Source organism: Janthinobacterium longum, assembly GCF_051380735.1.
Classification (GTDB): domain Bacteria; phylum Pseudomonadota; class Gammaproteobacteria; order Burkholderiales; family Burkholderiaceae_D; genus Janthinobacterium.
Genome location: NZ_JBNYXQ010000008.1, coordinates 55889 through 113026, shown reverse-complemented (window position 1 = coordinate 113026; position 57138 = coordinate 55889). Strand labels below are relative to the sequence as shown.

The 57138-nt window shown below is 63.2% G+C and carries 48 protein-coding genes (2 of these 48 only partly in view); 22 read left to right on the top strand and 26 right to left on the bottom strand.

What is annotated here, in order from left to right; all coding sequences use genetic code 11:
• Both katG and ACQ4WM_RS19195 read right to left on the bottom strand, forming a co-directional pair.
• A protein-coding gene (katG, locus tag ACQ4WM_RS19200; protein ID WP_436548259.1) for a catalase/peroxidase HPI crosses the window boundary here: on the bottom strand, positions 1-2002 show its 5' portion. The gene continues 242 nt to the left of window position 1, outside the view; 2002 of the gene's 2244 nt are visible here — the first part of the coding sequence; its start codon is at positions 2000-2002; the stop codon falls past the left edge of the window.
• A 255-nt stretch (positions 2003-2257) separates the two neighbouring features.
• Positions 2258-2869: an MSMEG_1061 family FMN-dependent PPOX-type flavoprotein gene (locus ACQ4WM_RS19195; RefSeq protein ID WP_436548258.1), complete on the bottom strand. Its 612-nt coding sequence runs from the start codon at positions 2867-2869 to the stop codon at positions 2258-2260.
• 91 nt (positions 2870-2960) lie between these two features.
• Here ACQ4WM_RS19195 and ACQ4WM_RS19190 point away from each other — a divergent pair, with 91 nt between their 5' ends.
• Entirely contained in the window at positions 2961-3773 is an 813-nt protein-coding gene (locus tag ACQ4WM_RS19190) for an AraC family transcriptional regulator (RefSeq protein ID WP_436548257.1), read from the top strand.
• A 1-nt stretch (position 3774) separates the two neighbouring features.
• Here ACQ4WM_RS19190 and ACQ4WM_RS19185 read toward each other — a convergent pair whose 3' ends face one another.
• Complete coding sequence (locus tag ACQ4WM_RS19185) at positions 3775-4650, bottom strand: HipA domain-containing protein (protein ID WP_436548256.1); 876 nt, start codon at positions 4648-4650, stop codon at positions 3775-3777.
• Between the two features lie 74 nt (positions 4651-4724).
• The gene (locus ACQ4WM_RS19180; RefSeq protein ID WP_436548255.1) at positions 4725-6398 is read right to left on the bottom strand and encodes a methyl-accepting chemotaxis protein; all 1674 of its coding nucleotides are present in this window, start codon (positions 6396-6398) and stop codon (positions 4725-4727) included.
• A 227-nt stretch (positions 6399-6625) separates the two neighbouring features.
• On the opposite strand from ACQ4WM_RS19180, the gene ACQ4WM_RS19175 reads away from it, so the two are divergent.
• The 4 genes from ACQ4WM_RS19175 (at position 6626) to ACQ4WM_RS19160 (ending at position 12469) form a co-directional block, all read left to right on the top strand.
• The gene (locus ACQ4WM_RS19175) at positions 6626-9073 is read left to right on the top strand and encodes a DUF3772 domain-containing protein (protein WP_436548254.1); all 2448 of its coding nucleotides are present in this window, start codon (positions 6626-6628) and stop codon (positions 9071-9073) included.
• 18 nt (positions 9074-9091) lie between these two features.
• Positions 9092-9604, top strand: a complete 513-nt coding sequence (locus ACQ4WM_RS19170; protein WP_436548253.1) for a ClbS/DfsB family four-helix bundle protein — start codon at positions 9092-9094, stop codon at positions 9602-9604.
• Positions 9605-9692: 88 nt separating this feature from the next.
• Complete coding sequence (locus ACQ4WM_RS19165) at positions 9693-11408, top strand: NAD+ synthase (RefSeq protein ID WP_436548252.1); 1716 nt, start codon at positions 9693-9695, stop codon at positions 11406-11408.
• Positions 11405-12469, top strand: a complete 1065-nt coding sequence (locus ACQ4WM_RS19160) for a bifunctional nicotinamide-nucleotide adenylyltransferase/Nudix hydroxylase (protein WP_436548251.1) — start codon at positions 11405-11407, stop codon at positions 12467-12469. Before ACQ4WM_RS19165 ends, ACQ4WM_RS19160 begins: the two co-directional genes overlap by 4 nt.
• Before the next feature lie 48 nt (positions 12470-12517).
• Here ACQ4WM_RS19160 and ACQ4WM_RS19155 read toward each other — a convergent pair whose 3' ends face one another.
• Positions 12518-13471: a hypothetical protein gene (locus ACQ4WM_RS19155; protein WP_436548250.1), complete on the bottom strand. Its 954-nt coding sequence runs from the start codon at positions 13469-13471 to the stop codon at positions 12518-12520.
• 289 nt (positions 13472-13760) lie between these two features.
• Here ACQ4WM_RS19155 and ACQ4WM_RS19150 point away from each other — a divergent pair, with 289 nt between their 5' ends.
• Positions 13761-14117, top strand: a complete 357-nt coding sequence (locus tag ACQ4WM_RS19150; protein ID WP_436548249.1) for a hypothetical protein — start codon at positions 13761-13763, stop codon at positions 14115-14117.
• Here ACQ4WM_RS19150 and ACQ4WM_RS19145 read toward each other — a convergent pair whose 3' ends face one another.
• The 5 genes from ACQ4WM_RS19145 to ACQ4WM_RS19125 are packed head-to-tail and all read right to left on the bottom strand — an operon-like array spanning position 14118 to position 20786.
• Complete coding sequence (locus ACQ4WM_RS19145) at positions 14118-14693, bottom strand: DUF1349 domain-containing protein (RefSeq protein WP_436548248.1); 576 nt, start codon at positions 14691-14693, stop codon at positions 14118-14120. It lies immediately after the preceding gene.
• 17 nt (positions 14694-14710) lie between these two features.
• Complete coding sequence (locus ACQ4WM_RS19140) at positions 14711-16111, bottom strand: efflux transporter outer membrane subunit (RefSeq protein WP_436548247.1); 1401 nt, start codon at positions 16109-16111, stop codon at positions 14711-14713.
• Positions 16108-19203: a MexW/MexI family multidrug efflux RND transporter permease subunit gene (locus ACQ4WM_RS19135; RefSeq protein ID WP_436548246.1), complete on the bottom strand. Its 3096-nt coding sequence runs from the start codon at positions 19201-19203 to the stop codon at positions 16108-16110. The genes ACQ4WM_RS19140 and ACQ4WM_RS19135 overlap by 4 nt, the downstream gene beginning before the upstream one ends.
• A complete protein-coding gene (locus ACQ4WM_RS19130; RefSeq protein ID WP_436548245.1) occupies positions 19200-20282 on the bottom strand; it encodes an efflux RND transporter periplasmic adaptor subunit in 1083 nt (360 codons plus the stop codon). Before ACQ4WM_RS19130 ends, ACQ4WM_RS19135 begins: the two co-directional genes overlap by 4 nt.
• A 24-nt stretch (positions 20283-20306) precedes the next feature.
• Positions 20307-20786 (bottom strand): DUF2165 family protein, encoded by a 480-nt coding sequence (locus ACQ4WM_RS19125; RefSeq protein WP_436548244.1) that lies wholly within the window; start codon positions 20784-20786, stop codon positions 20307-20309.
• A gap of 111 nt (positions 20787-20897) precedes the next feature.
• On the opposite strand from ACQ4WM_RS19125, the gene ACQ4WM_RS19120 reads away from it, so the two are divergent.
• Positions 20898-21566 carry a helix-turn-helix transcriptional regulator gene (locus ACQ4WM_RS19120; protein WP_436548243.1) on the top strand — a complete coding sequence of 223 codons (669 nt, stop codon included), beginning with the start codon at positions 20898-20900 and terminating at the stop codon, positions 21564-21566.
• On the opposite strand, the gene ACQ4WM_RS19115 is transcribed toward ACQ4WM_RS19120, so the two are convergent.
• Positions 21563-22825 (bottom strand): MFS transporter, encoded by a 1263-nt coding sequence (locus ACQ4WM_RS19115; protein ID WP_436548242.1) that lies wholly within the window; start codon positions 22823-22825, stop codon positions 21563-21565. The two genes, ACQ4WM_RS19120 and ACQ4WM_RS19115, sit on opposite strands and share 4 nt — an antisense overlap.
• Before the next feature lie 102 nt (positions 22826-22927).
• Between ACQ4WM_RS19115 and ACQ4WM_RS19110 the strand changes: the two genes are divergently transcribed.
• From ACQ4WM_RS19110 to ACQ4WM_RS19100, 3 genes are all read left to right on the top strand, one after another.
• On the top strand, positions 22928-23830 hold the full coding sequence (locus tag ACQ4WM_RS19110) for a LysR substrate-binding domain-containing protein (RefSeq protein ID WP_436548241.1): 903 nt from the start codon (positions 22928-22930) through the stop codon (positions 23828-23830).
• Positions 23831-23974: 144 nt separating this feature from the next.
• On the top strand, positions 23975-24559 hold the full coding sequence (locus ACQ4WM_RS19105) for a LysE family translocator (RefSeq protein WP_436548240.1): 585 nt from the start codon (positions 23975-23977) through the stop codon (positions 24557-24559).
• 10 nt (positions 24560-24569) lie between these two features.
• Positions 24570-26036: an aminotransferase-like domain-containing protein gene (locus tag ACQ4WM_RS19100; protein WP_436548239.1), complete on the top strand. Its 1467-nt coding sequence runs from the start codon at positions 24570-24572 to the stop codon at positions 26034-26036.
• Positions 26037-26047: 11 nt separating this feature from the next.
• Here the strand turns inward: ACQ4WM_RS19100 and ACQ4WM_RS19095 are convergent, their stop codons facing one another.
• On the bottom strand, positions 26048-28939 hold the full coding sequence (locus ACQ4WM_RS19095) for an insulinase family protein (protein ID WP_436548238.1): 2892 nt from the start codon (positions 28937-28939) through the stop codon (positions 26048-26050).
• Between the two features lie 249 nt (positions 28940-29188).
• Between ACQ4WM_RS19095 and ACQ4WM_RS19090 the strand changes: the two genes are divergently transcribed.
• The 4 genes from ACQ4WM_RS19090 (at position 29189) to ACQ4WM_RS19075 (ending at position 33118) form a co-directional block, all read left to right on the top strand.
• Positions 29189-30601, top strand: coding sequence for a sensor histidine kinase (locus ACQ4WM_RS19090; RefSeq protein WP_436548237.1), 1413 nt, complete (start codon positions 29189-29191; stop codon positions 30599-30601).
• The gene (locus ACQ4WM_RS19085) at positions 30598-31137 is read left to right on the top strand and encodes a hypothetical protein (RefSeq protein ID WP_436548236.1); all 540 of its coding nucleotides are present in this window, start codon (positions 30598-30600) and stop codon (positions 31135-31137) included. Before ACQ4WM_RS19090 ends, ACQ4WM_RS19085 begins: the two co-directional genes overlap by 4 nt.
• Positions 31134-32498 (top strand): sigma 54-interacting transcriptional regulator, encoded by a 1365-nt coding sequence (locus ACQ4WM_RS19080; RefSeq protein WP_436548235.1) that lies wholly within the window; start codon positions 31134-31136, stop codon positions 32496-32498. The genes ACQ4WM_RS19085 and ACQ4WM_RS19080 overlap by 4 nt, the downstream gene beginning before the upstream one ends.
• A 257-nt stretch (positions 32499-32755) precedes the next feature.
• The gene (locus ACQ4WM_RS19075) at positions 32756-33118 is read left to right on the top strand and encodes a BON domain-containing protein (protein WP_436548234.1); all 363 of its coding nucleotides are present in this window, start codon (positions 32756-32758) and stop codon (positions 33116-33118) included.
• A 158-nt stretch (positions 33119-33276) separates the two neighbouring features.
• Here the strand turns inward: ACQ4WM_RS19075 and ACQ4WM_RS19070 are convergent, their stop codons facing one another.
• The 8 genes from ACQ4WM_RS19070 to ACQ4WM_RS19035 form a co-directional block, all read right to left on the bottom strand.
• Positions 33277-34635, bottom strand: a complete 1359-nt coding sequence (locus ACQ4WM_RS19070) for an FGGY-family carbohydrate kinase (RefSeq protein ID WP_436548233.1) — start codon at positions 34633-34635, stop codon at positions 33277-33279.
• 8 nt (positions 34636-34643) lie between these two features.
• Complete coding sequence (gene rhaM / locus ACQ4WM_RS19065) at positions 34644-34958, bottom strand: L-rhamnose mutarotase (RefSeq protein ID WP_436548232.1); 315 nt, start codon at positions 34956-34958, stop codon at positions 34644-34646.
• 2 nt (positions 34959-34960) lie between these two features.
• Positions 34961-36001: an ABC transporter permease gene (locus ACQ4WM_RS19060; RefSeq protein WP_436548373.1), complete on the bottom strand. Its 1041-nt coding sequence runs from the start codon at positions 35999-36001 to the stop codon at positions 34961-34963.
• A 5-nt stretch (positions 36002-36006) separates the two neighbouring features.
• Positions 36007-37002: an ABC transporter permease gene (locus ACQ4WM_RS19055; RefSeq protein ID WP_436548231.1), complete on the bottom strand. Its 996-nt coding sequence runs from the start codon at positions 37000-37002 to the stop codon at positions 36007-36009.
• On the bottom strand, positions 36990-38540 hold the full coding sequence (locus tag ACQ4WM_RS19050) for a sugar ABC transporter ATP-binding protein (RefSeq protein ID WP_436548230.1): 1551 nt from the start codon (positions 38538-38540) through the stop codon (positions 36990-36992). The genes ACQ4WM_RS19055 and ACQ4WM_RS19050 overlap by 13 nt, the downstream gene beginning before the upstream one ends.
• Before the next feature lie 73 nt (positions 38541-38613).
• On the bottom strand, positions 38614-39600 hold the full coding sequence (rhaS, locus tag ACQ4WM_RS19045; RefSeq protein ID WP_436548372.1) for a rhamnose ABC transporter substrate-binding protein: 987 nt from the start codon (positions 39598-39600) through the stop codon (positions 38614-38616).
• Between the two features lie 82 nt (positions 39601-39682).
• Positions 39683-40507, bottom strand: a complete 825-nt coding sequence (locus ACQ4WM_RS19040; protein WP_436548229.1) for a DeoR/GlpR family DNA-binding transcription regulator — start codon at positions 40505-40507, stop codon at positions 39683-39685.
• An 89-nt stretch (positions 40508-40596) separates the two neighbouring features.
• Positions 40597-40776 (bottom strand): hypothetical protein, encoded by a 180-nt coding sequence (locus ACQ4WM_RS19035; protein ID WP_436548228.1) that lies wholly within the window; start codon positions 40774-40776, stop codon positions 40597-40599.
• 37 nt (positions 40777-40813) lie between these two features.
• Between ACQ4WM_RS19035 and ACQ4WM_RS19030 the strand changes: the two genes are divergently transcribed.
• The 3 genes from ACQ4WM_RS19030 to ACQ4WM_RS19020 all read left to right on the top strand — a co-directional run bounded on the left by ACQ4WM_RS19030 (position 40814) and on the right by ACQ4WM_RS19020 (position 45527).
• Positions 40814-42922, top strand: coding sequence for a bifunctional rhamnulose-1-phosphate aldolase/short-chain dehydrogenase (locus tag ACQ4WM_RS19030; protein WP_436548227.1), 2109 nt, complete (start codon positions 40814-40816; stop codon positions 42920-42922).
• 63 nt (positions 42923-42985) lie between these two features.
• Complete coding sequence (rhaI, locus tag ACQ4WM_RS19025) at positions 42986-44281, top strand: L-rhamnose catabolism isomerase (protein WP_436548226.1); 1296 nt, start codon at positions 42986-42988, stop codon at positions 44279-44281.
• 232 nt (positions 44282-44513) lie between these two features.
• Positions 44514-45527 (top strand): bile acid:sodium symporter family protein, encoded by a 1014-nt coding sequence (locus tag ACQ4WM_RS19020; protein ID WP_436548225.1) that lies wholly within the window; start codon positions 44514-44516, stop codon positions 45525-45527.
• 39 nt (positions 45528-45566) lie between these two features.
• On the opposite strand, the gene ACQ4WM_RS19015 is transcribed toward ACQ4WM_RS19020, so the two are convergent.
• From ACQ4WM_RS19015 to ACQ4WM_RS19005, 3 genes are all read right to left on the bottom strand, one after another.
• Entirely contained in the window at positions 45567-45983 is a 417-nt protein-coding gene (locus ACQ4WM_RS19015; protein WP_436548224.1) for a hypothetical protein, read from the bottom strand.
• 163 nt (positions 45984-46146) lie between these two features.
• Positions 46147-47565, bottom strand: a complete 1419-nt coding sequence (locus tag ACQ4WM_RS19010; RefSeq protein ID WP_436548223.1) for a UdgX family uracil-DNA binding protein — start codon at positions 47563-47565, stop codon at positions 46147-46149.
• Positions 47562-48794: a putative DNA modification/repair radical SAM protein gene (locus ACQ4WM_RS19005; RefSeq protein WP_436548222.1), complete on the bottom strand. Its 1233-nt coding sequence runs from the start codon at positions 48792-48794 to the stop codon at positions 47562-47564. Before ACQ4WM_RS19005 ends, ACQ4WM_RS19010 begins: the two co-directional genes overlap by 4 nt.
• Positions 48795-48933: 139 nt before the next feature.
• Between ACQ4WM_RS19005 and modA the strand changes: the two genes are divergently transcribed.
• Genes modA through ACQ4WM_RS18985 form a run of 4 tightly spaced genes read left to right on the top strand, consistent with a single transcriptional unit; the run spans position 48934 to position 51892 of the window.
• On the top strand, positions 48934-49710 hold the full coding sequence (gene modA / locus ACQ4WM_RS19000) for a molybdate ABC transporter substrate-binding protein (protein ID WP_436548221.1): 777 nt from the start codon (positions 48934-48936) through the stop codon (positions 49708-49710).
• Positions 49711-49718: 8 nt separating this feature from the next.
• Positions 49719-50390 carry a molybdate ABC transporter permease subunit gene (gene modB, locus ACQ4WM_RS18995; protein WP_436548220.1) on the top strand — a complete coding sequence of 224 codons (672 nt, stop codon included), beginning with the start codon at positions 49719-49721 and terminating at the stop codon, positions 50388-50390.
• Between the two features lie 4 nt (positions 50391-50394).
• On the top strand, positions 50395-51093 hold the full coding sequence (locus ACQ4WM_RS18990) for an ABC transporter ATP-binding protein (RefSeq protein WP_436548219.1): 699 nt from the start codon (positions 50395-50397) through the stop codon (positions 51091-51093).
• Between the two features lie 31 nt (positions 51094-51124).
• Positions 51125-51892 (top strand): TOBE domain-containing protein, encoded by a 768-nt coding sequence (locus ACQ4WM_RS18985; protein WP_436548371.1) that lies wholly within the window; start codon positions 51125-51127, stop codon positions 51890-51892.
• A gap of 92 nt (positions 51893-51984) precedes the next feature.
• Here the strand turns inward: ACQ4WM_RS18985 and ACQ4WM_RS18980 are convergent, their stop codons facing one another.
• Positions 51985-55029, bottom strand: a complete 3045-nt coding sequence (locus tag ACQ4WM_RS18980; RefSeq protein WP_436548218.1) for a HAMP domain-containing sensor histidine kinase — start codon at positions 55027-55029, stop codon at positions 51985-51987.
• Positions 55030-55231: 202 nt separating this feature from the next.
• Between ACQ4WM_RS18980 and fnr the strand changes: the two genes are divergently transcribed.
• Positions 55232-55990, top strand: coding sequence for a fumarate/nitrate reduction transcriptional regulator Fnr (gene fnr, locus ACQ4WM_RS18975; RefSeq protein ID WP_436548217.1), 759 nt, complete (start codon positions 55232-55234; stop codon positions 55988-55990).
• On the opposite strand, the gene ACQ4WM_RS18970 is transcribed toward fnr, so the two are convergent.
• Together ACQ4WM_RS18970 and ccoG are read right to left on the bottom strand one after the other, a co-directional pair.
• Positions 55991-56515, bottom strand: a complete 525-nt coding sequence (locus ACQ4WM_RS18970) for a FixH family protein (protein ID WP_436548216.1) — start codon at positions 56513-56515, stop codon at positions 55991-55993.
• Positions 56516-56656: 141 nt separating this feature from the next.
• A protein-coding gene (gene ccoG / locus ACQ4WM_RS18965) for a cytochrome c oxidase accessory protein CcoG (protein WP_436548215.1) crosses the window boundary here: on the bottom strand, positions 56657-57138 show its 3' end. The gene runs 910 nt beyond the window's last position; 482 of the gene's 1392 nt are visible here — the last part of the coding sequence; its start codon lies off the right edge, out of view — the gene reads right to left on this strand; the stop codon is at positions 56657-56659.

Here is a 57138-nt window from a genome sequence, read left to right as displayed (position 1 = left end):
AGAAGTCGTTGCTGAGCATGCCGCGACGCGTGGTGAATTCACCTGCGTCGGACTGCGGGCTATTGGCGCCCAGCACGCGCAAGCCGCCCACCAGCACGGTCATCTCGGGCGCCGTCAGGGTCAGCAGTTGCGCGCGGTCCACCAGCAACGCTTCGGCCGGTACGGCGTAGCGCGTTTTCTGGTAATTGCGGAAGCCATCGGCGATCGGTTCGAGCACGTCGAACGATTCCACATCGGTCTGCTCCAGCGTGGCATCGGTGCGGCCCGGCGTGAACGGCACCGTCACCGTATGGCCGGCCAGGCTGGCGGCTTGCTCGACAGCGGCAGCGCCACCCAGCACGATCAGGTCGGCCAGCGATACCCGCTTGCCGCCAGTGGCTTTGCCGTTGAACTCGCCCTGCAGTTTTTCCAGCGCTGCCAGCACCTTGCTCAATTGTTGCGGCTGGTTGACGGCCCAGTCCTTTTGCGGCGCCAGGCGTACGCGCGCACCATCGGCGCCGCCACGCATGTCGGAGCCGCGATAGGTCGAGGCGGACGCCCAGGCGGTCGACACCAGTTCCGCAACACTCAAACCGGAAGCCAGGATCGACGCCTTGAGGGCGGCAATATCGGCAGCGTCGACCAGTGCGTGGTCGAGCGCCGGCAGCGGGTCTTGCCAGATGAAATCTTCGGCCGGCACTTCGCTGCCGAGATAGCGCGATTTAGGACCCATGTCACGGTGCGTGAGCTTGAACCAGGCACGCGCAAACGCGTCGGCGAATTGATCCGGGTGGGCCAGGAAGCGGCGCGAAATCGCCTCGTAGGCCGGATCGACACGCAGGGCCAGGTCAGTGGTCAGCATCGTTGGCACCAGTTTTTTCGACGCATCGTGCGCGTGCGGAATGGTCGCTTCGGCGCCTTTGGCAAACCACTGATGGGCGCCGGCCGGGCTCTTGCCCAGTTCCCATTCGAAGCCGAACAGATGCTCGAAGAAGTCATTGCTCCACTGCGCCGGGGTTTTGGTCCAGGTCACTTCCAGGCCGCTGGTAATGGTGTCGCCACCCTTGCCGCTGCCGAACTTGTTGTGCCAGCCGAAACCCTGGGCGGCCAGGCCTGCCGCTTCCGGCTCGGGGCCGACATTGTCTGCAGGGCCTGCGCCATGGGTCTTGCCGAAGCTGTGGCCGCCTGCGATCAGGGCCACGGTTTCTTCATCGTCCATGGCCATGCGCGCAAACGTGTCGCGGATATCGCGCGCCGCCAGCAGCGGGTCGGGGTTGCCGTCCGGTCCTTCCGGATTTACATAGATCAGGCCCATCTGTACTGCCGCGAGCGGGTTTTCCAGCTTGCGGCTGTGGACGTCGCCATCGGCATTGTCGTCCGCCACCAGCACGCCGCCTGCTTTGTCAACGCCGTGGCTGCCGTGCGCATAGCGCAGGTCGCCAGCGAGCCAGGTGGTTTCGCGGCCCCAGTACACATCCTGGTCCGGTTCCCACGTATCGACGCGCCCGCCGGCGAAGCCGATGGTCTTGAAGCCCATGCTTTCCAGCGCCACGTTGCCGGTCAAAATGATCAGGTCGGCCCACGAAATCTTGCTGCCGTATTTTTGCTTGACCGGCCAGATCAGGCGCCGCGCCTTGTCCAGGCTGACGTTGTCGGGCCAGCTGTTCAGCGGCGCAAAGCGCTGCTGTCCGCGGCGTGCGCCACCGCGGCCGTCACCGGTGCGGTAGGTGCCGGCGCTGTGCCAGGCCATGCGGATGAACAGGCCGCCGTAGTGGCCGAAATCGGCCGGCCACCAGTCCTGCGTATCGGTCATCAAGGCCGCCAGGTCGCGTTTTACGGCGGCCAGATCAAGGCTGTTGAATTGCTGGCGGTAGTCAAAGCCGGCGCCCATCGGATCGGACTTGGCGGAGTGCTGGTGCAGCAGGTCCAGGCGCAACTGGTCGGGCCACCAGTCGCGGTTGGTGGTGCCGGCGGTTTTCGCCTGGCTGAATGGACACTGGGCTGGGCTATCGTTGCTGCTCATTTGTTTGCTCCTGCAGTTGATTGATGGGTCAGGCAAGACGTCATGCCAGGCGGCGCGACGTTCGGAGGGACAAGTATTTCGACCGGCTATGCAGCTTCATTCTGTTTCCTGAGCGTTAATCCGGAAAAATATGGCGGTTTCAGATCGTAACTTGTTTCCCATTGCATAGTGACCCATGGCGAACTGTGGCGCAATGGCAAATGGATAGGTTTTTTCTCGCGCGTGGCTCGCTCCAGCGTGCTCACTGCGTGCCAGTCAATGTTCAGCGTACAGATCGCCCCTGATGGCCGTGTAATAGCCTTCGTCCATCGCCTGTGCGGTGGCCTTGTCGGCGCCGGTGAGGGCAGCCAGGAAGTCGCCCGGTGACGGCAGGCTCTTGCGCTCCAGCCTGGAATCGGGGTGCCACAGTTTCGCGCGGTTGATGGCTTTGCCGCAGTGGAACAGCACTTCATCGAGCTTGACCACCACCGCTGTTTTCGGCAGCCGTGTGCCTTCGGCCAGTGCCTGCAGCAGTTCGGGATGGGTGGAAATGCTTGCATGGCCATTGATGCGCATGAATATTTCCAGTCCGGGAAACAGGAACAGCATGCCGATGCGGTCATCGCTTTGCAGATTGCTCAGCGAGGCGATGCGGTTGTTGCCGGGCCAGTCGGCAAAGACGACGGTTTTATTGTCCAGTGCATGGACAAAGCCCGGTGCGCCGCCACGTGGGGAAGCATCGAGGCCTTCGGCGCTGCTGCTGGCCAGGCAAAAGAAGGTCGCCGCTTTCAGATAGCTCAGATGAAACGGCAGCAGATGGTCGAGTACCGCCTTGGTGATCATCTCGGAGGGCGGGGCATATAGTTCGGTCAGATTAACAGTCGTCATGGCGGTGTCCTGTAACAGTGGTCACCCCAGCATAGCGCCGAAGCCGTGGCGATGCTAAGCTAATACGGCCAATCAATAGCTCGAATACGCCATGCCGAATCCCGATCCGCTGGAAACCAGGCTGCGCCACGCCATCACGATGGCCGATGGCGAGCCGCACTTGATCGCCGTCACGGCCAGCGAGAGCGTGGCGCGCGAGTCGGTGCCGCACAGCCATCTGCCGGGCCAGTTGCTGGGTTTGTTTTCGGGCCTGCTGACGGTGCGCACCGATGCCGGCAACTGGACCATTCCCACCACGCATGCCGTGTGGTTACCGTCGTCGGTCACGCACGCGGCCAGGTCGCATGGGCCATTTTCAGGCTGGGCCGTCTATGTGGCGCCGCCGTATTGCGCAGGACTGCCGCTGCAGCCTTGCGCGATCAAGGTATCGGGCTTGCTGCGCGAAGCGGTGTTGCGCGCAGCGCAGTGGCCGGTGGCAAGTGGCGTGCCATTGGAACGCACCCGGGCTAGGATAGCGCAGGTGCTGCTCGATGAAATCGCGGCGGCGCCGGTCGATGCGCTCGGTTTGCCGCTGCCGCGCGAAGCACGCCTGCTGCGCATTGCCAGTGCGCTGATCGACGACCCCGCCGACGCACGCACACTGGACCAGTGGGCGCACTGGGCCAGCCTGGCGCCGCGCACCCTGAGCCGCCGTTTTGCCCAGGAGACGGGCATGAACCTTACCACCTGGCGCCAGCGCTTGCGCCTGCTGCGCGCACTGGAACTGCTGGCCGGCGGGCAGTCCGTGACGGCAGTGGCGATCGATCTGGGCTACGACAGCGTCAGCGCCTTTATCGCGCTGTTCCGGCGCACCTTCGGCACCACGCCGGGGCGGTATTTTGCGGCGCGCCTGGCGCCTGGCTGAGTTATCCTGCCAGGCCCAGCTTCGCCAGCATCGTTTGCAGGCGCTCTTGCAGGGCCTTGCGCAAGGCCGCATCAAGCAATGGGGCGATCTCGACAAAGCTGTCTGCAATGCGTTTCAGGAGCGAGTCGAAATGGTCTCGTGCATCGGCGTGGGTGGCAAATCCGAAGCGCAGGCAGTCGCATAACATGGCCTCGCGCGTGATGTCGTAGCGACCTGCGCTGACTTGCATGACGAGCGCCCCGGGATCGTCTTGCGTCTCCGGCACGACATCGAAGGCGGGCGACAGGCGCCAGCGTTGCTCGTCGAGGTCGAACAGCACTGCATGGTTGCGCGGATGATCGTCGTTATTGCCAACGACGCCGTTAAACACCATGCGGCCAAATAGTTCGATACCATCTTCTGGCGGAGCGCCGATGCGTTTGAGCTCTTCGGCCAGCCGCGGATAGCTGGCGGCTATGCTGTCAGCCGCTTCTACCGGTGGATATTGCACCTGCAGCAGGGATGCAGCGCTGACGGTCATGATGCGCTGCGCACCGCGCCGGTCGAAGCGCAGGATGCGGATCACGCTGCGCTCGATGCCCAGCGGATGGTGGCGCGTATCGGCGAAACGCAGGCCGGCTTTGCTACCCCATTGCATCGTCGCATGCTCCAGCAAAGCCAGATCGAGCGTATCGGTCATCAGGCCAGGCTTTACCAGCCAATAATCGTCGCCGTCCTGTACCGTGGCTTTCGGCCGTGCGCCCCCCATGCCGGGAGTGGCAAACAGGCGCTTGCGCAAGAGACTGTCGACAGCCGGTTTGCTTTGCGCAATCGCCAGCACTTCCTGTACCAGCGCGTCCAGGCGATGGAGATCGGTGCTGCGCAGGCGTTTTGTCATGGCATGGGAATGTACATATTCTTGTATTTAAGAGGCTTAATATAAGATTTATGTTCACCATGATACCGTCGTTTTCAGGCCTCTTCCCATTCCTGCAGCGCCGGCTCGGCCTGCTGCTCGCGCTTGGCCAGAGTGGAAGAGTGAGCAGGCAAGGCCGGTGCAGGTACAGTGGCCGCCGTAGCCGCCCCGGCGGCCGGCTGGTCGCCCAGCTTGAACACGCTGACCAGTTGCGCCAGGGTGGCTGCCTGTTCGCGCAGGGCGGCTGCGGCGGCGGCCGATTCCTCGACCAGGGCGGCGTTTTCCTGGGTGTCGATGTCCATCTCGCTGATGGCGCGGTTGATCAGTTCAATGCCGGCCGTCTGTTCGGCGCTGGCCGAGGTGATTTCGCCCATGATGTCGGTTACGCGGCGCACGCTGTCGACCAGGTCGCCCATGGACGCGCCGGCCTGGTGCACCAGGGCGCTGCCGCTGGCCACCGAACTGGTCGAATCATCGATCAGGTGCTTGATTTCCCTGGCCGCAGCCGCCGAGCGCTGGGCCAGGTTGCGCACTTCAGTGGCCACCACGGCAAAGCCGCGTCCCTGCTCGCCGGCGCGCGCCGCTTCGACGGCGGCGTTCAGTGCCAGGATATTGGTCTGAAATGCAATGCCGTCGATCACGCCGATAATGTCGGTGATCTTGCTCGACGACTGGCTGATCTGGTCCATTGTGGCGACCACCTGCGTGATCATGGCGCCGCCGCGTTGGGCCGCGCCCGAGGCGGTATCGGCCAGCACATGGGCCTGGCGTGCGTTGTCGGCATTCTGCTTGACGGTCGCGGTCAGCTCTTCCATCGATGAAGCGGTTTCTTCCAGCGAACTGGCTTCGTGCTCGGTGCGCGACGACAGGTCCTGGCTGCCGGCCGCCACCTGGGCCGAGGCGGCCGCGATGGCGTCGGTGCCAGCGCGTACCGTGCCCACCGTGCGCGCCAGGCTGTCGTTCATGCTCTTGAGCGCTTGCAGCAACTGGCCCATTTCATCGCGCGATTCGATGATGATGGTGCTGCTGAGGTCGCCAGCGGCCACCGTATGGGCCACCTTCAATGCCTGCGCCACCGGTTTGGTGACGGAATGGGTGATGAGGTACGATAGCAGCGCGGCGCACAGCAGGGCGACAGTCGACAGCCCGACCAGCAGCAAACGCGTGGTGAGATAGGTGTCGTGCGCGCTGGCGGCATTCGCCGTGGCCTGCTCGCTTTGCAAGGCGATCTCTTGCGCGATCAGCCGCTTGTAGGCGTCAAGCATCGCGCGCACCTGGTCATACATATAAGTACGTGCTTCTTCCAGCGTGCTGGTTTTTACCAGTTCCAGCAGATGGTCCTGGCCTTCGGCATAGCGCAGGTGGGCGGCGCGCAGCTGCACCAGCATTTCACGTTCGCGCGGCAGCCTGGCGATCTGCTCCAGCCTGGCCATGTCGGCCACCGCCGCTGCGCGCGCGGCCAGTACGGCGCCCACTTGCTTTTGCCGGTCGGCCGCATCGGTGGTCAGCATATTGTTGCGCAGGGCGATGGCGATATCGTTGACGTGGTCCGCCAGTGCATTGGCAATCGCGATCTTCGGCATGCTGTCACGCACGATATGGTCAGTGCCCTGGTTGATTTTGCCCAGCATGGCCAGGCCCAGGCAGGAAATCACGATCAGCATGGCGCTGATGGCGCCAAAGCCCAGCGCCAGGCGTTTGCCGATGTTGAGGTTGGAGATGAACTTCATGATGGGCTCGATAAGGAAGTGGAAGGACCGGTCGCGCCTGCGAAGCACGTTGTCTTGGGCACACGATGCTAGTCTTTTTCATATCACATATCTATAGTGCAATAGACGTAGGCTGCTGGCGCCAATTGCCGTGATATTGGCTTTCCAGGCGGCAATTGCACGTTTTAAAGCAGCGTTTTCGGCTATATTGTGCCGCTAATACCCTACTTCTTTGTTCATAGGCCCGCATGATTTCTCATCGACCATTCCGATTGCTGTTTCCCTTCCTGCTGGCGCTGCTGCTGGCCTTCTCATTTGGCGCCAGTCCGGCCTGGGCCCAGGCCGATGACCCCACGGTCGACCAGCACCTCGACAACTTGCGCAAGCAGATCACCACGATCCAGAAGACCCTGGACGGCGCGGCTGATGTGCCGGACGCCGCGCTGTCGCAAATGAAAGCCGATGCGCTGGCTGCCAGCGCCGAGGCCGACAAGGTGGCGGCCGATATCGAGCCGCAGCTGGCCAGCGTGCAGGCACGCCTGGCCGAACTGGGCAAGCCGGCGGCCGGTACCAAGGATGCGCCCGACGTGGCCGAGCAGCGCAAGCAGCTCGACCATAACAGCAGCGCGCTCGACTCACAGGTCAAGCTGGCGCGGTTGTTGTCGGTCGAAGCGGCGCAAGCGTCCGAGCAAGTGACCACGGTGCGCCGCGCGCAGCTGCAGGCGCGCCTGGGCGAACGTACCTCGTCGATCCTGGCTAGCGGCTTCTGGAAGCAGCTGCATGCCGAATGGCCGCAAACCGGCATGCGCCTGCAAAACCTGGGGCTGGAACTGGTCGATGCGGCGCGCGCCACGCCGGTCATGGTGTGGGTCTCGATCTTTGTGGGCATCGTGCTGGTGCTGGTGGCCAGCGTGTGGATCTCGCGCCATTTGCTGATGCTGACCTCCACCCGCGTGCCGCACGGCCGTTTGCGCCGCTCGCTGCATGCGCTGGCGGTGCTGGTGCTGGCGCTGGCCACGCCGGGCCTGGTAGCAGAGTTGCTGGCCTTTGGCTTGCGCTGGAATAACGGCGTGACCGACAAGACCGATGTCTTTCTGGGCAGCCTGGTTGGCGTGATCTGCTTTGCCGGCTTCACGGCCGGCCTGGGCCACGCCCTGCTCTCGCCGCATCGCGCCTCGTGGCGCCTGCTGCCGCTGTCCGATGCGCTGGCCTTGCGCATGGCGCGCTATCCGACCGTGTTTGCCCTCGTCATGGTGCTGGTATGGGCCGCCGAACGTGTTTCCATCGTGATCAATACGGGCTTGTCGACGGCCGTGGCGGTCAACTGCATCGTGGCACTGGTATTGAGCATCACGGTTGCCTATGGCCTGCTGCGCGCCGAACGCTGCTGGCGCCAGGTGCGCGCCGCCGACCCCGATTCGCCCGTCACGCCGCTGTGGCTGCGCTGCGTGGTGGTGGTGTTGTGGCTGGCGCTGGCAGTTAGCCTGATCAGCCTGCTGGTCGGCTATGTCGCCTTCGGCAGCTTTGTCACCAAGCAGATCACCTGGATCATGGTGGTGGTCTGTACTACTTATCTGCTGACGGTGCTGGTCGACGATGTGTGCATGCTGCTGGCCTCGACGCCGCCGCCACCGGATTCGGCCAATCCTGTCCTGGCCACGCCGAAAGCGCGCGACCAGGCGGCCGTGCTGCTGTCGGGCCTGGGCCGCGCCTTGATCGTGCTGCTGATGCTGATGCTGCTGCTCGCGCCGTTTGGCGAAGGCCCGGCTGAACTGTTCCAGCGCCTGGGCAAGCTGCAGGATGGCCTCGCCATCGGCGAAGTGGCGATACGCCCCGGCTCCGTGATCCAGGCGCTGCTGGTGCTGCTGGTGGGTTATATCGGCGTCGGCTTTTTCAAGCGCTGGCTGCAAAACAGCTATTTGCCGACCACCAATCTCGATTCGGGCATGCAGACCTCGTTCCTGACCTTGTTCGGCTATGCCGGCGGGGTTACCGCCGTGGCGCTGGCGCTGTCGTCGGCCGGCATCGGCCTGGAACGCATCGCATGGGTGGCGTCGGCGCTGTCGGTCGGTATCGGTTTTGGTTTGCAGGCAGTGGTGCAGAACTTCGTGTCGGGCCTGATTTTGCTGGCCGAGCGTCCCGTCAAAGTGGGTGACTGGGTCTCGCTGGGCGGGGTGGAAGGCGACATCCGCCGCATCAATGTACGCGCCACTGAAATCCAGATGGGCGACCGCTCGACCGTGATCGTGCCGAACTCGGAATTCATTACCAAGACGGTGCGCAATGTCACCCACGCCAGCCCGCTGGGCCTGGTGCAGGTCAAGCTGCCGCTGCCGCTGGGCACGGATGCCGAGGCAGCGCGTGAGCTGATCCTGGGCGTGTTTGTCGACAACCATGACGTGCTCGACACACCGGCCCCCGCCGTGCACCTCGATGGCATCGACAATGGCAACCTGCTGTTCAACGCTACCGGCTTTGCTTCTTCGCCGCGCCTGACGTCGGGCATCCGCAGCGCGCTGCTGTTCGAACTGCTCAAGCGCCTCGATGCGGCCGGAGTCTCGATCGCCAAGCCGAACACCATGATTCTCAGTGGCTTGCCTGGGCAGTTCGAGGCACCATCCATTTCGGCGGCCGCGCCGGCACCGGGGGGGGCGCCACCAGCGCCGTCAGCACCCATGCCACCATTGACGAGCTGAAACCTGGAAGGAAGCGTCATGACCATTCCGCACAATCGGCAGGCATTACTGGACGCCATCGACACCAGTTACGCCAGGCTGCAGCAGGACCTGGCACGCGTGCCGCCCGGCCTTGCGCGCGAGCTGGTGCTCGATGGCCATGTCGCCGGCACGCGCATCAGCGTATGCGATCTGCTGTCCTATCTGGTGGGCTGGAACGAGCTGGTGTTGCACTGGCATGCGCAGCTGCGTGAGGGAAAATCTGTCGCAGAGATTGCTTTTCCTGCCGAAGGTTTCACGTGGAACCAACTCGGTGCGCTGGCGCAGCAGTTTTATGTTGACCATGCCCAGCTCGATATGGCGCAGTTATTGCACCGCCTGGCGCAGGCCAATGCAAAACTGGTGGCACTGGTGGAAGCGAGCGACGATGGGCAGCTTTATGGTGAGCCGTGGTACAAGCAGTACACCATGGGCCGCATGATCCAGCTAAATACCTCGTCCCCCTATGCCAATGCGCGCACCCGCTTGCGCGCCTGGCTGAAAACCCTGTAGCGCACGACCTTGCACGATTGTATCAGCACGATTTGTCTGTTTTCAGGCACGATAGCGCATTACGCGTTTTTGACTGAAAGAAGACACCATGCTCTCGATTGCCCTTGCCCAGCGCAATTTCACCATCGGCGACTTTGACGCCAACACCGCCGCCGTGATTGACAACATGCGCCGCGCCAGCCATGAGGGCGCGCACATGGTGGTGTTTTCCGAACTGACGCTGAGCGCCTATTACCCGGGCGACCTGTTCGAAGACACCGCCTTTTTGCGCAATATGGATGCGGCGCTGCAGGCGGTGCTGCAGGCCTCGAAACGCTGGCCGGCGCTGGTGACCGTGCTCGGTACGGCGCGGCCCAATCCTGGCCCCGGCAAACCGCTGTATAACGCCTTGCTGGCGATCCGCGATGGCCAGATCGTTGCCGAATACTACAAGCAGCTGCTGCCTACCTACGGCATCTTTGACGAGGGCCGCCATTTCGAGGCCGGCCCGCCGGTGGCCTGCACGCTCGACGTGGCCGGCCACCGGGTTGGCTTCATGATCTGCGAAGACGGCTGGAACGATGAAGGCCGTGCCTACGCCGCCAATCCCTTCGCCACCCTGCAGGCAGCGCGTCCCGACCTGGTGGTCAGCATCAACGCCAGCCCGTCCGATATCGGCAAGCGCGCGCTGCGCCATGCGGTGTTCGGCGCCGCCTGCCGCCGCCTCGATCTTCCGCTGCTGTTCGTCAACCAGGTTGGCGGCCACGACCAGCTGGTGTTCGACGGCGCCTCGTTCGCCATTTCGCCGACGGCCGGGGTGCAGTTCGAGGCGGCCCGTTTCGTGGAAGATTTTCAATTGCTGCGTTTTGACGCCGGCCAGTTCAGCCAGCCCGGCGGCCAGCCCTTCCCTGTTCCCGATGTGGAAGGCATCCCGGCGCTGGAGTTTGCGCGCCGTCAGATCGTGCTGGGCCTCTCCGACTATGCGCGCCGCTGCAAATTTACAAAAGTGGTGGTCGGCTGTTCGGGCGGCATCGATTCGGCGCTGACCCTGGCGCTGGCTGTCGAAGCGCTGGGCGCGGACAACGTCGTCGGCATCACCATGCCTTCGGTGTTTTCCAGTGCCGGCTCGGTCACCGATTCGGTAGCGCTGTGCGACAACCTGGGCATCACCCTGCTGACGCACCCGATCCGCGATATCGTGGCGCAGTATGAAAGCGGTTATGCGGCCGCGTTCGACGGCAGATTGGCCGGCCTGCCGCTGGAAAACCTGCAGGCGCGCGTGCGCGGCACCATCTTGATGGAATACTCGAATGCGTTTGGCGCGCTGCTGCTGACCACCGGCAACAAAAGCGAAATCTCGGTTGGCTACTGCACCCTGTATGGCGACACCAATGGCGGCCTGGGTCTGATCGGCGACCTGTACAAGACGGAAGTGTTCGCCCTGTCGCGCCATGTGAACGCCAGCGCCGGGCGCGAACTGATACCTGCAGCCGTGCTCGACAAGCCGCCATCGGCCGAGCTGGCGCCTGGCCAGCGCGACACCGACAGCCTGCCGCCCTACCCCGTGCTCGATGAAATTTTAAAGTGGCATATCGAGGGCAACCGGCTGCCGGCGCACGAAAGCGCGCAGGCGCTGGCCTTTGTCGACCAGCTGCGCGAGAGCGAGCAAGGGCGACGCCTGGTCACGCGCATCCTTGGCATGGTGGCGCGCAATGAATACAAGCGGCGCCAGGCGGCGCCGATTATCCGCGTGCGCTCGCGCGCCTTTGGCAGCGGCCGCCAGTTGCCGATCGCCGCCCACTACCCTACCGGAGACGCAGCATGAACGCAGCAAGCCTGAACCCTTCCTTTGACTGCGCGGTATTGATCGGCCGCTTCCAGCCGTTTCACAGCGGCCATGCGGGCCTGTTGCGGGCCGCCTTGTCCAGCGCCGCACAGGTGGTGGTGGTGCTAGGTTCCGCCTTCCATGCGCGCAGCCCGAAGAACCCGTTTACGTGGCAGGAGCGGGCCGCCATGATAGCTGCCAGCCTGCCCGAGGCGCAGCGAGAGCGCGTGCATTACGTGGCCGTGCGTGATTACTATGATGATGGCCTGTGGGCCGACAGCGTGCGCCGCGCGGTGGCCGGCGCCGTGCCGCAGGCGTCGCGCGTGGCGCTGGTGGCTTGCTTCAAGGACGCCACCAGCTATTATCTGCACCATTTTCCGCAGTGGCAGATGCTGAACCAGGAGATCGACGCCAGCGCCCCGATCGGCGCCACGGCGATCCGCAAGGTGCTGTTCGAAGCGGAAGATGTCGATGTGTCGCTTGGTGCGCTGGCGCAATTGCTGCCCAGGGCCATCGCCCAGTACGTGAAAGCGTGGACCATGCTGCCGTGGTACGCACCTTTGGTGCAGGAACACCGTGCCATCGAAGCGTATAAAACGCGCTGGCGCACGGCGCCGTATGCGCCGATTTTCAGCACCGTCGACGCGCTGGTGCAGACCGGTGGCCATGTGCTGCTGGTGAAACGCGGCGGTTATCCGGGCAAGGGCTTGTGGGCGCTGCCGGGCGGCTTTCTGGAGCCGCGCGAACGCTTGCTGCAGGGGGCGATCAGGGAACTTGCGGAAGAAACGCAGCTGGGGGTGCTGGGGCCGACCTTGGAAGAGGCGCTGGTCGGGGTGGCCGTGTTCGATCACCCGGACCGTAGCCAGCGCGGGCGCACCATTACGCACGCCCACCATTTCAACCTGCACACCAGCCAGTTACCGGAAGTGTCCGCCGCCGACGACGCGGCGCTGGCCCAGTGGCTGCCGCTGGCCTCGCTGCCGGCAATGGAGGAACAGTTTTTCGAGGATCATTTTCATATCCTGAATCACTTTCTGAAGCTGACCAAGGAAGAGCGCTGAAGAAGGAAGAGTGCCGACGCAGCGTCAGCACTCTGCAATGGAAGCGCCTTACGTCGTCAAACGATTCCAGCCGTGACGCACGGCATCCTTGAAGTTGTCCCAGGTTGACTGCGGGTACGTATGTTCCCAGTTGCTGCGCAGGTCGGGTTCCACTTCATCCCATGGACGGCCGCGATAGGTGTCGCTGCCGGCCATCGAGCGGCCATAGCGGTAGGCCGGATCGTAGTCCTCGAAACGCCCACCAGTGGAAAGATAGGTCGCATCCCAGTGGCTGCGGTAGTACTGTTCGTCGGCGACGATATCGTTCGACAGCGTGTCGACGCGCGGGTAGGTACGTACATTGCGCGTGCCGCCCAGGCTGGTTGCACCGCCTGGCTGGATAAAGTCTGGCGTATCATCGCGGGCGAACTGCTGCGAGACGGTCGATGTCTGGCTGAGGTTGCCGACAGGAACGGTCGGATTAATGCCCAGTTCCGCGCCCGCACCCAGCGGCGTGGTTTGCTGCGACAGGCTGCCCGACTGCGCCTGCAGGCTGGCGGCACTACTGCCGCTGAGGTTGCCCGCGCTGCTGCCGGCATAGCCTGCGCCGGTGGTGCTGTCGTCGCGGCTCCAGCCGCCGGCACGCCACTGCTCGCTATGCTCTTCGATATTGAGCGGGCCGAAGTCTTCCACGATATCGCTGGCGCGGTCGATTTCCGCATCGCTGGCGCTTTCCAGTGTCAGCACCACGTGGCCACGCGAAACGGCTTCTGCATACACATAGCGGTCTTCATGGCTGCCGAACAGGTCGGCAAAGAAATGCTTGATGCTGGCGACAAAGCCGTCGTCGTCGCGCCCGGTGGTATTGGCCACGGTCGAGGTAGCCGAAGGGACGCCGCTGTAGTCGCTGGCGGAGTCATTGAGGCGGATGCGCTCGCTGCCGAAGCCCGAGGCGATCAATTTTTGCCGTGCGCTTTCAGCTGATGCGCGGTTGTCAAATACTGCTGCCAAAGTCTGTGCCATGATGGTCTCCGATCGGTAAGGGATAAGGTCAATGCATCATTCGCTGTAGCCGCAGCCTGCCCTTTTATAAAAGGCAGCGCCTGCAGTCGTGGCACTAGTCTAGGACGAAAAACGCCAGCGCGTCTTTCCTTTTCCGTGCGGGAATGGTTTCACATGGCCCCTATTGGCGTACCCCGAAAATCGTGCCGAAAGGTCGGGCATTTTTCCTACAAGCGGCCACGCCGCACGCCTATTTTGAAGCCGCGCTGGCACCGTTAGCATGGAATGACACCTGAACCGAGGAGCCATCATGGACGAAAAACACGGCAATACCCCACAGCACCCGACTGACCAGGGTCGCAATACGCGGATCGACAAGACCGACGCCGACAAGGCCGCCGGCGATCCGTATGCCAACCAGGGCGGTGGCAAGATATCCAGCGGCACTGCCAACAGCGGCCACTGGGCCAACGATGTGATCACGCCGCAAGGCGGACCCGATCCGGTCGAGCAGGAAAACATGCACACCCTGGGCAAGCCGGACAGCCATGCCAACGTCAAGGGCTCGGGCCAGCAGCCGCAAAGCGAAGCGGGCAAGCTGGCCGACGACCGGCCAGGCCGCAACGAATCAAAAGAGATTCACCGTTCGCTCAATGTGCATGAGTGATCAGCTCAGATCGTGGAGGTCCTTGCGCAGCGCCGGACCGACGGTAAATTGCGAAAACGCCACCTCCAGCCCGCCGCGTTCCGGGGTACAGCACATCGGCCCCACCAGATAGCGGTCGGCTACAGGAAATGGCGCCAGGCGCAACAGCGGCCACAACTTGCCATCGACCGAATACTGCACCCGGATTACGCCTGCACTGACGGTCACGCGCAGCCAGAAGCCGTCGGGCATGGCCGGCGCCGCGCTGACCGCCCAATCGGATGTATCCGCCGTCAGTACGGTGCTCAGCCATAGCTGGCCGTCGGAAAACTCGACGCCGCACTTGATCCAGTGTTCCTCATCGATGCGCACCATCAGTCCGGCCTGGTCGTACAAGGTGACATAGTGCCCGGCCACGTGCACCTGCGCCGTGAAATCGCCATCGGTGGCCATGCCGAAAAAATGGCCACTGTCGCGGATGAAACCGTAGCTGGTCTTGCGCCAGAAGTCGCTCTTGTCGTCGCTGGTGACGCGCAGCATGCTGTCTTCCAGCGTCCATTTTTTCGGCTGGTTCAACCAGTTTGCCAGTTCAAACATCGTGTCTCCTCGGTGGCTTACATATCATTGTGCAGTCCCCATCCCAGCGCCTGGTATAGCGCGATCGCACTGGTATAGGAGGCGGTTTCCGACTGCAGCGCTTCGCGTCGTATGTCGTACAGGGCGCGCTGGTTTTCCAGCACCGCCTGGTAGCTGCCGGCACCCGCCTGGTAACGCGTGTCGGCGATCTGCCGCGCAGCGCTGGCGTGGCGTGCCGATTGTAGCAAGGAGGCCAGCCGCGTTTGATTTTCCACCAGTTGCGTGACGGCGTTTTCCACCTCTTCCTGCGCCACCAGCATTGCCTGTTGATAAGCGGCCAGCGCGCCTTGCGCCACGGCCTGCGTGCCGCGCACGCGCGCCCGGGCGCTGCCCAGCCGGAACGCCGGATGGCTGATGGCGGGTGCCAGCGCAAAGGCGCGTGCGCCGCCGTCAAGCACGCTGCTGCCGCGCAGCGCGAAAAAGCCGATAAAGCCACCGAGGCTGACCCGCGGATACAGCTCGGCGGTGGCCGCGCCCACGTCTTCGGTGGAGGCGGCCAGCAGGCGCTCGGCGCGCACCACGTCGGGCCGCTGCTTAATCAGCAGGTTGACGTCGCCCAGCGGCAGCTGGCCGGCCAGCGGCGCCGCCATGGGGGCGGTCAAGAGCAGCGCGGTGGCGCCCGGCGCCTGCCCGCCAAGCACATCGAGCCGGTACCGGGCCTGGCGCAAGCTGGCCTGCAATGGCGGCAGCGCGGCCTCGCTGCGCGCCAGGTTGGCCAGCGCGTTCTGCCGTTCTTCCGGCAGGCCGCTGCCGGCCGCCAGGCGCGCGTCGATCAGTGCCACCGTTTCGCGCCAGCTGTCGACCTGAGATTGTGCCAGCGCCAGGCCTTGTTGATCGCCCAGCGCCTGGTAGTAATTGCGCGCCACCTCGGCCGCGATCACCAGCTGCACCTGGCGCAGATCGGCTTGCGCGGCACCAGCGCGCGCCTGCGCCGAGCGGCTGATATGGCCCAGGCGACCGAACAGGTCGAGCTCCCACTGCGCATCGAGACCGAGGCGAGTGCTGGCGGTGGTACTGCGTGTCTCGGGCGTGGTCTGTTCTACCTTGCGCTGCCAGCCGGCCTGACCGGTGACGGCGGGCAGCCGGTCGAGCTGGCGCTCGTCAAACACGGCGCGCGCCGCCAGCAGGTTTGCTTGCGCCTGGGCGATATCGAGGTTGTGCGCGAGCGCTGCGGTGATCAGTTGCGTCAGCACCGTATCATCGAAAAAGGTCCACCATGGCGTGCTGCTGGCGCTGCTGTCGGCACCTTTGAACTGCGTTTGCTGGGGGCTGGCCAGCGTGATCTTTGGCGTGCCTGGCGTGACATAGGCGGGGCTGACAGCGCAGCCGGCCAGCAGCAGTGACGCCAGCGAGAAGGCAAGGGTTTTCTGGTTCATCATGATCCTTGTGGTGCGGTGGCTTGCGACAGCGCCCGGGCGCGTGCGCTGGTATCGCCGGCGGCGTGATTGCGGGCCAAAAAGGTGTACATGGTCGGCAGCACGAACAGGGTAAACACGGTGCCGACCAGCATGCCCGAGACGATCACCACGCCCAGGCCGAAACGGCTGTTGGCGCCTGCGCCGGAAGCGAACAGTAGCGGCACCAGGCCCACCACCATGGCGGCTGTCGTCATCAGGATGGGGCGCAAGCGGATCTGCGCCGCGCGGGCGATCGCGCTGGCCCGGTCTCGCTGTTCCTGCACCTGCAATTCGTTGGCAAACTCCACCATCAAAATGCCGTGTTTGCTGATCAGGCCGATCAGGGTCACCAGGCCGATCTGCGTGTAGATATTGATGGTGGCCCAGCCCAGCGCCAGCGGAATCAGGGCGCCGCAGATCGACAGCGGCACCGTAATCAGGATGATCAAGGGATCCATCAGGCTTTCATATTGGGCCGCCAGTACCAGGTAGATCACGATCACGGCCGCCAGAAACGCCAGCAGCAGCGCATTGCCTTCGGTGGCGAACTGACGTGCGTCGGATTGCCAGTCGTAGCTGAAACCGGGCGGCAGGTTTTTTGCCACGCCGTCGAGGAAGGCCACCGCATCGCCCAGGGTGACGCCGGGCGCGGGTACGCCCTGGAAGGTGGCGGCGTTTTGCTGGTTGAACTGGGTCAGCTGGTTTGGCTCGACCTCCTGCGTCAACGTCACCAGGCCGGACAGCGGCACCAGGCTTGCGTCGTCGGCGCGCACGTATTGCTGCGTTAGCGCCTGCGCCGTCAAACGCTGGGCGCGCGGGCTTTGCGCGATCACGTCATAGGCGCGGCCATCTAGACCGAAGCGGTTCAGGTAGTTCTCGCCCACCAGCACCGCCAGTGACTCGCCGATATCCTGCATCTGCACGCCCAGGCTGTGGGCTTTTGAACGGTCCACGCGCACTTTGAGCACCGGGTTGTTGTAATCGAGGTCGCTGTCGACCACGGCAAACAGGCCGCTGGCGCGGGCACGCTGCTTGATCTCTTCCATGGTGCGATACAGGGTGGCGTAATCCTGCGCGCTGCGCAGCACCAGCTGCACCGGCAGGCCACCGCTCGACCCGGGCAGGGGTGCCATCTGGAAGGCGAAAATGCTGGTGCCTTCGACGTCGCCCACGGCCTGCTGCAGCTCGGCCTGGATCACGGCCGCATTGCGTGCACGCTCGCCCCACGGTGTCAGGTTGATGCCGCCGATGCTGGACGCCGGGCCGTTGCTGCCGTTGATGATCCAGGTCGATGCCGTCTCCGGCGTGCGCCGGTAGATCTGTTCAAGCTTGCTTGAAAATCGCTCGACGTAATCGAGGTTGGCGTGCTGCGGCGCCTTGATGGCCGTCAGCACGCTGGCCTGGTCTTCCGACGGCGCCAGTTCGCGCTGCGGCAGCAAATACAGAAATGGCAGGCTGACCATCACCAGCAAGGCAAAGCCGCCGCTGAGCCAGCGGCGCCCCAGCGACCAGGCCAGCAGGCGTGCATAGCGGCCCGTAAGGCCAGCAAAAAAATGTTCGGCGGCGCGCGCCATGCGCCCTTCCGAGGTTTTTGGCTGCAGCAGAAAGGAACTCATGACCGGTGACAGGGTCAATGCCACCACGCCCGACACCACCACCGCGCCGGCCAGGGTCAGCGCGAATTCCCTGAACAGCGCGCCGGTCAGGCCCCCCATCATGCCGATCGGTGCATACACGGCCGCCAGGGTGATCGTCATGGCGATCACGGGGCCGGCCACTTCGCGCGCGCCCACCAGTGCCGCCGCCACCGGCGTCTTGCCTTCCTCGATATGGCGATGCACGTTTTCCACCACCACGATGGCGTCGTCGACCACCAGCCCCACGGCCAGCACCATCGCCAACAGCGTCAGCAGATTGATGCTGAAACCAAAGGCCAGCATCAGCGCGGCCGCACCCAGCATCGACAGCGGAATCGTCACCACCGGGATCAGGACCGAGCGCAAGGAGCCCATGCACAACCAGATCACCAGCACCACGATCGCCAGGGCTTCGAGCAGCGTGTGCGCCACTTCATCGATCGAGGCCTGGATAAAGCGCGCCGTCTCGAACGCCAGCTCCACCCTGACGCCGGGCGGCAGGGTTTTTTGTATGTCGGGCAGCAGTTTTTTGATGCCGTCGACGATCACCAGAGGATTGCCGCCGGGCGTGGGGAACAGGCCCAGGTGCACGGCCGGCACGCCGTCCATGCTGGCGCTGGTTTCACTGGCGGCCGCACCCAGTTCCACCGTGCCGATATCCTTCAGCCGTATCAGCGCACCGCCATCGTCCTTGCGATTGGCAATTACCATCTCGCGAAACTGCGCCACGCTGGTGAGATCCGTATTGACGCTGATATTGGAGACGACGAATTGCCCCTTTATTTTGCCGGGTGCGGCCTGGTAGTTATTGCGCCGCACGGCGTTCGCCACGTCTGACGCCGTCAGTCCCCGCGCCGCCAGTTTTGCCGGATCGATCCACAGCCGCATGGCCAGTTGCTGGCCGCCGAAGGTCTCCACTTTTGCCACGCCGGCGATGGTGGAGAACATCGGCTGCACCACGCGCGCCAGGTAGTCGGTGAGCTGCGCCGCCGAGACCGTATTGCTGGCAAAGCCGACATAGGCCACGGCGGTGGAGTCGCCGGCCGAGCGTTCGATCACGGGATCGAACGCGCCTTCGGGCAGCTTGTAGCGTACCTGGTTGACCTTGGTCATGACCTCCGTCAGCGCCTGGGTTGAATCGCGATTCAGCTCCATGCGCACAGTGACCAGGCTGCTGCCCTGCACCGACGATGACGTCAGGTAATCGATGCCTTCCACCGACGATACGGCTTGCGCGATCGGCTGCGTGACAAAGCCCTGCATCAGGTCGGCCGAGGCACCCGGATAGCTGGTGGCGATGGTAATGGTCGACGATTCCAGCATGGGGTATTGGCGCACCGGCAGCTGCTTGATGGCGAGCATGCCAAGCATCACGATCAGGCTGCTGATCACCAGAGCCAGCACGGGGCGGCGCACGAACAGGTCGGTGAATCTCATCGCAGGTTTTCCTTTTCCAGGGTATTGGCGACCGCCTGCACCGCCATGCCGTCAGCCAGTTTCAGCTGGCCCGAGGCGACCACCTGCTGGCCCGCCGCCAGACCCTTGACGATTTCTACCCTGCCGTCGGCACGTTCTCCCAGGGTGACGGCCACGCGCTTGACGGTCAACGCTTTGCCCTGCTGCGCGACAAACACCGTGTCGCCATAAGCGCTGTAGGTGACGGCCGTTTCCGGCACCGTCAGTTGCTGCTGTGCCTTGCCGGCCTGTGCCACCTTCACATTGGCATACATGCCGGCCTTCAGCGCGCCGCCCGGATTGTCCAGCGTCGCCTGCACCTGCACCATGCGCGCACGTGAAATCAAGGGATCTATGGCACTGATCTTCGCCGCAAATACCTGATCGGGATCAGCGTCGACCGTCACCTGCACCGCCTGCCCGGGTGCGAGCTTGCTGCTGCCCTGTTCATCGAGAGAAAAATTCACCAGCAGCGACCTGGTGTCGACCAGGCTGGCCACCGTATCGGCGGGGTTCAGGTACTGGCCGGCATGCACGCGGCGAATGCCCATCTGGCCGGAAAATGGCGCGCGGATGGTCTTTTGCGCGATCAGCGCCTCGGTCTGGCGCACTTCGCCCAAGGCTGCGTCGCGTGCGGCCAGCGCCGCATCGAGCTGCTCCTGCGTGGCGGCTTTATCCTGCACCAGCTGAAGGGTGCGCTGGTAGCTGGTCACGGCGTTATGCAACTGCGCGCGCAGGCGCAGCAGGCTGGCTTGTTCCGGCGCGTCGTTGAGCTGCACCAGTACCTCGCCAGCCCTGACCTGCTGGCCCGAGGCAAAGCGGATGGCGGTAATGCGCCCCCCTGTTTCGGCCGCTACCTGCACCTGGCGCGCCGCTTCCAGCTCGCCGACGCCGGTGAAAAATCGTTGCTGGGTGCCGGCCAGCACCGGCGCCAGCGCCACCTTGGTGGCCGGCGGCGACACTGCGACGGCAGCGTGCGATTCGAGGCGTGGGTACGTGATGATGCCCGCCACCGCGAGCGTGATGGCCAGCGCGCCAGCGCCGGCAAATCTGATTTTCATGATGAGTCTTTCGGGAAGGGCGCGTCAGAGCCGCGCGTTAAACAGGAAGAACAGCGACAGGGTGAACAGCAGCAGCACCAGATGGGTGGTTTGCAAGCTTTCCTGCGCGATCCAGTAGCCGAACCACAGGCCACCTATGTGCATCAGCAGCAGGAACGCCGCCATCGCGCACAAGGCAAGATTGAGCCACGGCAGTGCGTCGCTGATGCCGGCGCTGACGAACAGGGCCACGCCGGTCCAGGCAGCAATGGCGGCAGCCAGTTGCAGCGCCAGCACCACCAGCAGCGCCAGCCGGTGCAAGGTCAGCGACCTCGAAGCCCGGCGCAGCAGCGGTGTTTCCACGGTTGGGTCCTGGCGCAGCGGGTCCATGCGCATGGTATTGCCGATGGCCCAGACAGCACCATGAAAGGCGTGCAGATTGTTGATGGCGGCAATGCTGAGCCAGCAAGCCAGGCCTGTGGCGAGCACGGTTTGAAACAGCAAAATGGTATCGTGTAGCGGCATGGTCGTTCCCGTCAAAAAAGCTTGCCGGCATGGAATTCTCGACAGCACAGTGCTATCAGTCTATTATGCAAGCAATAGGTTGGTTAACTGACCCCATCATAGTTGAGCAAAATGAATTACACAAGTAAACGTTTGGATAATGGCGACAGCGCTGCGGCCCCGCAGACGACGGAACGCATCCTGTATTTCATCAAGACCAAGGGTCCCGTCTCCACGTCTGCGCTGGCCAAGACCCTGGTCATGACGGGCGAGGCGGCGCGCCAGCAAGTGCAAAAGCTGGTGACGGCGGGCTTGATCGAAGGAAGGCAGGAGGTGCAAAGCGGCGCCGGGCGGCCGCGCCAGAACTGGGTGCTGACCGAAGCGGGCCATGCGCGTTTTCCCGACACGCATGCGCAGCTGACGATCAAGCTGATTGGCTCGGTGCGCCAGTTGTTTGGCGAGGAAGGACTGAACCAGCTGATCACCCAGCGCGAAAAAGAAAGCCGCAGCGCCTATGCGCTGGCTTGTTCGGCGCCGGACTTGCCGACGCGTCTGGCGCAACTGGCGGCCATCCGCGACGAAGAGGGTTATATGGCCCGGGTGGAACCCGATGGTGACGATTGGCTGCTGATCGAAGACCACTGCCCGATCTGCGCCGCCGCGCGTACCTGCCAGGGCTTTTGCCGCTCCGAGCTGCAGCTGTTCCAGGAAGTGGTGGGGCCCTCGGCCAGCGTGGTGCGCGAGCAGCACGTGCTGGCCAATGCCATGCGCTGCGTGTACCGGATTTCCCTGTTGTCCTAAGGCCGGGGAAACAGCGGCCAGGCAAGCAGCGCCACCAGCGCCGCCGCCAGCCAGACCCAGGCCCAGCTGCTGGCCGCCAGCAAGTGCGGCAGTACCACGGGCGTCGCGAACAAGCCCACATACACGGCTGTATTGGCCATGCCCAGTGCGGTGCCGGCGCTGGCCGCACCGGCCAGCGTCGCCAGTTCCGTGTACGCCACGCCATGCCAGGCCGATACGCAGACGCCGGCCACGATCACCGCTGCCATCAGCAGCCAGCCAGGTGCGGAAAGCCCCGCCACGCCGGCCAGCAGCAGGAACGAGGCCAGCGCCACCAGTACCGAGCCGCGCAGGTAGGCCGGGCGATTCGCATGGCGGTCCGTATGGCGCCCGCTCCAGATGCGCATCACCATCGCACCCAGTTGCAGGATCACCATGACGGACGTGATCTGCGCCAGGCCCAGGTGGCCATGGTCGTGCAGGAACACGGTGGCGTAGCTGAGTATGGCAAACTGCGGCACGCACAGCACGCCGATGCCGGCCACCATGCGCCACACCTGGCGATTCTGCAGTGGCGAGACTGGCGTCGAAGGCTTGCCATCAGGTAAGCCCATGGACGCGTTTTGCGGGCCTCTGGCGGGCTCGGCAGTGAAAGCGGGTTCATGCATCCAGCGCCATGTCAGCAAGGCCGTCACGGCGCAGAAAAGGCCCAGCACGCCAAACACCGGTACAAAGCCGTAGCGGGCAGCCAGGGTGGGCAACAGCAGCGCACCCAGGCCACCACCCAGTGGCACGGCTGTCTGCCGGATGCTCATCGCAAAACCGCGCTCGCCCGCGCCGAACCAGCGCATCACGGCGCGGCCGCTGGCACCATTGACGCTGCCGCCCAATACGCCCACCAGCGCCAGGCCGCTTGCCAAGGACGTCAGCGATGGCACGGCCGCGCCCTGCGGCGTAATCCACAGCATCAAGGTGAGCAGGGCCAGCAGGGTGCCGAGCAAGCCGGTCAGCAGCACGGGCCGGTCACCCCAGCGGTCGGTGGCCATGCCCCATGGCAGTTCGGACAGCGCCACGCCCAGGCCCATGGCGCCCAGCGCCACCCCCAGTTCGGTATTGCTCAGGTGGTAGCCGCTGCGCAGCCAGATGGCGGTGGTCGGCATGCCGTTGGCGCAGGCTGAAAAACTGGCGTTGGCGGCTACGCCGACCCCCAGCACTTTCCAGCGATGGGCAGTGTTGAAGGTCGGGACGGAGGAGACGATGGCAGGGCAGGAAGCAGGCATGATGGAAGAGAAAGCTGTAATTGACCATGCCAGTGTTACGCAGTACGATGATTCTGAATATCAGATAATTTTTATCTGATTGTTCGATGAAACCGGACGGTTATGAACGTACTCAATTTTGATATCGCTTTCCTGCGCAGCTATGTGGCCGGCATCGAGCTGGGCAGCTTTGCGCGCGCGGCCGATAAAGTGGGCCGTTCCACCTCGGCCGTCAGTGCGCAACTGAAAAAACTGGAAGAGCAGGCCGGCCTGCCGCTGTTTCGCAAGTCGGGCCGTGGCCTGGCGCTGACGGACGCCGGTGACGTGCTGCTCGGCTATGCGCGCCGCATGGTCGAGCTGAACGACGAGGCCGCCGTCGCCCTGCGCGGAGTGGAACTGGAAGGCTGGGTCCGGTTGGGCTTGCAGGAAGACTTTGGCGAGGCGCTGCTGCCTGCCGTCCTGGGGCGCTTTGCGCGTGCCCATCCCAAGGTGCGCATCGAAGCGCATGTGGCGCGCAATACGGATTTGATGGAACGCCTGCAGCTGGACCAGCTCGACCTGGCGCTGCTGTGGGGCTGCAGCGGCATGCAGGACCTGACTGGCTGGCAGGCGCAGCGGCGCACCCTGATCGCCACGCCAGAGATGCGCTGGATCGCTTCGCCCACCCTGCCATGGCAGCCGCAATCGGGCGAACCGCTGCCGCTGATCGCGTTTGACCGCCCCTGTTTATTCCAGCGCTGCGCCACCGAGGCGCTGGACCGCGCCGGCATCGCCTGGCGCATCGCATTTACCAGCCCCAGCCTGGCTGGCCTGTGGGCGGCGGCCGCTGCCGGCCTGGGCGTGACGGTGCGCACCGCTTACGGCTTGCCGGCCTCGGTCTGCGTGCTCGATGCGGTGGAGGCAGGCCTGCCCGCGCTGCCTTCGCTGTCGCTGGAACTGCTGCGCGCCGCGCACACGCCGCGCCCGCCCGTCGAGCGGCTGGCCGCCCTGCTGGCCGATACCTTGCAGGGCGTGCAGGACGATTGACTATCGCGCACTGCGGCGGCGATCGGCCAGGCTGTAGCAGTCGTTCGACTGATACAGCATGTGCTTGTCTGCGCCGCATTGTGCCTTGTCGCTGCCGTGCCATGCGTCCAGACTGGGGCCTTCTCCACGCTGCGACTGCCTGCCATGATCGACTTGCTGCCACTGATGAGCTATTGCTTTGTGATGTCCGCCACGCCCGGGCCAAACAACGTCATGCTGGCTACCACTGGCGCCAATTTCGGCTATCGCGGTGCGCTGCCGGCTATCCTCGGCATCCAGCTCGGCATCTTGGTACAGACCATGCTGATGTGCGTCGGGCTGGGCAGCGTGTTTGTTGCGTATCCGATGGTGCAGCAGGTATTGCGGATTGCGGGTGCGCTGTACCTGATGTTTTTGGCCTGGAAGCTTGCCGGCGCCCCGGTGGCGGGAAGCAGCGCACCGAAGGCCGTGTCGTTTGCGCAGGCGGCGCTGTTTCAGGCGCTGAACCCCAAGAGCTGGCTCAAGGCGGTCACCATGGCCTCGGTCTTCATGCCTTCGCAGGGCAATATGTTCGCCAGTGCGCTGCTGGTGTCCGTCATCGGCACCGTGGTCGGCATGCCGTGCAACGCCATGTGGGCGCTGTTCGGCGTCTCGATCCGCAGCGTGCTCAAAGCACCGCGCAACCAGCGCATATTCAATCTGGCGATGGGCGCCATCCTGCTGGTGCTGGCCGTGATGTTTTTACGCTAGACTTCCAACCATGTTCGCCATCGACCGCTCCTCACCCATCGCCCTGTTCAAGCAGATCGAGGCCGCACTGCGCCAGCAGATCGCGCAACGCGTCCTGCCTGGCGGAACCAGGCTGCCGTCGATCCGCCAGCTCGCCACGCAACTCGCCGTGAGCACCAACACCGTGGTGGTGGCTTATGACAGGCTGGTGGCGGCAGGCGTCATCGCTACGCACGGCACGGCGGGCTTCTTCGTCTGTGCACCCACTGACGCCAGCCGCGCCATTCCCGACGAGGTGGCGCTGGAAGCGGGCCAGGAGCAGGAAGCGGTGTGGCTGAGCCAGCAGGTCAACGACCAGCGGCCCGGCGTGCTGCTGGCCAGCAGCGGCGCCTTGCCGCCCACCTGGCTGCAGGACGCGCTGCCGGCGGCCGCCGTGCAACGTGGCCTGGCGCGCAGCGCGGCCGGCATGGCCTCGCGCTGTCCGCCGCAAGGGCTGGCCGAACTGCGCGAGCAGATCGCGCTGTTGTTGCGCGGCATCGGCATCGCTGCGGACGCCAGCCACGTCCTCACCACGTTCGGCGGCACCCATGCCATCGATCTGATCTGCCGCACGTTTCTGCAGCCCGGCGATACGGTGCTGGTGGAAGACCCCGGCTACTTCCTGATGTTCGGCAGGCTGCGCCAGGACGGCGTGCGCCTGGTGCCCGTCAAGCGCCGCCCCGATGGCCTCGACCTGGACGAACTGGAAGCGGCGTGCCGCGCGCACCGTCCGCGCCTGCTGTTCGTGCAGACGGCCTTGCACAATCCCACCGGCTGGAGCAGCAGCGCCGCCAACCTGCACAAGGTGCTGATGATGGCGCAGCAGTATGGCTTCCTGATCGCCGAAGACGACGTGCACGGCCATTTCCAGCAGGCCCACAGCACGCGGCTGGCATCGCTGTCCGGACTGGACGGCGTCATCTACTATTCCAGCCTGTGCAAGGCGCTGAGCCCGGCTCTGCGCATGGGCTACCTGGCCGCAGCACCCTCCCTGCTCAAGCTGCTGATGCGAACCAAGATCCACGCCATCATGACCTTGCCGGCACTGAACGAATACGTGCTGCTTGAAGTGCTCAAGGCCGGCAACCTGCGCAAGCACCTTGAGCGGCTGCAACGCAAGATCATGGTGGCGCGCAACGCCAGCACGCAGCAACTGAGCGCGGCCGGCGTGCTGTTCGAACAGCACGGCGACGCAGGAATTTTCTTGTGGGGCACCATGCCCGAAGGGCTGGATGTGGACTTGCTGGTACAGGACGCCTACCGCAACAAGATCCTGCTGATGCGCGGCGCCGCGTTCTCGGCCAACGACACGCCCAACCAGTACATACGCTTCAACGTTGCCTTCAGCCAGCATCCACGCGTGAGCGCCTACCTTGAAGCACGCCTGCGTGCGGTGGCTGGCGCACGCTCAAGCCTGGCGCGCGCCAGCGGCGCGGCCAGTATTGAAGGCAAGTCCTGACGCTGCCTGGATCAGCTCGCCAGCGCCAGCAAATCCACCACTTCCAGGCCTGCCAGGTCTTGCGTCGTATTGCCCGCAAACGCGGCGCGGCTCGGCTGGCCGTCTTTCAGCCAGGTGCGGGTGACGGCCTTGATCTGCTCCAGGGTGCAGGTCAGCACACCGGTGCGGAACTGCTGGCGCACCGCTTCCGTGGTGCCGCGCTGCTGCATGTTCCAGGCCGTCAGCGCTTCGGCATACGGCGAATGCGGTTTGTCCAGGCCCTTGATCACGCAGATGATGGCTTCTTCGACCTGTTCCTGCGAAAAATCGCCGTCGAGGATCTGCGTCAACGTCAGGTCGAAGTCGGCATACGTGCCGGCCAGGCGCGGATCGCGGTAGGAACTCAGGGTAAAGGTACCCGCACCGGCAGCATAGCTGGCGCTGCCGCCATAGGCGCCGCCTTTTTCGCGCAGCGCAGTATGCAGCACCTGGTTGGTCATCAGTTCGGCCGCCACCGCCAGCGCTGCTGCGTCGGGACTATGCACGCCGGGCACGGTCCAGGAGACGAAGCAATGGTTGATCTGGCTGGTGGCATGCAGGGCCGTATTGGCCAGCGGCATCGGCACCACCGGCGGGGCGTTCACTGCACCCTCTTCCACGACCTCTTCCCTGGCGGCTGCCGCGTCGACCTTGGGCAGGTCCAGCAGGCCGGCCAGGATCACGCCGTCCTGGTCGAGGCCGGCGCACAGCACAGTTGGTGGCTGGGCGATGATATGGGCGTGCAGAGCGTCGAGTTCGCGTGCGATTTCCTGCAAGCCCTCGGAGGTCTTGCTTAACTGCTGCAGGCGGCGGTAGAACGGCAGCGCAGCCGGGCCGCCGATGATGTCGTCGAAGCGGCGCGTCGGCGACAGCGGCGCGGTCGAGGCCAGCATGGCGTAGCGGCTGCCCGATTCTGCCAGGCTCGAAAGTTTGTCCTGTACCAGGCTTTCGATCAGGAATGCCAGGCGCTCTTCTTCATCGAAGCGCGGCTTGGCAATCCAGGCCGACAGCACGGCGGCGATTGCTTCGTGTTCTTCGCGCAGGCCGCTGGCCGAGAACGACAGTTCCACGCGCATGGTCTGTTGCGGGCGGGGAATTGCTTCCAGGCCGATATGGAACGACGGCACCATGCTCTGGCGCCAGGCGCTGGCGTCGTCGAACGACATCTCGCCCACGCCCAGTTCCGGCGCCAGGTCGGTGTACAAACGCAGCCATGGCCACGACGCTTCCGGCAGGTGCGACACGTCGTACAGCACGTTGGCGTAGCTGATGCCGTTCGAGGCGATCGAAAACGCCACCGCGCCGTTGACAGCCTCGGGAATCGCCAGCGCCGGGCGCGGATGGGCGCTGACGTCGCTCGGGCGGATGCGCGGCAGCACTTCCGAGTTCGACGGCAGTTGCTGGTGGGCGTCGAGTGCGGCGGACTCGGCCACGATATGCGCGCGCTGCTCCTCCGTCAGGCTCGCTTGCAGCGCGGCCAGTTTCGCGTCTTCCTGTGCCGCGCGTTCCGTGAAGAAGCCGGCATCCGGTACCACGCGGGTGGTCAAACGGGTCGGGTTGGCGATCAGGTCGCGCACCAGCTGCTTGAAGAATTCCGGGTCGTCGATCTGCTTTTCCAGCGTTTCCAGGATGGCCGTATTGTCAAAGGCGTCCATCACGTCGCCGTCATACATGGCCAGCGGCAGCGCGTGCAACAAGCGGCCCAGGCCGTAAGGCATGCGGCCGCTGCTGATTTCGCGCTGGCCGTATTTGATGTCGCGCAGTGCCGCATGCAGCACGGCGGCCGGAATGCCCTCTTCCGCTGTTTCTTCCAGCGCGGCCCAGATGCGCGCGTGGGCATCCGCAATCTGCTCTTCCGTCAGGCCTTCCATGCCGATATGGAACACCATCTGGCGCGTGCCGGCGTCGCGGCCGTTCATGTCCGACGGGCGGCCGTAGCCAGCCGATTCCATGGCGCGCATCACGGGCGCCGACGATTCGCCCAGCAAACCTGCCGACAGCAAATGCGCGTGATAAAACGCCAGCGGGTCGGACGACTCGCCCAAGAGCCATGCGAATTGCAGGCCGAATTCATCATCGCGCGCTTCCTGCGACGGAATCTTCACCACGTTTTCCTGTGGCGCCGTCCAGGCGGGTGCCAGCTGCGGCAAACGGCGTGGTGAAAAGCCGCTCAGTTTGGACAATACCTTGGCCGCTACCTGTTCCTGCACCGCTGACGCTTCGATATTGCCGGCGGTCATGATCACGGCTTGCGACGGGTGGTAGTGGCTGGCGTGAAATTCTTTCAGCATCTCGTGCGTCAGGTCGGGAATATCGAGCGGATCGCCGCCCGATTCCACTTCGTACGTCGTGCCCTTGAGCAAGGTGCTGGCAATGCCGCTGTCGAGCGCACGCATGGGGCTGTTGAAAGCGCCCTTCATTTCATTGAAGACGATGCCCTGGTACACCAGTTTGTCGCCTTCGAAAGCATGGCGCCAGCCTTCCTGGCGGAAGTTCAGGTAATCGAGATTCGGGAAAAAGGCGGCGTCCAGGTAGACGTCCAGCAGATTGAAGAAATCCTTGCGGTCGGTGCTGGCGAACGGATACACGGTGCGGTCCGGGTAGGTCATCGCATTCATGAAGGTGGCCGTCGAGCGGCGCAGCATCGAGAAAAAGGGATCGCGCACCGGGTAGCGGGCCGAGCCGCACAAGGCCAGGTGCTCCAGGATATGCGCGCGGCCATCGCTTACTTCGGGCACGGTGGGAAAAGCCACCAGGAACACCATTTCAGCCTGCTCGGTATGCATATGGATATGGCGCATGCCTGAGGCGGGCTCGACGTATTGCTCGATGGTTGCCTGCAAGACTGGAATGAAGTTGCTGCTGACTTTTTCAAATGTGCTCATGCGGTATGGGATCTCTGTTCTGGGTGGTCTGATGGAGTGTAATGCGCTCGGGCTGGCTACTATCTGGGGTCAACCTGGCGAAAAGCCAGTACCCGGCGCCAGCCACAGTGTTTTCAGGGTTTTCCTATTGTACTAGGACTATTCGCAGCGCGCCGCCGGCAGCCCCGACAGCAGGCAAGGCGGCGTCATGGGATGCGGCCTTGGCGTACCATGCGCCTTTTCCCACGCTTCCAAGCCGAAGGCCACCCCTTGTCCAGACTGTCATTTCGCCAACTGCTGTTTGCCGCGTTTATCCTGACGGCCGGCATCATGGCGGCCACTTCCGTGCAAGCCCTGTTGACCTTGGAACACCTGGCCCAACTGGGGCGCGACACGGCGGCGCAGGCGATTACCCTGACGGAACAATCGCAGCGCCTGGCCGAACGCACGCAGGCGATGGAGCGCAGCGCGCGCCAGTTCATGGTGCTCGATGACCCCGTGTTTCGCGAGCGCTATGCGGCCGCGCGCGAGGAAGCGGCCGCCGCCTTGAACGTGCTGAACCGCGCCACGCCGCACTTTGCGCCGCAACTGGCCGACGAATGGATGGCGCAGGCCGAGTCGGCCTGGGAAGTATTGCAGGCGGGCAAGAAGCGCAAGCGCGACGGCCATGCGGTGGTGTCGCGCGCCTTTGTGCGCATGGCGCAGATCAATGACACGGTGGCGCGCGACAGCAAGACGGAAATCGGCAGCCGCAATGACGATTTATTGGTGGAACTCGAACGCCAGCGCCGCCTGCTGGGCCTGCTGGTGATCGGCGCCGTGGTGCTGGCGGCGGTGCTGGCCACCTGTTTCGGTTTTCTGCTGTCGCGTCCGCTGCGCCGCATCGAGCGCGCCATCGAACGCCTCGGTGACAAACGTTACGACCAGACCATCGTCGTCGGTGGCCCTGCCGATACGCGCTTGCTGGGCCAGCAGCTGGACTGGCTGCGCCAGCGCCTGGCCAGCCTGGATGCCGACAAGGAACGTTTTTTGCGCCATATCTCGCACGAACTGAAAACCCCGCTGGCGGCGCTGCGCGAAGGCGTGGCCTTGCTGGAAGACGAGGTGGCCGGCAAACTCAGCGATGGCCAGCGTGAAATCGCCGGCATCCTGCAGCAGAACACGGCCTCCTTGCAAACCCAGATCGAAGACCTGCTGCGCTACAATACCGCCGCCTTTGATGCTCAGCATCTGGTACACAGCAAGGTAGACCTGCTGGCGCTGCTGCACGAAGTCGTGGTGACGCAGCAATTGCAATGGCAGGCGCGCCGGTTGACGATCGATGTGCGCGGCGGCTCGCTGGTGGTGCAAATTGATCGCGACAAACTGGCCACCGTGCTGGCCAACCTGCTGTCAAACGCGGTGCGCTTCAGCCCGGAGGGGGGCAGCGTGCGCTTTGAATTGTCCGGTGACCAAGGCTGCGTCCGCATCGACTGCATCGACCAGGGCGCCGGTGTTGCGCCAGAAGACGCCGAACGCATATTCGAGCCGTTTTACCAGGGCGTGCGCCAGGTGGCTGGTGCTCGCAGCGGCAATGGCATCGGCCTGTCCATCGTACGCGAATATATTGCCGCCCACGATGGCCGCGTCCTTCTTTTACCGCGCCCGGCCGGCGCTCACTTTCGGATAGAACTGCCTTTATGATGATCAAACTTTCCGTGCCGCTATTGGCCGCCAGCATGTTTCTGGCCGGCTGCGCCGCGCCACCGCCCAAACAGACACCTGTGCTGGTGCAAACGCCGCCGCGCATCGTGGTTGTTGCCGATCCCAAGCTCACCGAGCTGTTGGCTTATCAGGCCAGCCTGCGGTTGATGACGCCATCCGAACTGGTGAAAGCGCAGCTGGAACTGTCGCGCGCCGACCATGCGCCGCAAAACACCATACGCCGCGCCATGCTGCAGGCCATCCTGCGCACGCCTGGCGAGCTGGCGCGCGCGCAAACCCTGCTCGATTCGGTCACGCAAGCCTCCAGCGATGAAGCGAAACTGCTGGCGCCGCTGGCGCAGTTCCTTTCTGGCCAGTATGCCGACTTGCGGCGCCAGGACGAGGCGGTGGAAAGACTCAATGGCCAGGTGCGCGATGCCCAGCGCCGCAACGACTTGCTCAATGAAAAACTCGAAGCGCTGAAAAATATCGAGCGCAGCCTGTCGGTGCGCCCTGCTGCGGGAGCGCCAAAATGAGCCAGCCGCATATCTTGTTGGTCGATGATGATCCGGACCTGCTGCGGCTGCTGACGATCCGCCTGCAGGCCGGCAACTATCGGGTGACGGCGGTGGGCAGCGCGGAAGCGGCGCTGGCGCGCCTGGCGGTCGAATTGCCGGCGCTGGTGATTACCGACGTGCAATTGCCGGGCCGTGACGGCCTGGCCCTGTTCGACGATATCCGCCGCCAGCACTCTGCCCTGCCGGTGATACTGCTGACGGCCCACGGTACCATTCCCGACGCCGTCGACGCCACCGCGCGCGGCGCGTTTGCGTATCTGACCAAACCGTTCGACGGCAAGGCGCTGATGGAAAAAGTGGCCTACGCCGTCAAGCTGTCGACCGTGATGCCGGCCGCCGCGTCCAGCGACGAGAGCTGGCGCGCCGAGCTGATCAGCCGTAGCGCGCAGATGGCCGAGCTGCTGGCCGAAGCCAGGCTGGTGGCCGGGTCGGACGCCAGCATATTGATACGCGGCCCCAGCGGCACCGGCAAGGAATTGCTGGCGCGCGCGCTGCACAACGCCAGCCGCCGCGCCACGGCGCCGTTTATCGCCGTCAATTGCGGCGCGATCCCCGAGCAACTGCTGGAATCGGAATTGTTCGGCCATGTAAAAGGCTCGTTTACGGGGGCGGTCGGCAACCGCGAGGGCCTGTTCCAGGCGGCCGATGGCGGCACCCTGTTCCTGGACGAGATCGGCGACATGCCGCTGCCGCTGCAAGTCAAATTATTGCGCGTACTGCAGGAACGGGCCGTGCGCCCGGTCGGCTCCGACCAGACGCGGCCGATCGACGTGCGCCTGCTGTCGGCCACCCACCGCGACCTGGACGTGGCGATGACCGAAGGGCAATTTCGCGAAGACCTGTATTACCGTTTGAACGTGGTGACCCTGACCCTGCCGCCGCTGGCCGAGCGCCGCGAAGATATCGCCCTGCTGGCAAATCATTTTCTGCACAAGCTGGCCGACAAGTATCAGAAGCCGCTGAACGGTTTCGCACCCGACGCCCTGACCGCCCTGGTCAGCGCGCCCTGGCCCGGCAATGTGCGCCAGCTGGTCAATGTGGTGGAGCAAGTGTGTGCGCTGGCCACGGCGCCGCTGGTGCCCCTGAGCCTGGTACAGCGCGCCTTGCGCGTGCCGTCACTGGAAGCGCTCAGCTATAACGAAGCCAAGCAGCGCTTCGAGCGCGACTATCTGGTTCAATTGCTGCGCCTGACCGACGGCAACGTGGCCGATGCCGCGCGACTGGCCGACCGCAACCGCACGGAGTTCTACCGCCTGCTGCAGAAATACGAGCTGACGCCGGCCCTGTTCCGCGGTGAAAATGACCCTGTCGCCGATTAGCGACAAAAAATAATCCTTTGAAATCAAAGGGTTGTTTGAAAGTCCTGATAGCTTGCGCATACCGTGTCGCTGTCCGGCGACAAAAAGCCGGGTTTTTCAGGCCGTGCCAGGCCGGAAAAATGCAGATTTTATGTAAGTGATTGATTTCAAAGAGTTTATAAAAGCTGGCACGCTGCTTGCTGTATGGTCCTGTGTAACGCTCCAAAGTGTTGCCTTAACCAAGTAAGAAGCTTTTAACTTTATTGAGAGGAACTACCATGCAAACATCGAAACTGTTCAATACCCTGGTTGCCGCTATCGTTCTGTCGGGCGCCTCGATCACCGCTTCGCATGCCGCTGACTCCGCACCAAAAGCACAAGCTCCTGCTGACACCGTGGTTGCCGCCAACGCCGCTGCTGCCGTACCTGATGAAACCATCACCTCGTCGGCCAAGGCCGCCCTCGGTGCCGATGCCCAGGCATCGGCCCTGCCAGTCAAGGTAGCAACCCAACAAGGCGTAGTGGTCCTGTCGGGCGAAGTGCCCAGCGCCGAAGCGGGCGACCGCATCATTCAGATCGTCGCCTCCGTGAGCGGCGTGAAAGAAATCAAGAACGAACTGAAAGTCAAAGCCGCAGGTTAATCGCCTCGCGCTGAGCTTTACTCCGGGTTGCCCTGTCTGCGGACAGGGCATTTTTTTGCGTTTGATTTAATTCTGGCGAGTTGCTGGCGTTATTTCAGCCCGAAAGTAGATCTGGGGTCAGACCCGGCGGGTCTGACCCCGGCATTACGGCCGCTGGGCTAACGCGACACTGTCAGTTGCCTCCATTGCTCGCGGTATGTCATCAATCCAGCTAGCTCCAGCGGCTTTTCCACCGTCGCCTCCATTGCCGGCACCTCACCCCAGCGATGCAACATCCACCCGCCACAAGTAGTACCGCTGGCGTCCTGCGACACCGCCACGTCCCGGCCCGGCCGCAAGGCCGCCAGCAGCGACGCGAAATGCGGATTGTCCGTAAAGCTGCCCTCCACCGTGACCGGTCCCTGTGCGTCCAGGGCGTCCAGGCAATAGTCGCTCATCAGCGCGCAATACAGGGTAGCCAGCGCATAGTGTTCCTGCGCCGTGCGCGGGCTGGGGCCTTCGATGCACCCCGCCTGGCCGACGAACGGCCCACCGGACTCGGCAAAACATGGCAGCGCCAGGGTACTCTGCCGCACCAGTCTTTCGATATCGGCCATGGCGCACACTTGCGGCGAGGCTCCCGCCAGCACGGAAAATTCGCGCCCGCCCATAAAGCGCATGCAGGCCACCGGTTGCCCCAGCGCATTGACATTGGCCAGCATGTCGGCCGTTTCATCGAGCCGGTCCAGTGGCGCGCCAAAGGCGGCGGCAATCGCCCAGGTGCCGGTCGACAATACCGTGCGCGGCTGGTCGTTCGCCTCGGTCTCCAGATAGCGCAGCAGTGAGGCATTGCTGTCATGGATGCCGCACAGTACCTGGCAACCGGATAGCGCGGGATGGTTTCGCACCGGCCCCAGCGCCGTCCATGCTGCTTGCAGCGGCGGAAACAGCTGCGTCCATTCCATGTGATGGACCAGCGACGAAAAGCTGCCTTGCTGCGGCTGCCACAAATCCGTATGGCAACCGAGCGAGGTCACTTCGCTGGCCGCCACGCCGCACAAGCGCCAGGCCCAGTATTGCGGATACGTCAAAATGTGGCGCGCGCGGGCAAATTGCTGCGGATACGTTTTGGCCAGCCAGTAAAGCTGCAAGCCCAGGTTCAGGCCACACGGCAGTTGCGGCGACAAGCTGTCGGCAAAGGCCGGGCGCAAGGCAGCATACTCGGCTGCCAGCGCTTGCGGCAGGCTCGATTCATAGTCGAGTATGGGCAGTACCAGCCCCTCGTCGTCGACCAGCGCCGCCGTGGCGCCATGCGTGACGGGCACGATGGCGCTAATGCGCGCCAGCTGTGAAAACGCGGCCAGGGTGGTTTGCAACCAGTCCCACAGCCGCTCCGTATCGTAGTGCGGATACAGTCCGGTCTGAATGATGCTGTTCGGACAGCGCTGCTCGGCCACGATGGCGCCAGCGGCGTCCAGCAAGGTCAGCTTGGCATTGGTCTTGCCGATATCGAGTACAACGGTGGCGTCGATGGTCACGGCAGTCCTTATGCGAGGTGAAAGACGGGCAACAAGGGCGAGGATACTGGCGAGGCATCGGCCTGCGTTTCCATCAGATCGGCCATGTGATCCCACCAGCGACGCATGACCGGATGCTGCGGTAGTGACGCCATTGCGTGGCCTTCCATGCGGCGCAGCACGGCAAACAGCGCGCCCGTCGTTTCATCGAGAAAGATGCTGTAGTCGCGCACGCCGGACTCGTGCAGCAAGGCCGCCAGCTCGGGCCAGATGGTGTCGTGGCGGCGTTGATATTCGGCAGCATTGCCGGGTTTTAGCTGCATTCTGAAAGCAATTTGTTCCATGATTATTTTTTCGTCGATTTGCGGTTCAACAGGCGCGGCAGGGCGATCGTAATGAGCAGCAAGATGCCGACCACAATCGTCATGATGACGCCAGGAATATTCAGCAATGCCAGGCCATAGGTGACCATGCCCAGCAGCAGCACAGCCAGCATCACGCCGCCGATGCTGCCCTTGCCGCCGGCAATGCTGACGCCGCCCAGGATGACCATGGTGATCACTTCCAGTTCCCAGCCCATGGCGATATTCGGCCGCGTGCTGCCGATGCGTCCGGTCAGCAACCAGGCGGCCAGCCCCGCCATGGCACCGGTGGCCACGAACAGCGCAAAGCGGTAGCGGTCCACCGCCACGCCCGAGAAACGCGCAGCCATCGGATTGCTGCCGATGGCAAAGATGCGCCGGCCCCAGCTGGTCGCATGCAGCAGCACCGCGAACAGCACGGCAAGCACCAGCAAAATCACGAAGGGGCGCGGGATGATGTCGAAGAAGTAGCCCTGGCCCCAGTCGATCAGCAGTTGCGGATAGCCCGTGTATGCCTGGTCACCGAGGATGACGCTGGCCAGGCCGCGAAACAGTGCCACGGTGCCGATCGTCACGACGATGGACGGCAGGGCAAAGCGCGTCACCAGCACACCGTTCAGGCTGCCGCATACGGCGCCCATGGCCAGCGCCACGAACAGCAGGCCTGCCGGTGGCACGCCGTGGTGGTGGGCAAAGCCCATGGCCACGGACGACAGCGCCAGCGTGCCCGAGACGGAAATATCGATTTCGCGGCAGATGATCAGCAAGGCCATCGGCAGTGCGATCAGGGCTTTTTCGCTGAAATTGAAGGTGCTGTCGGCCAGGTTGTACGTGTCGAAAAAGTTCGGCAGGAACACGCTGTTGCCGATGAATACCGCGACCAGCAGCAGCGCCAGCAGCGCTTCCCAGTGTGCCAGGTAATGCGACAGATGCGGCGCCTTGCGGTCAAGGATGGTATAGCGCGTACCGGGCGCCTTTTCTGATGACGTAGTGGCCGCGTCAGGCTGGTCCAGGGAAGTCGAGATCGCGTTCACGCGGCGCTCCTTGATGAGGGTTGTAGCAGGGCCAGCGGCAGGATCTGGCGCCCGGCTTTCTTGTTGCCGCGTGCATTGATCAGCACGGCTGTCAGGATCACGATGCCCGTCAGTGCGCTTTGCCAGAACGGCGAGACTTTAATGATCGGCAAGGCGTTGTTGATCACGGACAGGAACAGTGCGCCGAGCACGGTGCCGGCCACGGTACCGGCGCCGCCGGCGATGCTGATGCCGCCGATCACGCAGGCGGCGATCACGGTAAATTCAAAGCCGTAGGCAATTTCCGAATACGCGACCGCATAACGGGCCACCCACAGGTAGCCGCACAGGCCGGCCATCATGCCCGACAGGCCATAGGTCCAGAACAGCCGGCGTGCAGTCGAGATGCCGACATAGCGCGCCGCCAGCGGTTGGTTGCCGATCGCATACAGGTCGCGCCCGAAGCGGGTATAGCGCGCCAGCAGCCAGGTGGCGATCATCGCTGCCGCGGCGATCCATACCAGATGCGTCACGCCGAACAGGCTGCCCAATGGAAAGGCGATGAAATCGGCCGGCATCTGGTGCGACGAGACCCAGGCGCCGCCGGACAGAACAAACACCAGGCCGCGGTACACGCTCATGGTGCCCAGAGTCACCACGATGGGCGGCAGGTCCAGGTAGCCGATCAGATAGCCGTTCACCAGGCCCAGCAGCAGGCCGATCAGCACCGCCACCAGCATCACCAGCGCCAAAGGCAGGTCGGGATAGTTGACGGCCAGCAGCGCCGCCATCATGCCGGACAAGGCCAGGTTCGAGGCCACCGACAGATCGATGCCGCGCGTGATGATGACGAACATTTGCGTCAGCGCCAGCATGATCAGTAAAGTGCTGTCGGTCAGCAGGTTGCCGAGACTGCCTGCAGTCAGGAAGACGGGGGCGCGCACGCCCACGGCAACGGCCAGCAGCAAGATCAGCAGCGCCAGCTGGACTTCGCGTTGTTTCAGGTAGTGCATGAGAGTTCCTCGTTCGAGTACGCGCTGCCGGAGGCGGCAGCGACCACTTTTTCCGGTGTCGCCTGGGCGCGTGAAAAAACGCAATTGATATGGCCCTGGTGCATCACCACCACGCGGTCGGCCATGCCCAGCACTTCCGGCAATTCCGACGACACCAGTATCACCGACAGGCCTTGCGTCACCAGTTCGCTGATAAAGCGGTGTACGGCCGCTTTGGAGCCGATATCGATGCCCTTGGTCGGCTCATCGAGAATAATGACCTTGGGTTTGGTGGCCAGCCATTTGGCCAGCACCACTTTTTGCTGGTTGCCGCCCGACAGTTCCGACACCATCTGCGTAAAGTGGCTCGCTTTCAGTTCCAGCTGTTCGCTGAACTGGCGCGCAATCGCAGTTTCACGCGTACGCTTGCTGCGCAGGAAAAAACCGATGCCATCCAGTATTGGCAAGGTAATGTTCTGCACGATCGACAGCGACAAATGCGCGCCCTGGTGCTGCCGGTCTTCCGGCACATAGGCGATGCCATGCTTGATGGCATCGCTGGCGCTGCGGATCGCCACTTCCTTGCCGGCAATCTTGACCGTGCCGGTGACCCCCGGCGTGAGGCCGAACAGCGCCTGCATCACCTCGGAGCGGCCGGCGCCCACCAGGCCGTAGAAGCCGACGATTTCACCTTGTTGCACTGAAAACTGAATATCGCGAAATTCGGTCGGGTGACAGAACTGCGATACTTCCAGCAGGGTTGCTCCCAATGGCACTTCGACCTTGGGAAATACCTGATGGATGGCGCGGCCCACCATCAGCGAAACGAGTTGCGGTTCGGTAATCTCGGCCAGCTGGCCGGTGGCCACAAAATGGCCGTCGCGCAGCACCGTATAACTGTCGGCGACGGCAAAGATTTCATCGAATTTGTGCGAGATGAAAATGACCGCCGTGCCCGCCGCCCGCAGCTGGCCGATGATGCGGTACAGCTCGTGGATTTCGCGCTGCGACAGCGAGGCCGTCGGCTCGTCCATGATCACCACGCGCGCATCTTGCGACAGGGCGCGGGCGATTTCCACGAAATGGCGCTGCGCCACGCTCAGCTCCTTGACCTTGGCCAATACCGGCAGCTGCACTTCCAGGCGCGCAAAGATCGCTTCGGCCTGGCTGGCCATCAGCGCCCAGTCGATGCGGGCCGGATAACCGGTCTGCGGCTGGCGGCCGATATAGATGTTTTCGGCCACCGTCAGTTCGTCGAACATCACGGTTTCCTGGTGCACGGCGGTAATGCCGGCATCCATCGCGTCTTGCGTGCTGGCAAACAGCACGCGCTGGCCAGCGACTTCGATATGGCCGGCGTCCGGTTGATAAATACCGGTCAGCGTCTTGACCAGGGTCGACTTGCCGGCGCCGTTTTCGCCGATCAGCGCCATCACTTCACCGGCGCGTACCGTCAGCGCCACGTCTTTCAGCGCGGTAACGCCATGGAAATGCTTGCAGATGCCGTGCAGGCGCAATACCGGCACATCGTTCTGCGCAATAGGGGGATTCTGTGACATAGCCGTTAACACTTGAGAGATATTCGTAGGTCGGGTCAGCGCAAGGCGTAACCCGACGTGAGCCGCCGACGTCTTAGAAAATCTTCGAGAACTTGTCGACGTTATCCTTGTCGTACGTAAACGGTGGCGCCAGCGCCGCTTCGCCTGCCGCGTCGACGGTCAGCTTGCCCATGCGGCCGACCGCAATCGATTCGCCGGCCTTGCCAGTCGCCTTGCCGGCCACGAACTGATGCGCGGCATAGGTGGCGGCGTAGCCGAGGTCGATCGGATTCCAGATCGCAAAGCTCTTTACGGCGCCGCTTTTTACATGGCCAGCCATTTCCGAAGGCAGGCCCAGGCCCGTCACATACACTTTGCCGACCAGTTTTTCGTCGACCACGGCCTTGCCGGCCGCATTGATGCCGACCGTGGTGGGGGCGATGATGGCTTTCAGGTTCGGGTTGCTGCGCAGCAGGCCGATTGCTTCGCGGTAGCTTTTGTCGGACTGGTCGTCGCCATACACGGTCGACACCAGCTTGATTTTCGAATACGCCGGCTGGGCCAGCGTTTTCTTCATTTCGGCTATCCAGATATTCTGGTTGGTCGCCTGCGCGGTGGCCGACAGGATGGCGATTTCACCGGCGCCGCCGATGGCGTCGGCCGCCATTTCAATCTGCTTCTGGCCGATCAGGGAAGGGCTCGATGGATTCAATTGCAGCAGGCGGCCATCCTTGGCGATGCCGCTGTCGAAGGAAATGACCTTGATGCCGCGCTGCATGGCTTTCTTGGTGATCGGTACCAGCGCATTGGCGTCGTTGGCAGAAATGACAATGGCCTTGACCTTCTGGCTGATCAGGGAACTGATGATTTCGATCTGGCCTTCGGCGGTGGCCGTGGTCGGGCCCGTGTAGATGATTTCCACGTCGCCCAGTTGCTTGGCTGCTTCGTTTGCGCCTTCGTGGGCGGCGTCAAAAAAGCCGTTGCCGAGGTTTTTCACGACCATCGCGATCTTCATTTTTTCCGCCGCCTGGGCGCTGGTGGCCAGGCAAGCCATCATGCAGGTACTCAGCACCGCCACCATCATTTTGTTCATTTTCATGCCACGTCTCCTTTTATTATTGATGTGGCGGTAGGCACCATGCCCCCTGCCATCTTCTTGTTTTTTATTGGGCTTGCCATTCCGGCTCGGCATGCGGCTCCGGCGCCTGCTCTGGCGCCACCGCCAGCACTTTCACGCCAGACTGTTCCAGCATCTGCACCGCCGCGTCCGACGCACCGGTATCGGTGATCACGCAGGACACGCGGTTCAGGCCGCACAGAATCAGCCCGGCCTTGCGCGCAAACTTGCTGCTGTCGGCCAGCACGATCAGTTCTTCCGCCTGGCCGATCAGGCGTTTCTCCGCCTGGATCAGCATCGGGTCCGCTTCCATCAGGCCCAGCATGGACAGGCCATACACACCCATGAACATTTTCCCGGCGTAATGGTGCTGGCTGATGTCGTTATCAAAAGGGCTCAGGATCACGTTCTGCTCGCGGTAGACCTTGCCGCCCGGCAGGATGATTTCGTTCTCGCTGGTCATCAACAGGCGCTCGGCCATCATGAAGGAATTGGTGAGGATTTTCAGACGTTTGTCGACCAGGAATTCCACCATGCGGTAGGTGGTGGTGCCGCCATTGATAATGATGGTGTCGCCGTCCGCGCACAGGCCGCAGGCATGGCGGGCAATCGCGCGTTTTTGCGCGGCGCAGCGGTCGATATTGTTCTGGAATGTCTCGCCCGACAGCGCAAACGTACGCTGCTTTTTTTGCGGCAGGCTTTCCGCGCCGCCACGGGTGCGCACAAGCAGATTGCGCTCGGCCAGCCAGGCGATATCGCGCCGTACGGTGGCCGGCGATGAATTGAGCCAGTCGACCAATTGATCGACGCTCGCCGTGGTGTGCTCGGCGAGTAACTTCAACAGCCCCTTGCGGCGTTTGTGATTGATCACTTTGTCTCCTCTTGAGTCCTCTCCTGCTGGCAGGGACGACTTCTTTATCGGTGAGCCAGCCTAAGCAGTTGAGCAATCCATGTCAACAATCAATCAATCAACATCGTGATTATTTGCTGATCGCGCAAATGCGTGATCAGGGTTCCGATCAACATGATGATTATTTGTGTTTCCCTCATCGTTTTGATTGCTTGTTGATTGACATGGTCAAGCCGCTGATTTCTACTGAGCGCTGCTGCCGCCAACTGCCCGCACACAGATGTGGTCATGGCACCGGGCACACATAACCAATAATGGAGACACTGTATGACCGCCACGATGGACACCAAATCGCCCGCGCCCATGGCCTCGCTGTGGGACGACGCGCACGCCGCAACCTTGAGCGAACCGGAGCTGCTGCTGTACCGCTCGAACCTGCTCGGCTCCGACATGCGCATCACCAACTTTGGCGGCGGAAATACCTCGGCCAAGATCACCATGACCGACCCGCTCACCGGAAGCGACACCGAAGTGCTGTGGGTAAAGGGTTCCGGCGGCGACTTGGGCAGCATCAAGCTCGACGGTTTTTCCACCTTGTACATGGACAAGCTCAATGCCCTGAAAAGCCGCTACCGTGGCCTGGCGCTGGAAGACGAAATGGTGGCGTATCTTCCGCATTGCACCTTCAACCTGAACCCGCGCGCGGCCAGCATCGATACCCCGCTGCACGCATATATCGCACGCAAGCATGTCGACCATATGCACCCGGACGCGGTGATCGCGATTGCCGCCTGCGCCAACAGCCGCGCGCTCACGCAAAAGATATTCGAAGGTGAACTGGGCTGGCTGCCATGGCAGCGGCCTGGCTACGACCTGGGTCTGAAACTGGAAGCGCTATCGCAGTCGCAGCCGAACTTGAAGGGTATTATCCTCGAAGGCCATGGCCTGTTTACCTGGGGCGATACGGCCAAGTCCTGCTATGAAATAACGCTGGCCATCATCAAGCGCGCCGAAGACTGGCTGGCTGCAAATACCAGGCAACCGGCCTTTGGCGGTGCGAAATCGGCGCCGCTGCCGGCAGCAGAACGCGCCGCGCTGGCGCAGCGGCTGATGCCTCTGCTGCGTGGCAAGATCAGCCAGCAGGAATACAAGCTGGGCCACTTCGACGACAGCGCCAACGTGCTTGATTTTGTTTGCAGCAACGACCTGCTGCCACTGGCCGCGCTGGGCACTTCCTGCCCCGATCATTTCCTGCGCACCAAGATCCGTCCGTTCGTGATCGACTTCGATCCCGCCAGCCCCGACTTCGACAAGCTCGTCGCCGGTCTCGACGATGCGCTAGCCGCTTACCGTGCCGACTATATCGCCTACTACACGCGCTGCAAGCACGACAACAGCCCGGCCGTGCGCGACGCCAACCCCATCATCTACCTGATCCCTGGCGTGGGCATGCTGTCGTTCGCCAAGGACAAGGCGACGGCGCGCATCGCCGGCGAGTTCTATGTCAATGCCATCAACGTGATGCGTGGCGCCAATGGCGTCGACACCTATGTCGGCTTGCCGGAACAGGAAGCGTTCGATATCGAATACTGGCTGCTCGAAGAAGCCAAGCTGCAGCGCATGCCGAAACCGAAAAGCCTGGCCGGGCGCATCGCGCTGGTGACGGGCGGCGCCGGCGGCATCGGCCAGGCCGTGGCGCGCCAGTTGCTGCAGGAAGGCGCGTGCGTGATGCTGACCGATATCGATGGCGGCGCCCTGGAAGAAGCCGAGCAGGCTCTGTTGAAGGTGGCGGGCCGCGACAATATCGCCACCGTGCGCGCCAATATCACGGCCGAGCATGAAGTCGAAGCGATCCTGAACGCGGCCGCGCTGCGCTTTGGTGGCGTCGATCTGCTGGTGTCGAACGCCGGCATCGCCTCGTCGGCGCCGGTGGAAGACACGACCCTGGAAATGTGGGAGCGCAACCAGTCGATTCTGGTGACCGGCTACTTCCTGGTCAGCCGCGCCGCCTTCCGCATCATGAAGCAGCAGCAACTCGGTGGCAGCATGGTGTACGTGGCCAGCAAGAATGGCCTGGTGGCCTCCGGTGGTGCCTCGGCCTACTGTACCGCCAAGGCGGCCGAGATTCATCTGGCGCGCTGCCTGGCACTGGAGGGCGCGCCGCACGGCATCCGCGTCAATGTCGTCAACCCCGACGCCGTGATCCGCGGTTCGCGCATATGGGACGGCAAGTGGAAAGAAGAGCGGGCCGCCTCGAACAAGATAGCCTCGGACGATATCGAGGAGTTCTATCGTCAGCGCAGCATGCTCAAACGCAGCGTGCTGCCGGAAGACATCGCCGAAGCCGTGTATTTCCTGTCCAGCGAAAAAGCGGCCAAGAGCACCGGCAATATCCTCAATGTCGACGCCGGCAATGCGGCCGCATTTACCCGATAATCAATACATATAAAAACATGACGCAGCCGGCCAATGCGCCGCGCTGCGCGCCAAGGAGACAAGATGAATACCATGATCGATAGCGGCCTGGTGGACGAACATAATGCCAAGCTGCAAGCCAACCTCGACGCCGACTACGCGGCATTGGCCGGCGTGCTGGAACGGCGCGGCCAGGACATTGAAAAACTGACGGCGCTGGCGCAGACCTTTGCCGTGGCCGTGCCCACCTGGGGCGCCGGTACCGGCGGCACGCGCTTTGCGCGCTTTCCCGGCGTGGGCGAACCGCGCAATATTTTTGAAAAGCTGGAAGACTGCGCCGTCATTAACCAGCTCACGCATGCCACGCCGGCCGTTTCGCCGCATTTTCCATGGGACAAGGTCAGCGACACGGCCGCCCTGCGCGAAATCGCCGAAGGCTACGGACTGGGCTTTGACGCCGTCAATTCCAACACATTTCAAGATCAACTGGGCCAGGCGCATACCTACAAGCACGGCAGCCTGACCTCGCAAAGTGCGGCGGTACGCGCGCAGGCGGTCGAGCACAATATCGAATGCATAGCACTGGGCCGCGCGCTCGGTTCGACTGCGCTGACGGTATGGGTCGGCGACGGCGCCAACTTTCCGGGCCAGCACAATCTGCGCGGCGCGCTGGAACGCTACCTGGACAGCATGCGCGATATCTACGGCGCCCTGCCCGCCGACTGGAACATTTTCATTGAACACAAGCTGTTCGAGCCGGCCTTCTACGCCACCACCATCGCCGACTGGGGCACCAGCTTTGCCTGCGCCACCGCGCTGGGACCAAAAGCCAAATGCCTTGTCGACCTGGGCCACCATGCGCCGAACACGAATATCGAAATGATCGTGGCGCGCCTGGCGCAGTTCGGCAAGTTGGGCGGCTTCCATTTCAACGACAGCAAATACGGCGACGACGACCTCGATTCGGGCAGCATCAACCCGTTCCAGTTGTTCCTGGTATTTAACGAACTGGCCGATGCGGCCGAGCGCGAAGGCAGCACCTTCAACCCGGCCTATATGCTGGACCAGTCGCACAATGTGACCGACCCGATTGAAAGCCTGATGAGCAGCGCGGTGGAAGTGCAGCGCGCCTTTATCCAGTCTGCACTGGTCGACCGCGCCGGCCTGCGCCATCTGCAGGAAAGCAACGACGTGCATGCGTCCGCGCAAGCCCTGAAGCAGGCCTTCCGTACTGACGTCAGCGCCATCCTGGCCATGGCGCGCCTGCGTTCGGGGGCGGCGATCGATCCGGTGGCCTGCTACCGCAGCACGGGCTACCGCGAGCAGCGCGGCGTGGCGCGTCCACCGAAAGCAGGTGCGAGCAGCAGCGGCATCGTATAGCACCTGACATAACCTACTGCGCGTCGCGCTTTGCGGCCTGCGATGCTCACTGCCTCGGCGGCCCCGTGCTCCAGCACAGCTGCGCTTCTCGGCCACAAATCGCTGCCGCTCGCTACGGTTCTGTCAGGCGCTATGAACTGCAGCGGCGGCATGCAGCTTCCAGGCATGCCGCCAAGCAAGCAGGTAAAATGCCCGGTACTGGCGCTGTGCTGCGCCGCTACCAGGCTACCGCATGTCTTCTTTCTCTCCCGGCGCCCTGCTGCGCAATCTGAAACCCGATAACTTCACGATCGCCCTGCTGGTGACCGTCGCGCTGGCCAGCTTGTTGCCATGCTCGGGCACCACCGCCGTGGTATTTGGCCATGTCACCACCGTCGCCATCGGCCTGTTGTTCTTCCTGCATGGCGCCAAGCTGTCGCGCGAAGCGGTGGTGGCCGGCGCCCTGCACTGGCGCTTGCACCTGCTGGTGCTGGCCAGCACCTTCATTTTGTTCCCCATCCTCGGCCTGGCGCTACGACCGCTGGCCCTGACCTTCCTCACGCCGGACCTGTACATGGGCATCTTGTTCCTGTGCGCCTTGCCGTCCACCGTGCAGTCGTCGATCGCCATGACCGCAATGGCGCGCGGCAACGTGCCTGCCGCCATCTGCAGCGCCTCGGCCTCGAACTTTATCGGCATTTTCCTGGCCCCCATCCTGGTCGGCCTGCTGGTGGCGAAAGGCGCGGAAAGCAAATCTTCGATTGATGCCGTGCTGTCGATCGTGATGCAATTGCTGCTGCCCTTCCTGGCCGGCCAGTTCCTGCGCCGCTGGATAGGCCGCTGGGTCGACCGTCATAAAGCCACCCTGAAATACGTCGACCAGGGTTCGATCCTGCTGGTGGTCTACACGGCCTTCAGCGAAGCCGTCAACGAAGGCATCTGGCACACGCTGTCGGTGGAAACCCTGGTGGCGCTGGGCCTGATCAGCCTGCTGCTGCTGGCACTGGTGCTGTGCCTCTCCACCTTTGTCAGCCGCCGCCTGGGTTTTTCCAAAGAAGACGAAATCGCCATCGTTTTTTGCGGCTCCAAGAAAAGCCTGGCCAGCGGCGTACCGATGGCCAAGGTGCTGTTCTCCACCCGTTCACTGGGCATGGTGATCCTGCCGCTGATGCTGTTTCACCAGATTCAATTGATGGTGTGTGCGGTGATTGCGCAGCGCTATGCGCGCAGGGAGGAGCCTCGGCAGATACCGGCGAGCACGCTGTAAGGCCCGCCGAAGGCAAGCTCGCCGATCTGAGAGTGCAGCTTAGTTCGCTTTTGGTATTTCAGCTACGGCCTGCACCGGCAACGGTGCTGCCGGTGCGATACTGACATCGCGCATCATGATGGTGGTCGTATTCGGATAGTCAAAGCCGGCGCCTGTGTTACGGTCGACAAGGTAGCCGATGCCGCCGCCGAGCAAAATATTGCCCCATACCGCGCCATTCGACTTCGATACCAGGGTCGAGTTACCGGCCAGATTCCCCTTTTTGCAATCGATGATCAGGTCGCCGGTACTCTTGTGTACCATGATGCTGCCCGGGCTGACGACGAACCAGTTGCCGGCATCATTGCTGAGATTGCAGCCAATACCTGATACTTCTGCGCTTTCATGAATGGTTTGAATCGACACAGGTTGAAATTTTTCACCAGCAACAGAGGCACAACCGGTTAATGCCAGCATGCCCAATAAAGTCGAGATTTTTTCATTTTTACCCCTTGTTTGTTATCATTTTTTGAATCTACAAGTGTAAATGGACATTGTGTATTTGACTATTAAAAAATTTTCACATAGAAATTTTTGTTTCTTTTTAGATGAAAAATGACAATAGTCGGCAAGCTAATCCTCAAGCCTGATGATGTATCAAACTTAATGCCTGCCGCAGCCCTTCGACTATCACCCGATACGCCTGCCGCTGCATCGCCTCATCGGGCGCCCGCAACACATACGAGGGGTGATACACGGTCACCACCCAGCGCCCATCATGCTGAATCGGCGTGCCGAGCAGCGGCGTCATGGTGGCCGCGCCATCCTGCAATATCGATTTCAGGGCCGTGCTGCCCAGCGCGACGACGACTTGCGGCTGGACGCTGGCCAGTTCCTGTTCCAGCCAGTCGTGGCAGGCGGCGATTTCGCGTTGTGCTGGTGTCTTGTGCAGGCGGCGCTTGCCGCGTGGTTCCCACTTGAAATGCTTGACGGCATTGGTCAGGTAGATGCTGTCGCGTGCAATGCCGGCTTCCTGCATGGCACGTTGGAGCACCGCGCCGGCCGGGCCGACAAACGGCAGGCCCGCCAGGTCTTCCTGGTCGCCCGGCTGTTCGCCGACCAGCATGATGGCCGCCTGCGCGGGACCGACGCCGGGCACGGCCTGGGTGGCGCTTTGCCACAGTTCGCAGCGGCGGCACTGGTCCAGCGTGGTGGACAGTTCGCGTACGGGCTGGGCGCGTTCGGGCGAGATCGGGATCATGGTGGCGCCACTGCGCTGGCCGACTGTGGCCGTCTGGCCGGTGCGGCGTTCGCCGTTGGCGGCACCACTGACCATAGCCGGCACAATGGCGCCTTCGGGCAGGTTTTTCCAGAAGCGTGACGGGATATGGCTGCGCAGCAGGTCGGCGTTCAGCCGCGCGGGGTTGAAGATGCTGCGGTAGTAGGTCAGCCACAGCGCTTCGCCGGCGTCGTCGATATCGGCCGGGCCGCGCATCAGGGCCGGGCCGGTGTGCAAGGTCTCGCCGTCCCACATCATGGTGGCGGTCGGCGTGGCGATCATCCAGCTGATATTGCCCATGCGGCGTGCAAAGTGGCGCGCCACTTGCGGCAGCACGTCGTGGGTTGGCTCGAACCAGGCCACAAAGCGCGGTGCGCCCTGCTCCTGCGGGCGTTCGCGGAAGCGCACATAGGCGTGCATGTCGTGTTCTTCGCGGCGCACTGCCTTGGCCATGCCGTGCAGGCGTGCGCCGTCGGGATCGGCCGGCGAGATCACGTCGTGCTGGCCCTGCTGCCAGCGCCACAGCACCTGGTACAGAAACGCCCAGCGATCAGCCACGTTGAAGCAGGCGGCGCTTTCCAGCAGTTCCACCAGTTGACGGGGCAGGCGCAGCGGCGGCGCACTGGTATCGGTCGCCTCTGCCATGGCAGCAAACAGGTCGCCGTCACCAAGCAGCGACTGCCATTGCACCGAGGCTGGCGCCACGCCTCGCGCGATCAGCTCGCGCGCCGCCGCGCGCCATTCGTCGAATGACTGCGCCAGCCTCACCACATCGTTCATGCCGCCTGCAGCTCCGGCCACAAATTCATCTGCTGCGGCGCTGCCGTCATGGCGCGGCGCAGGTTCTCGGAGGTGGTGGCGTCGCGCGCAGGAAAGTAGTCGGCCGTAATGATAAAGGGCGCGATTTTTTTCATGCTGCAGCGCAGGCGCGACAGGTCGGCGTAGCGTACTTGTCGCAGCTTGCGCAGGTCGACGATGCGCTGCGCATTGCGCAGGCCGATGCCTGGCACGCGCGCGATCATGTGCTGTGCGGCGCGGTTCAGGTCCATCGGAAAATGCTCGCGGTGCGCCAGCGCCCAGGCCAGTTTCGGGTCGATATCGAGCGCCAGGTTGCCGCCGGTGGCGGGCAACAGTTCACTGGCCTGGAAGCCGTAGCTGCGCAGCAAAAAATCGGCCTGGTACAAGCGGTGTTCGCGCAGCATCGGCGGCGGTGCCAGCGGCACGCTTTTCGGGCTGTCGGGGATAGGGCTGAAGGCCGAGTAATACACGCGCTTGAGCTTGTAGCTGCCGTACAGGGTCTCGGCCGTGTTGAGGATTTGCTGGTCATCGCTGGCGTCGGCGCCGACGATCATCTGCGTGCTCTGGCCGGCCGGCGCAAAGCGCGGCGACTTCGGTTCCTCGGCCTTTTCATCGAGCTTGCGGCGGATGTTCCCCATCGCCAGCTTGATGGTGTGCACGCTTTTTTCGGGTGCCAGCTTTTGCACGCTGTCTTGCGTCGGCAGTTCGATATTGACGCTGAGGCGGTCGGCATAGCGGCCGGCGGCGGCGATCAGGGCCGGGTCGGCATCGGGGATGGTTTTCAGATGGATATAGCCGCGGAACTGGTGCACCTCGCGCAGCTCGCGCGCCACTTGCACCAGCTGCTCCATCGTATAGTCGGCCGACTGGATAATGCCGGAACTGAGGAACAGGCCGTCGATGTAGTTGCGCAGGTAGAAGTCGGCCGTGAGCTTGACCACTTCGGCCACTGTAAAGCGGGCGCGCGGCACGTTCGAGCTGCGGCGGTTGACGCAGTACTGGCAGTCGTACAGGCAGTAATTGGTCAGCAGGATTTTCAGCAGCGAGACGCAGCGCCCGTCCGGCGTATAGCTGTGGCAGATGCCCATGCCCGTCGTGGCACCAAAGCCGTCCTTGCCAATCGAGTCGCGCCTGGGCGCACCGCTGCTGGCGCAGGAAGCATCGTACTTGGCCGCGTCGGCCAGGATTTCCAGCTTGTCCGTCAATTCCATGCTGCGCTCCGATATACTGTGTATTCATACAGTATATCAGGGAATGCATTGGGCGGCCGCTTGACCTGTGCAATGGCAGAGCGTTATATATCCATGTATATTACGCTGCTGTTGATTGTTTAATCCCAAGGATACGACCATGCGCCTGACCTCTCTTGCCCGCCTGCTGGGCACCGCCCTGCTGACCACTGCCGCTGGCTCTGCTCTGGCCGGCGAAGTGGTGGTGTCGGCCGCGGCCAGCCTGACGAACGCCTTCAAGGATGCGGCGCAAAGCTATGAGGCGCAGTATCCGGGCAGCAAGGTGTCGCTGAACTTTGCCGCCTCCGGCGTGTTGCTGCAGCAGATTATCAAGGGCGCGCCAGTCGACGTGTTTGCCTCGGCCGACCAGGAGACCATGGACATGGCGCAAAAACAGGGCCTGGTGTTGCCGGCCGAGCGCCATGATTTCGTCAGCAACAGCCTGGTGCTGATCGTGCCGTCGGACAGCAAACTGGCCATCAAAAACCTCCATGACCTGACGCAGAAAAGCGTGACGCGGGTGGCGCTCGCCAACCCGGCCAGCGTGCCGGTGGGCCGCTATGCGCAAGGCGCGCTGAAAAAGGCGAATCTGTGGGACAGCGTGCAGGCCAAGGCCATCAGTACGCAAAACGTGCGCCAGTCGCTCGATTACGTGGCGCGCGGCGAAGTCGACGCCGGCTTTGTCTACGGTACCGATGCGGCCATCATGAAAGACAAAGTCAAGGTGGTGTTCGAGGTGCCGTTGGCGTCGCCGGTGCGGTACCCGATCGCCATCATCAAGGGCAGCAGTAACGCCTTCGAGGCGCAGCGTTTTGTCAGCTACCTGCAGACGGCACCGGCGCAAGCCATACTCGCGCGCTTTGGATTCAAGCAAGCTGACGGTTTCAGGAAGCCCTAAGCGACGCCATGGAGATCGCCTGGACCGCGCTGGCCCTATCGCTGAAAGTGGCGGCATGGGCCACGGCGCTCAATCTGCTGCTGGGTATCGCTACCGGCTACCTGCTGGCGCGCACGCGCTTTGCCGGGCGCGAGCTGTTAGACGCCATCTTGACGTTGCCGATGGTGATGCCGCCCACGGTGCTGGGCTACTATCTGCTGGTGCTGCTGGGCCGGCGCGGCACTTTTGGTGTCTGGCTGCAGGAACACTTCGGCATCAACCTGATTTTTACCTGGCAGGGTGCCGTTATCGCCGCCACCATCGTTGCCTTTCCGCTGGTGTTCAAGCCGGCGCGCGCGGCGTTCGAAGCGGTCGATGGCCAGCTGGAACAGGCGGCGCGGGTGCTGGGTATTTCCGAAGTCGCCATTTTCTTTCGCGTCACCTTGCCGCTGGCCTGGCGTGGTATTTTGGCCGGCGTGCTGCTCGGTTTTGTGCGCGCTCTCGGTGAATTCGGCGCCACCCTGATGGTGGCCGGCAGCATCCCCGGCAAGACGCAGACCCTGTCAGTGGCCGTGTACGAGGCGGTGCAGGCGGGCCAGGACGATACCGCCAACACGCTGGTATTGATTACCTCCGCCGTGTGCATCGTGGTGCTGCTGGCGGCCGGCCGGCTGGCGCCCGGACGCATCGCTCACAAGTAAGCCCATGCAACTCGACCTCGACATCCGCGCCACCTTGCGCTCCGGCAAACGCAGTTTCGACCTGCACGTGCAATGCACGTCCGGCAGCCAGCGTATTGCCGTCTATGGCCCGTCCGGTGCCGGCAAGAGCATCACCCTGAAAGCGATTGCCGGCCTGTTTACGCCCGACGCCGGCCATATCCGCCTGAACGGACGCACTTTGTTCGATTCCGCCGCCGGCATCAACCTGGCGCCGCAGCAGCGCAATGTGGCCTATCTGTTCCAGGACTACGCCCTGTTCCCGCACCTGACGGTGCGCCAGAACGTGGGCTTTGGCCTGGCGCGCGGCTGGTTCAACCCGCGCGCGCGCGAAAAGCTGGCCAAAGTCGATCATTGGCTCGACGCCTTTGGCTTGCAGGAACTGGCGCACCAGTATCCCGACGAGTTGTCCGGCGGCCAGCGCCAGAGAGTGGCGCTGGCGAGGGCTCTGGTGGCCGAACCGGCCGCGCTGCTGCTCGATGAACCGTTCGCCGCGCTCGACCCGGCCCTGCGAGTGAGCATGCGCCAGGAACTGAGCCAGTGGCAGCATCGCCTGGGCGTGCCGATGATACTGATTACGCATGACCCGGAAGACGCGCGCATCCTCGGCGACCATGTGCTGACTTTGCGCGACGGCCGCATCGATACGATGGAAACCATTGCGCAGGAGGTGAGAATTGGATAATGCAGAAATCGGTCTGCAGGGCTCGGTCTGGATGACGGTGGGCGGCGAGAACCTCGGTGGCGCCGGGCGCGTGGAATTGCTTGGCGCGATTGCCGAATGCGGCTCGATTACGCAGGCGGCCAGGCTGGTGAAGATGAGCTACAAGGCGGCCTGGGACGCCATCGACGCGATGAACAATCTTGCCGGCCAGCCGCTGGTGGAACGGCTGGCGGGCGGCAAGGGTGGCGGCGGCACGCGCCTGACGCCGCGCGGGCGCCAGCTGGTCGACAACTTTCGCCTTATCGAGCGCGAACATGCACGCTACCTGCGCCAGCTGGGCAGCCAGGCCGAGGGTATTGCCGACGACCTTTTACTGATACGGAGAATGGCCATGAAAACCACGGCGCGCAATCAATTCCTGGGCAAGGTGGCTGAACTGAAGCCCGGTGCGGTCAACGATGAAGTGATCCTGGCATTGCCAGGCGGCCAGCAGATCGTCGCAGTCGTCACGCAGGGCAGCAGCGACAGCCTGGGCCTGGCGCCCGGCGTGGAAGCGTTTGCGCTGATCAAGGCCTCGTCTGTCATCCTGGTGGCCGATGGCGCAGGTGCGCGTTTCTCGGCGCGCAACCAGCTGGCCGGCACCGTCACGCGCGTGCAGACGGGCGCCGTCAACACGGAAGTGGTGCTTGATTTGCCGGGCGGGGGAACCATCGCCGCCATCATCACCAATCACAGCGCGGTCGAGATGGAGATCGCTGCCGGCAGCCACCTGACGGCGATGTTCAAGGCGTCGAGCGTGATCCTGGGCGTTCCGGCCTGAGACCGTGTTACTGCCGGGGTCAGACCCCCTCGACTGGCAGCGCAAGCCTCTGAGTTAGCGGCATTGAGGGTCTGACCCCAGGTTTGGGTTAATTAATCCTCCAGCCGCCCCAGCCAGTCGGCAGCGGCCGCCAGCACCTGCTCCAGTTCCAGCATCGTTTGCGCCAGCAGCGCCGGCACCTCGTCGTGGCGGCCTTCGTCGATGGCTTGCTCGGTGGCCAGCGAAGCGCGTATCAGGCGCTTGGTGCCCAGGGTACCCACCGAGCCGCGCAGGGCGTGCAGAATGCGCGCCACCTCGCTGTGGCGGCCGGCCTGCCACGCTTGCTCGGCATTGTGCAGCGGCGTCATGCCTTTGTTCAGCGCGTCTTCCACCATGCGCCGCAGCACCGCCCTGCCCTTGGCGTCCTTGCCCATCACGCGCATCAGTGTGGCCATGGAAAACACTTCCTCGTCGAAGGTCACCGCCGGCGTGGCAATGGGCGCGGATGGCCGCCCGGGCAGGTGCCGGCTGATCACTTCCATCATCTCTTCCACCACTACCGGTTTGGCGATAAAGTCGGTAATGCCGGCCGTCATGCAGCGTTCGCGTTCGGAGGCCAGCACACCGGCCGTCATGGCGATCACGGGCAGGTTCAGACGCAGTTCGGTGCGGATAATGTGGGTGGCGCTGAAGCCGTCCATTACCGGCATCTGCATGTCCATCAGCACGATGTCGTAGCGTGGTGCCTCCGCGCGCAGGCGCTCGACGGCCAGCAGGCCATCGCCAACCACGTCCAGCGTGGCACCCATGTGCTCCAGGATGCCGCGCGCTACCGCCTGGTTCAGAGGGTTGTCTTCCACCAGCAAAAAGTGCACGCCAGCCAGTTCATTGCCGCTCTGCTGCAGTGCGATATGCTGTTCGCCATCCTGCTTGGCGCTCAAGGCCTGGTGCAGCGCGTCGAACAGGCTCGACCCGGTAATCGGCTTCATCAGCACCACGTCGGCTTCGGCCGCGCTCGAGATTTCTTCCAGGTGGTTGCGCGCAAACGCGTTGACCATCACCACGATCGGCTGGCGCTGGCCGCTGGCCGCCTGGCGTATCGCCTTGGCCGTGGCCAGGCCGTCCATCACCGGCATGTGCCAGTCGGCCAGCACCACGTCATACGGTTGCTGCTGCTCCAGGCGCTCGCGGTACAGTTCGATGGCGGCAAAGCCCGAGTCGACTTCGTCGGCGGCCCAGCCCCACGCTTCGATCAGCTTGACGATCAGTTCGCGCGTGGTGCGGTTGTCGTCTGCCACCAGCAGGCGCAAGTGGCCCAGCGCCGGTGTGCGCCGCTCTTCGTTCGGCTGCGCCAAAGCCTCGAATGGCACGCTGAACCAGAAGCGGCTGCCCTTGCCTTCGCTGCTGGCCACGGCGATATCGCCGCCCATCATGTGGATCAGGTGCTTGCTGATGGCCAGCCCCAGGCCGGTGCCGCCGAAGCGGCGCGTGATGCTCTGGTCGCCCTGCGAGAAGGCGGTAAATAATTGTTCCTGCTGCTGCGGCGTCATGCCGATGCCGGTATCGCGCACTTCGAAGCGCAGCCAGGCTTTGTCAGCAGTCTGTTCTGCCAGGCTAATGGCCACCACCACTTCCCCGCTGGCGGTAAATTTGATGGCGTTGCCGGCCAGGTTGACGAGGATCTGCTGCAGGCGCTGGGCGTCGCCGACCAGCCGGCGCGGCACGTCCGACTCGACTGCGATCGCCAGTTCCAGCTCCTTCTCGCCGGCGTTCATGGTCATGGTGGTGGCCAGGGTATTCATCACCTCGTCGAGATCGAATTCGACCGGCGACAGGTCCATGCGGCGTGCCTCGATCTTGGAAAAATCGAGCACGTCGTTGAGGATGCCCAGCAGCGACTGGCCAGCCACGCGCACCATGGTCAGGTATTTGCGCTGTTCCGTATTGAGTTTGGTATTACCGAGCAGATACACCATGCCCAGCACGGCGTTCAGGGGCGTGCGGATTTCATGGCTCATGTTGGCAACGAAATCGCTTTTTGCGCAGTTGGCCGCTTCGGCGCGGTCGCGCTCGTCTTCAAGTTCCCTGGCGCGTGCTTCCACTTCCTGCTGCAGGCGGTCGCGCTCGCTCATCAGGCTGTTGAAGGCCGCCGTCAGTTCGCCGATTTCGTCGCGCTGCTCGACCGGCAGCGGCGTGAAACGCTGGTTGCTGCTGCGCAGTGCCAGCAGGGTGTCGCGCAAGCGCACCAGTGGCGACAGCAGGCGCACCGTGACCCAGCCCAATACCAGTGCCGCCAGCAGCGAGGCGCAGGCGCTCCACAGCACCAGCCGGTACAGCACGCCGTCGAACGGTTCAAATGCATCGTCAATCGGCAGCGAGGCGGCCAGCAGCCAGTTCACCGATTTCAGCTGTTTGAAGCTGTTGACCGCCCTGACGCCGCTGCTGTTGTTGCTGACCGTGCTGCCTTCGTCACTGCTGGCGGGGCCGACGCGCGGTTGCAGCAGCTTGGCGGTCTCCGGGTGCAGCACATACCGCGGCACCTTGCCGCGAGTCAGTATGAAGTAATAGCCGTTCTTGCCCACCTTGGCAGTGCGCAGGTCGCCCAGCAGGTTGTCCTTGTACAGGCGCAGCACGCCGACCACCAGGCCGGCTATCTCGCCGTTCTTGTCCAGCACGGGCGCGACCATCTGCACGATCGGCATGCCGCTGGTCTTGCCCAGCATCGGCTCGGTGATCATGGCCTTGCGGGTGCGCATGACGGTCTGGAAATACGGGCGGTCGCTGACATCGAGAGCGCTGCGCTCCTGCAATTCCGGCACATCGCTGACCAGCTTGCCGCGCGTATCGAGCACCAGCACGTCGTCGAACAGAGCCAGCATGGCGCGCTGTTCATAGTACTGGCGCAACTGGGCCGGCTGCGCCATCAGTGCGGCCGGCTGGCGGCGCGCCGTTTCGGTGATGACGTCGAGCAGCATGCCGAGCTTGTCATCGAGCTCTTCTGCCGTGCGGGATATCATGGCCGTTTGCTGGCTCAGCAGTACCTTGGTGAAATCATCGCGCATGCGTTGCACTTGTACCAGTGTGACCAGGGCAATCATGGCGACCGAAGTAAGGCTGGTCGCCAGCGCGACTTTTGCTTTGATGCCGAGAGGCTTCATATTTTCCTTTGCTTGGCATGCGGCATGTATGTTGTCAGGAATTCTCCTAGCAAAGCGGCAACTTGGCAAGCACCAGCTTGTGGCGCAGTTGCCATGAAAATAAAGGAAGAAAGTGATTTAATGCCGGCATTTCACCGAAATTGGCACACGGCAACCCTGAATGCAGTAAACTCGTTGTTGTATTTTCTTAAAGGTATACGCAATGACACCTGATCTATTGTCCCCAACTCTGCCCATCGTGAGCGTTGAAGCGCTGCGTGCGCGCTGCGCCACTTGCAGCATGCACCAGCTTTGCTTGCCGATGGGCTTGGATGTGGGCGACATGGACCGCCTCGACCAGATCATCGGACGGCGCCGCAAGGTGTTGCGCGGTGCCTCGCTGTTCCGCATTGGCGACGCGTTCCAGAACCTGTATGCGATCCGCCTTGGCCACTTCAAGACCTACCAGATCAATCCCGGTGGAGAGGAACAGGTGACGGGGTTCCAGATGGCCGGCGAATTGCTGGGCATGGACGCCATCAGCGCCGACCGCCATCATTGCAATGCGGTGGCGCTGGAAGACAGTGAAGTGTGCGAAATTCCATTTTCCAGCCTGGAGCAATTGCTGGGCAATATGCCAACCCTGCTGCGCCATTTCCACCGCATGATGAGCCAGGAAATCACGCGCGAGCAAAGCGTGATGCTCTTGCTGGGCAATATGCAGGCGACCCAGCGTTTTGCCGCCTTTATCGTCAACCTGGCCTCGCGCTATGAAGCGCGCGGTTACTCGGGCAGCAAATTCCAGCTGCGCATGTCGCGCGAGGAAATCGGCAACTACCTGGGCCTGACGATCGAGAGCATCAGCCGGCTGCTGTCCAAATTCAAGAAGGAAGGCTGGCTGAGCGTATCGAACCGCGAGATTGAAATCCTGCAGCCGGCCAGACTGAAGGCGATTACGGCCGGTACCGACGTCTGCAAATAATTACAGTTCGCTGTCGGCACGCAAGCTGATGTCGCGCTGGGCCGGCCAGGTCCAGATTCCCGACAGGCGCCATTCGCGCTTGCCGTCTTCCACCAGTACCTGCCAGCGGCTGCGCTCGAGCATCGGCAGCGAGACCGAGAAATTGCCGTCCGCATCGGGCTGCACCATCAGCCGGATGTCTTTTTCCGGCAAGGTCGCGTGCGCCAGGTGCAGCAGCAAGGGCTGCTGGTAAGCCTTGCCAAAGCTGTGCACGGAACCGGTGATGCGCGATTGCGCCACGTCGTAGGCAAGGCTGGTGTCCATCGCCAGGTTGCTGGCCACCGTATCGCGGCGCAGGTCCTGATTGATCGCCTTGCCCTGCTTGTAGTAGTCGCCCACCACCAGCGCATCGGGTTGCGTAAACGCGATATACCCCATAAAGCTGCCGACGACGACCGACAAGCCCGGGCCGATCATCAGCAGCCACGGCCAGCGGTGCTTGTACCAGGGGGCGACGGGAGCTTGCAGTTTGACAGTCTTGGACATTTTTATCTCCCGGGGTCAGACCCGTTGGGTCTGACCCCAGCTTTACGTTGAGTGGATGAAGGCTGGGGTTTGAGGCCAGCTTTATGTTTAGGGTAAGCAAGCAAAAGGCTGGGGTCGGACCTGCAGGGTCCGACCCCTTGTTTAACGCGGCACGATAAACACCGCGCTCTCGCGTACATGCAATGACGGCTCGTCGAGTGATTGCAGCTCGATCTGGATCTTGTTCGAACCTTTTTCTCCGACACCGTGCGGCACGCGCAAACGTACCGGCCAGCCCAGCGTTTCGGTCGGCTGCAGGGTCACTTCCTCGCGCGTCAACAGGGTCAGTCCGGGCAGGCCCGAGACGGCAATTTTGAAGTGCTGCTGCTGTTCGGAAGTATTCATGATCTGCAGGCGATACACGTTTTCGATCATGCCGTCTTCCACTTCGCGGCCCATCGAGCCACGGTCGCGGATCACGTCCATTTTCAAGGGCGTGCGCAGGAACAGCGAGGTACACACGGCGGTGACGATCAGTGCCAGGATCGTGGTGTAGATCAGTACGCGCGGCCGCATGGCGCGCCGGCGGATCTGCTGCGAATTGAAGTTGTTTTCCATCGCATGGTCGGTGCTGTAGCGGATCA

Coding starts and splice junctions, on each gene's coding strand:
- ACQ4WM_RS19195 (WP_436548258.1), bottom strand. CDS start 2,869: ATGACGACTGTTAATCTGACCGAACTATATGCCCCGCCCTCCGAGATG.
- ACQ4WM_RS19190 (WP_436548257.1), top strand. CDS start 2,961: ATGCCGAATCCCGATCCGCTGGAAACCAGGCTGCGCCACGCCATCACG.
- ACQ4WM_RS19185 (WP_436548256.1), bottom strand. CDS start 4,650: ATGACAAAACGCCTGCGCAGCACCGATCTCCATCGCCTGGACGCGCTG.
- ACQ4WM_RS19180 (WP_436548255.1), bottom strand. CDS start 6,398: ATGAAGTTCATCTCCAACCTCAACATCGGCAAACGCCTGGCGCTGGGC.
- ACQ4WM_RS19175 (WP_436548254.1), top strand. CDS start 6,626: ATGATTTCTCATCGACCATTCCGATTGCTGTTTCCCTTCCTGCTGGCG.
- ACQ4WM_RS19170 (WP_436548253.1), top strand. CDS start 9,092: ATGACCATTCCGCACAATCGGCAGGCATTACTGGACGCCATCGACACC.
- ACQ4WM_RS19165 (WP_436548252.1), top strand. CDS start 9,693: ATGCTCTCGATTGCCCTTGCCCAGCGCAATTTCACCATCGGCGACTTT.
- ACQ4WM_RS19160 (WP_436548251.1), top strand. CDS start 11,405: ATGAACGCAGCAAGCCTGAACCCTTCCTTTGACTGCGCGGTATTGATC.
- ACQ4WM_RS19155 (WP_436548250.1), bottom strand. CDS start 13,471: ATGGCACAGACTTTGGCAGCAGTATTTGACAACCGCGCATCAGCTGAA.
- ACQ4WM_RS19150 (WP_436548249.1), top strand. CDS start 13,761: ATGGACGAAAAACACGGCAATACCCCACAGCACCCGACTGACCAGGGT.
- ACQ4WM_RS19145 (WP_436548248.1), bottom strand. CDS start 14,693: ATGTTTGAACTGGCAAACTGGTTGAACCAGCCGAAAAAATGGACGCTG.
- ACQ4WM_RS19140 (WP_436548247.1), bottom strand. CDS start 16,111: ATGATGAACCAGAAAACCCTTGCCTTCTCGCTGGCGTCACTGCTGCTG.
- ACQ4WM_RS19135 (WP_436548246.1), bottom strand. CDS start 19,203: ATGAGATTCACCGACCTGTTCGTGCGCCGCCCCGTGCTGGCTCTGGTG.
- ACQ4WM_RS19130 (WP_436548245.1), bottom strand. CDS start 20,282: ATGAAAATCAGATTTGCCGGCGCTGGCGCGCTGGCCATCACGCTCGCG.
- ACQ4WM_RS19125 (WP_436548244.1), bottom strand. CDS start 20,786: ATGCCGCTACACGATACCATTTTGCTGTTTCAAACCGTGCTCGCCACA.
- ACQ4WM_RS19120 (WP_436548243.1), top strand. CDS start 20,898: ATGAATTACACAAGTAAACGTTTGGATAATGGCGACAGCGCTGCGGCC.
- ACQ4WM_RS19115 (WP_436548242.1), bottom strand. CDS start 22,825: ATGCCTGCTTCCTGCCCTGCCATCGTCTCCTCCGTCCCGACCTTCAAC.
- ACQ4WM_RS19110 (WP_436548241.1), top strand. CDS start 22,928: ATGAACGTACTCAATTTTGATATCGCTTTCCTGCGCAGCTATGTGGCC.
- ACQ4WM_RS19105 (WP_436548240.1), top strand. CDS start 23,975: ATGATCGACTTGCTGCCACTGATGAGCTATTGCTTTGTGATGTCCGCC.
- ACQ4WM_RS19100 (WP_436548239.1), top strand. CDS start 24,570: ATGTTCGCCATCGACCGCTCCTCACCCATCGCCCTGTTCAAGCAGATC.
- ACQ4WM_RS19095 (WP_436548238.1), bottom strand. CDS start 28,939: ATGAGCACATTTGAAAAAGTCAGCAGCAACTTCATTCCAGTCTTGCAG.
- ACQ4WM_RS19085 (WP_436548236.1), top strand. CDS start 30,598: ATGATGATCAAACTTTCCGTGCCGCTATTGGCCGCCAGCATGTTTCTG.
- ACQ4WM_RS19080 (WP_436548235.1), top strand. CDS start 31,134: ATGAGCCAGCCGCATATCTTGTTGGTCGATGATGATCCGGACCTGCTG.
- ACQ4WM_RS19075 (WP_436548234.1), top strand. CDS start 32,756: ATGCAAACATCGAAACTGTTCAATACCCTGGTTGCCGCTATCGTTCTG.
- rhaM (WP_436548232.1), bottom strand. CDS start 34,958: ATGGAACAAATTGCTTTCAGAATGCAGCTAAAACCCGGCAATGCTGCC.
- ACQ4WM_RS19055 (WP_436548231.1), bottom strand. CDS start 37,002: ATGCACTACCTGAAACAACGCGAAGTCCAGCTGGCGCTGCTGATCTTG.
- ACQ4WM_RS19050 (WP_436548230.1), bottom strand. CDS start 38,540: ATGTCACAGAATCCCCCTATTGCGCAGAACGATGTGCCGGTATTGCGC.
- rhaS (WP_436548372.1), bottom strand. CDS start 39,600: ATGGTGGCGGTGCTGAGTACCTGCATGATGGCTTGCCTGGCCACCAGC.
- ACQ4WM_RS19035 (WP_436548228.1), bottom strand. CDS start 40,776: ATGACCACATCTGTGTGCGGGCAGTTGGCGGCAGCAGCGCTCAGTAGA.
- ACQ4WM_RS19030 (WP_436548227.1), top strand. CDS start 40,814: ATGACCGCCACGATGGACACCAAATCGCCCGCGCCCATGGCCTCGCTG.
- rhaI (WP_436548226.1), top strand. CDS start 42,986: ATGAATACCATGATCGATAGCGGCCTGGTGGACGAACATAATGCCAAG.
- ACQ4WM_RS19020 (WP_436548225.1), top strand. CDS start 44,514: ATGTCTTCTTTCTCTCCCGGCGCCCTGCTGCGCAATCTGAAACCCGAT.
- ACQ4WM_RS19015 (WP_436548224.1), bottom strand. CDS start 45,983: ATGCTGGCATTAACCGGTTGTGCCTCTGTTGCTGGTGAAAAATTTCAA.
- ACQ4WM_RS19010 (WP_436548223.1), bottom strand. CDS start 47,565: ATGAACGATGTGGTGAGGCTGGCGCAGTCATTCGACGAATGGCGCGCG.
- ACQ4WM_RS19005 (WP_436548222.1), bottom strand. CDS start 48,794: ATGGAATTGACGGACAAGCTGGAAATCCTGGCCGACGCGGCCAAGTAC.
- modA (WP_436548221.1), top strand. CDS start 48,934: ATGCGCCTGACCTCTCTTGCCCGCCTGCTGGGCACCGCCCTGCTGACC.
- modB (WP_436548220.1), top strand. CDS start 49,719: ATGGAGATCGCCTGGACCGCGCTGGCCCTATCGCTGAAAGTGGCGGCA.
- ACQ4WM_RS18990 (WP_436548219.1), top strand. CDS start 50,395: ATGCAACTCGACCTCGACATCCGCGCCACCTTGCGCTCCGGCAAACGC.
- ACQ4WM_RS18985 (WP_436548371.1), top strand. CDS start 51,125: ATGACGGTGGGCGGCGAGAACCTCGGTGGCGCCGGGCGCGTGGAATTG.
- ACQ4WM_RS18980 (WP_436548218.1), bottom strand. CDS start 55,029: ATGAAGCCTCTCGGCATCAAAGCAAAAGTCGCGCTGGCGACCAGCCTT.
- fnr (WP_436548217.1), top strand. CDS start 55,232: ATGACACCTGATCTATTGTCCCCAACTCTGCCCATCGTGAGCGTTGAA.
- ACQ4WM_RS18970 (WP_436548216.1), bottom strand. CDS start 56,515: ATGTCCAAGACTGTCAAACTGCAAGCTCCCGTCGCCCCCTGGTACAAG.